The organism is Aliiroseovarius sediminilitoris (assembly GCF_900109955.1).
Taxonomy (GTDB): domain Bacteria; phylum Pseudomonadota; class Alphaproteobacteria; order Rhodobacterales; family Rhodobacteraceae; genus Aliiroseovarius; species Aliiroseovarius sediminilitoris.
On the sequence record NZ_FOJB01000001.1, the window covers coordinates 455,434 to 511,727 of the forward strand.

At 59.5% G+C, this 56,294-nt stretch carries 56 protein-coding genes and 1 tRNA gene (2 of these 57 only partly in view); 27 read left to right on the plus strand and 30 right to left on the minus strand.

Annotated features, from left to right (window positions below):
• The 4 genes from BMY55_RS02215 to dapF form a co-directional block, all read right to left on the minus strand.
• Positions 1–524, minus strand: partial view of a glutathione S-transferase gene (locus BMY55_RS02215; RefSeq protein ID WP_091427925.1) — the 5' portion only. The gene continues 79 nt to the left of window position 1, outside the view; the window shows 524 of its 603 coding nt (coding positions 1–524); it begins with the start codon at positions 522–524; its stop codon lies beyond the left edge, outside the window.
• A gap of 3 nt (positions 525–527) precedes the next feature.
• A complete protein-coding gene (locus tag BMY55_RS02220) occupies positions 528–806 on the minus strand; it encodes a hypothetical protein (protein ID WP_091427927.1) in 279 nt (92 codons plus the stop codon).
• 84 nt (positions 807–890) lie between these two features.
• Complete coding sequence (gene mtaB / locus BMY55_RS02225) at positions 891–2,153, minus strand: tRNA (N(6)-L-threonylcarbamoyladenosine(37)-C(2))-methylthiotransferase MtaB (protein ID WP_091427928.1); 1,263 nt, start codon at positions 2,151–2,153, stop codon at positions 891–893.
• Position 2,154: 1 nt separating this feature from the next.
• On the minus strand, positions 2,155–2,991 hold the full coding sequence (dapF, locus tag BMY55_RS02230) for a diaminopimelate epimerase (RefSeq protein ID WP_091427931.1): 837 nt from the start codon (positions 2,989–2,991) through the stop codon (positions 2,155–2,157).
• A 110-nt stretch (positions 2,992–3,101) separates the two neighbouring features.
• Here dapF and BMY55_RS02235 point away from each other — a divergent pair.
• Positions 3,102–3,177, plus strand: a tRNA-Lys gene (locus tag BMY55_RS02235).
• Positions 3,178–3,258: 81 nt separating this feature from the next.
• Here the strand turns inward: BMY55_RS02235 and BMY55_RS02240 are convergent.
• From BMY55_RS02240 to BMY55_RS02255, 4 genes are read right to left on the minus strand one after another with little or no spacing between them, the layout of a single operon-like run.
• A complete protein-coding gene (locus BMY55_RS02240; RefSeq protein WP_091427933.1) occupies positions 3,259–6,348 on the minus strand; it encodes an efflux RND transporter permease subunit in 3,090 nt (1,029 codons plus the stop codon).
• The gene (locus BMY55_RS02245) at positions 6,345–7,703 is read right to left on the minus strand and encodes an efflux RND transporter periplasmic adaptor subunit (protein WP_091427934.1); all 1,359 of its coding nucleotides are present in this window, start codon (positions 7,701–7,703) and stop codon (positions 6,345–6,347) included. The genes BMY55_RS02240 and BMY55_RS02245 overlap by 4 nt, the downstream gene beginning before the upstream one ends.
• On the minus strand, positions 7,700–8,308 hold the full coding sequence (locus tag BMY55_RS02250) for a TetR/AcrR family transcriptional regulator (protein WP_091427936.1): 609 nt from the start codon (positions 8,306–8,308) through the stop codon (positions 7,700–7,702). The genes BMY55_RS02245 and BMY55_RS02250 overlap by 4 nt, the downstream gene beginning before the upstream one ends.
• Positions 8,305–8,718, minus strand: coding sequence for a hypothetical protein (locus BMY55_RS02255; RefSeq protein ID WP_091427938.1), 414 nt, complete (start codon positions 8,716–8,718; stop codon positions 8,305–8,307). Before BMY55_RS02255 ends, BMY55_RS02250 begins: the two co-directional genes overlap by 4 nt.
• 221 nt (positions 8,719–8,939) lie before the next feature.
• Here BMY55_RS02255 and BMY55_RS02260 point away from each other — a divergent pair, with 221 nt between their 5' ends.
• The 11 genes from BMY55_RS02260 to BMY55_RS02310 all read left to right on the plus strand — a co-directional run bounded on the left by BMY55_RS02260 (position 8,940) and on the right by BMY55_RS02310 (position 19,972).
• Positions 8,940–10,496 (plus strand): ABC transporter substrate-binding protein, encoded by a 1,557-nt coding sequence (locus BMY55_RS02260; protein ID WP_091427940.1) that lies wholly within the window; start codon positions 8,940–8,942, stop codon positions 10,494–10,496.
• A 133-nt stretch (positions 10,497–10,629) separates the two neighbouring features.
• Positions 10,630–11,610, plus strand: coding sequence for an ABC transporter permease (locus BMY55_RS02265; RefSeq protein WP_091427941.1), 981 nt, complete (start codon positions 10,630–10,632; stop codon positions 11,608–11,610).
• Positions 11,607–12,557, plus strand: a complete 951-nt coding sequence (locus BMY55_RS02270) for an ABC transporter permease (protein ID WP_091427943.1) — start codon at positions 11,607–11,609, stop codon at positions 12,555–12,557. The genes BMY55_RS02265 and BMY55_RS02270 overlap by 4 nt, the downstream gene beginning before the upstream one ends.
• Positions 12,558–12,561: 4 nt before the next feature.
• On the plus strand, positions 12,562–13,557 hold the full coding sequence (locus BMY55_RS02275; RefSeq protein ID WP_091427945.1) for an ABC transporter ATP-binding protein: 996 nt from the start codon (positions 12,562–12,564) through the stop codon (positions 13,555–13,557).
• On the plus strand, positions 13,554–14,600 hold the full coding sequence (locus BMY55_RS02280; RefSeq protein ID WP_091427946.1) for an ABC transporter ATP-binding protein: 1,047 nt from the start codon (positions 13,554–13,556) through the stop codon (positions 14,598–14,600). Before BMY55_RS02275 ends, BMY55_RS02280 begins: the two co-directional genes overlap by 4 nt.
• Before the next feature lie 15 nt (positions 14,601–14,615).
• Positions 14,616–15,566, plus strand: a complete 951-nt coding sequence (locus BMY55_RS02285) for a LysR family transcriptional regulator (RefSeq protein WP_091427948.1) — start codon at positions 14,616–14,618, stop codon at positions 15,564–15,566.
• Between the two features lie 146 nt (positions 15,567–15,712).
• Positions 15,713–15,979 (plus strand): spike base protein, RCAP_Rcc01079 family, encoded by a 267-nt coding sequence (locus BMY55_RS02290; protein ID WP_091431934.1) that lies wholly within the window; start codon positions 15,713–15,715, stop codon positions 15,977–15,979.
• A 149-nt stretch (positions 15,980–16,128) separates the two neighbouring features.
• A complete protein-coding gene (locus tag BMY55_RS02295) occupies positions 16,129–16,791 on the plus strand; it encodes a hypothetical protein (RefSeq protein ID WP_143064269.1) in 663 nt (220 codons plus the stop codon).
• Positions 16,788–17,180 (plus strand): hypothetical protein, encoded by a 393-nt coding sequence (locus BMY55_RS02300; protein ID WP_091427951.1) that lies wholly within the window; start codon positions 16,788–16,790, stop codon positions 17,178–17,180. The genes BMY55_RS02295 and BMY55_RS02300 overlap by 4 nt, the downstream gene beginning before the upstream one ends.
• A 155-nt stretch (positions 17,181–17,335) precedes the next feature.
• Positions 17,336–17,980, plus strand: a complete 645-nt coding sequence (locus BMY55_RS02305) for a sugar transferase (RefSeq protein ID WP_091431936.1) — start codon at positions 17,336–17,338, stop codon at positions 17,978–17,980.
• A gap of 33 nt (positions 17,981–18,013) precedes the next feature.
• Complete coding sequence (locus tag BMY55_RS02310) at positions 18,014–19,972, plus strand: Wzz/FepE/Etk N-terminal domain-containing protein (protein WP_091427953.1); 1,959 nt, start codon at positions 18,014–18,016, stop codon at positions 19,970–19,972.
• Here BMY55_RS02310 and BMY55_RS02315 read toward each other — a convergent pair.
• The 10 genes from BMY55_RS02315 to BMY55_RS02360 all read right to left on the minus strand — a co-directional run bounded on the left by BMY55_RS02315 (position 19,969) and on the right by BMY55_RS02360 (position 31,798).
• On the minus strand, positions 19,969–21,321 hold the full coding sequence (locus BMY55_RS02315; RefSeq protein ID WP_245744626.1) for a polysaccharide biosynthesis/export family protein: 1,353 nt from the start codon (positions 21,319–21,321) through the stop codon (positions 19,969–19,971). The genes BMY55_RS02310 and BMY55_RS02315 overlap by 4 nt on opposite strands.
• Positions 21,322–21,441: 120 nt before the next feature.
• Positions 21,442–22,650: a glycosyltransferase family 4 protein gene (locus BMY55_RS02320; RefSeq protein ID WP_091427955.1), complete on the minus strand. Its 1,209-nt coding sequence runs from the start codon at positions 22,648–22,650 to the stop codon at positions 21,442–21,444.
• Positions 22,647–23,729, minus strand: a complete 1,083-nt coding sequence (locus tag BMY55_RS02325; protein ID WP_177179273.1) for an EpsG family protein — start codon at positions 23,727–23,729, stop codon at positions 22,647–22,649. Before BMY55_RS02325 ends, BMY55_RS02320 begins: the two co-directional genes overlap by 4 nt.
• Complete coding sequence (locus BMY55_RS02330; protein ID WP_091427959.1) at positions 23,726–24,544, minus strand: hypothetical protein; 819 nt, start codon at positions 24,542–24,544, stop codon at positions 23,726–23,728. Before BMY55_RS02330 ends, BMY55_RS02325 begins: the two co-directional genes overlap by 4 nt.
• Complete coding sequence (locus BMY55_RS02335) at positions 24,522–25,190, minus strand: HAD family hydrolase (protein ID WP_091427961.1); 669 nt, start codon at positions 25,188–25,190, stop codon at positions 24,522–24,524. Before BMY55_RS02335 ends, BMY55_RS02330 begins: the two co-directional genes overlap by 23 nt.
• A complete protein-coding gene (locus BMY55_RS02340; protein WP_091427963.1) occupies positions 25,187–26,428 on the minus strand; it encodes a glycosyltransferase in 1,242 nt (413 codons plus the stop codon). Before BMY55_RS02340 ends, BMY55_RS02335 begins: the two co-directional genes overlap by 4 nt.
• Positions 26,425–27,558, minus strand: a complete 1,134-nt coding sequence (locus BMY55_RS02345) for a glycosyltransferase (RefSeq protein ID WP_091427965.1) — start codon at positions 27,556–27,558, stop codon at positions 26,425–26,427. The genes BMY55_RS02340 and BMY55_RS02345 overlap by 4 nt, the downstream gene beginning before the upstream one ends.
• Positions 27,555–29,267 carry an ABC transporter ATP-binding protein gene (locus BMY55_RS02350; protein WP_091427967.1) on the minus strand — a complete coding sequence of 571 codons (1,713 nt, stop codon included), beginning with the start codon at positions 29,265–29,267 and terminating at the stop codon, positions 27,555–27,557. Before BMY55_RS02350 ends, BMY55_RS02345 begins: the two co-directional genes overlap by 4 nt.
• Positions 29,268–29,353: 86 nt before the next feature.
• Positions 29,354–30,634, minus strand: coding sequence for a Vi polysaccharide biosynthesis UDP-N-acetylglucosamine C-6 dehydrogenase TviB (gene tviB, locus BMY55_RS02355; protein ID WP_091427969.1), 1,281 nt, complete (start codon positions 30,632–30,634; stop codon positions 29,354–29,356).
• 144 nt (positions 30,635–30,778) lie between these two features.
• Positions 30,779–31,798, minus strand: coding sequence for an NAD-dependent epimerase/dehydratase family protein (locus BMY55_RS02360; protein ID WP_091427971.1), 1,020 nt, complete (start codon positions 31,796–31,798; stop codon positions 30,779–30,781).
• 154 nt (positions 31,799–31,952) lie between these two features.
• Between BMY55_RS02360 and ilvD the strand changes: the two genes are divergently transcribed.
• Complete coding sequence (gene ilvD, locus BMY55_RS02365; protein ID WP_091427972.1) at positions 31,953–33,788, plus strand: dihydroxy-acid dehydratase; 1,836 nt, start codon at positions 31,953–31,955, stop codon at positions 33,786–33,788.
• A 49-nt stretch (positions 33,789–33,837) separates the two neighbouring features.
• On the opposite strand, the gene BMY55_RS02370 is transcribed toward ilvD, so the two are convergent.
• From BMY55_RS02370 to BMY55_RS02380, 3 genes are read right to left on the minus strand one after another with little or no spacing between them, the layout of a single operon-like run.
• The gene (locus tag BMY55_RS02370) at positions 33,838–34,887 is read right to left on the minus strand and encodes an ABC transporter substrate-binding protein (RefSeq protein WP_091427974.1); all 1,050 of its coding nucleotides are present in this window, start codon (positions 34,885–34,887) and stop codon (positions 33,838–33,840) included.
• The gene (locus tag BMY55_RS02375) at positions 34,857–36,230 is read right to left on the minus strand and encodes a sensor histidine kinase (RefSeq protein ID WP_091427975.1); all 1,374 of its coding nucleotides are present in this window, start codon (positions 36,228–36,230) and stop codon (positions 34,857–34,859) included. The genes BMY55_RS02370 and BMY55_RS02375 overlap by 31 nt, the downstream gene beginning before the upstream one ends.
• Positions 36,227–36,892 (minus strand): response regulator transcription factor, encoded by a 666-nt coding sequence (locus tag BMY55_RS02380; protein ID WP_091427977.1) that lies wholly within the window; start codon positions 36,890–36,892, stop codon positions 36,227–36,229. Before BMY55_RS02380 ends, BMY55_RS02375 begins: the two co-directional genes overlap by 4 nt.
• A gap of 101 nt (positions 36,893–36,993) precedes the next feature.
• Here BMY55_RS02380 and BMY55_RS02385 point away from each other — a divergent pair, with 101 nt between their 5' ends.
• Genes BMY55_RS02385 through BMY55_RS02405 form a run of 5 tightly spaced genes read left to right on the plus strand, consistent with a single transcriptional unit; the run spans position 36,994 to position 41,566 of the window.
• Positions 36,994–37,962: a Bug family tripartite tricarboxylate transporter substrate binding protein gene (locus tag BMY55_RS02385; RefSeq protein ID WP_091427978.1), complete on the plus strand. Its 969-nt coding sequence runs from the start codon at positions 36,994–36,996 to the stop codon at positions 37,960–37,962.
• Positions 37,962–38,402: a tripartite tricarboxylate transporter TctB family protein gene (locus BMY55_RS02390; protein WP_091427980.1), complete on the plus strand. Its 441-nt coding sequence runs from the start codon at positions 37,962–37,964 to the stop codon at positions 38,400–38,402. Before BMY55_RS02385 ends, BMY55_RS02390 begins: the two co-directional genes overlap by 1 nt.
• A gap of 10 nt (positions 38,403–38,412) precedes the next feature.
• The gene (locus tag BMY55_RS02395) at positions 38,413–39,918 is read left to right on the plus strand and encodes a tripartite tricarboxylate transporter permease (RefSeq protein WP_091427983.1); all 1,506 of its coding nucleotides are present in this window, start codon (positions 38,413–38,415) and stop codon (positions 39,916–39,918) included.
• Positions 39,918–41,267, plus strand: a complete 1,350-nt coding sequence (locus BMY55_RS02400) for an acyclic terpene utilization AtuA family protein (protein ID WP_091427985.1) — start codon at positions 39,918–39,920, stop codon at positions 41,265–41,267. Before BMY55_RS02395 ends, BMY55_RS02400 begins: the two co-directional genes overlap by 1 nt.
• On the plus strand, positions 41,264–41,566 hold the full coding sequence (locus tag BMY55_RS02405; RefSeq protein ID WP_091427988.1) for a DUF4387 family protein: 303 nt from the start codon (positions 41,264–41,266) through the stop codon (positions 41,564–41,566). Before BMY55_RS02400 ends, BMY55_RS02405 begins: the two co-directional genes overlap by 4 nt.
• 100 nt (positions 41,567–41,666) lie before the next feature.
• On the opposite strand, the gene BMY55_RS02410 is transcribed toward BMY55_RS02405, so the two are convergent.
• Genes BMY55_RS02410 through BMY55_RS02420 form a run of 3 tightly spaced genes read right to left on the minus strand, consistent with a single transcriptional unit; the run spans position 41,667 to position 44,931 of the window.
• Positions 41,667–43,427 (minus strand): bifunctional molybdopterin-guanine dinucleotide biosynthesis adaptor protein MobB/molybdopterin molybdotransferase MoeA, encoded by a 1,761-nt coding sequence (locus BMY55_RS02410; RefSeq protein WP_091427990.1) that lies wholly within the window; start codon positions 43,425–43,427, stop codon positions 41,667–41,669.
• Entirely contained in the window at positions 43,424–44,044 is a 621-nt protein-coding gene (mobA, locus tag BMY55_RS02415; RefSeq protein ID WP_091427993.1) for a molybdenum cofactor guanylyltransferase MobA, read from the minus strand. The genes BMY55_RS02410 and mobA overlap by 4 nt, the downstream gene beginning before the upstream one ends.
• Complete coding sequence (locus tag BMY55_RS02420) at positions 44,041–44,931, minus strand: formate dehydrogenase accessory sulfurtransferase FdhD (protein WP_091427996.1); 891 nt, start codon at positions 44,929–44,931, stop codon at positions 44,041–44,043. Before BMY55_RS02420 ends, mobA begins: the two co-directional genes overlap by 4 nt.
• Before the next feature lie 47 nt (positions 44,932–44,978).
• On the opposite strand from BMY55_RS02420, the gene BMY55_RS02425 reads away from it, so the two are divergent.
• Both BMY55_RS02425 and BMY55_RS02430 read left to right on the plus strand, forming a co-directional pair.
• Complete coding sequence (locus tag BMY55_RS02425) at positions 44,979–45,692, plus strand: AzlC family ABC transporter permease (RefSeq protein ID WP_091427998.1); 714 nt, start codon at positions 44,979–44,981, stop codon at positions 45,690–45,692.
• A 14-nt stretch (positions 45,693–45,706) separates the two neighbouring features.
• Positions 45,707–46,018, plus strand: a complete 312-nt coding sequence (locus tag BMY55_RS02430; RefSeq protein WP_245744627.1) for an AzlD domain-containing protein — start codon at positions 45,707–45,709, stop codon at positions 46,016–46,018.
• Positions 46,019–46,027: 9 nt separating this feature from the next.
• On the opposite strand, the gene BMY55_RS02435 is transcribed toward BMY55_RS02430, so the two are convergent.
• From BMY55_RS02435 to BMY55_RS02445, 3 genes are all read right to left on the minus strand, one after another.
• Entirely contained in the window at positions 46,028–46,624 is a 597-nt protein-coding gene (locus BMY55_RS02435) for a hypothetical protein (protein ID WP_091428001.1), read from the minus strand.
• 34 nt (positions 46,625–46,658) lie between these two features.
• Entirely contained in the window at positions 46,659–46,793 is a 135-nt protein-coding gene (locus BMY55_RS02440; protein WP_091428004.1) for an aa3-type cytochrome c oxidase subunit IV, read from the minus strand.
• Positions 46,794–46,873: 80 nt separating this feature from the next.
• The gene (locus BMY55_RS02445) at positions 46,874–47,335 is read right to left on the minus strand and encodes a DUF6173 family protein (protein ID WP_407638991.1); all 462 of its coding nucleotides are present in this window, start codon (positions 47,333–47,335) and stop codon (positions 46,874–46,876) included.
• 152 nt (positions 47,336–47,487) lie between these two features.
• On the opposite strand from BMY55_RS02445, the gene BMY55_RS02450 reads away from it, so the two are divergent.
• A complete protein-coding gene (locus tag BMY55_RS02450; protein WP_091428006.1) occupies positions 47,488–48,438 on the plus strand; it encodes an NAD(P)-dependent oxidoreductase in 951 nt (316 codons plus the stop codon).
• Here BMY55_RS02450 and BMY55_RS02455 read toward each other — a convergent pair.
• Both BMY55_RS02455 and BMY55_RS02460 read right to left on the minus strand, forming a co-directional pair.
• Positions 48,435–49,478, minus strand: a complete 1,044-nt coding sequence (locus BMY55_RS02455) for an MBL fold metallo-hydrolase (protein ID WP_245744628.1) — start codon at positions 49,476–49,478, stop codon at positions 48,435–48,437. The two genes, BMY55_RS02450 and BMY55_RS02455, sit on opposite strands and share 4 nt — an antisense overlap.
• Entirely contained in the window at positions 49,475–51,196 is a 1,722-nt protein-coding gene (locus BMY55_RS02460) for an acyl-CoA dehydrogenase (protein WP_091428009.1), read from the minus strand. Before BMY55_RS02460 ends, BMY55_RS02455 begins: the two co-directional genes overlap by 4 nt.
• Before the next feature lie 105 nt (positions 51,197–51,301).
• Between BMY55_RS02460 and BMY55_RS02465 the strand changes: the two genes are divergently transcribed.
• Entirely contained in the window at positions 51,302–52,258 is a 957-nt protein-coding gene (locus BMY55_RS02465) for an L-threonylcarbamoyladenylate synthase (RefSeq protein WP_091428011.1), read from the plus strand.
• A gap of 40 nt (positions 52,259–52,298) precedes the next feature.
• On the opposite strand, the gene BMY55_RS02470 is transcribed toward BMY55_RS02465, so the two are convergent.
• Positions 52,299–52,877 carry a YqgE/AlgH family protein gene (locus tag BMY55_RS02470; protein WP_245744629.1) on the minus strand — a complete coding sequence of 193 codons (579 nt, stop codon included), beginning with the start codon at positions 52,875–52,877 and terminating at the stop codon, positions 52,299–52,301.
• A gap of 115 nt (positions 52,878–52,992) precedes the next feature.
• Here BMY55_RS02470 and BMY55_RS02475 point away from each other — a divergent pair, with 115 nt between their 5' ends.
• The 5 genes from BMY55_RS02475 to cbiE form a co-directional block, all read left to right on the plus strand.
• Positions 52,993–53,820: a protein-disulfide reductase DsbD domain-containing protein gene (locus tag BMY55_RS02475; RefSeq protein ID WP_091431944.1), complete on the plus strand. Its 828-nt coding sequence runs from the start codon at positions 52,993–52,995 to the stop codon at positions 53,818–53,820.
• A gap of 234 nt (positions 53,821–54,054) precedes the next feature.
• On the plus strand, positions 54,055–54,294 hold the full coding sequence (locus BMY55_RS02480; RefSeq protein WP_091428013.1) for a DUF6732 family protein: 240 nt from the start codon (positions 54,055–54,057) through the stop codon (positions 54,292–54,294).
• Between the two features lie 3 nt (positions 54,295–54,297).
• Entirely contained in the window at positions 54,298–55,530 is a 1,233-nt protein-coding gene (locus BMY55_RS02485) for a sirohydrochlorin chelatase (protein WP_091428016.1), read from the plus strand.
• Positions 55,527–56,219, plus strand: coding sequence for a precorrin-8X methylmutase (locus BMY55_RS02490; RefSeq protein ID WP_091428018.1), 693 nt, complete (start codon positions 55,527–55,529; stop codon positions 56,217–56,219). The genes BMY55_RS02485 and BMY55_RS02490 overlap by 4 nt, the downstream gene beginning before the upstream one ends.
• Positions 56,216–56,294 carry the start of a precorrin-6y C5,15-methyltransferase (decarboxylating) subunit CbiE gene (cbiE, locus tag BMY55_RS02495; RefSeq protein ID WP_091428020.1) on the plus strand. 1,121 nt of this gene lie beyond the right edge of the window, so 79 of the gene's 1,200 nt are visible here — the first part of the coding sequence; its start codon is at positions 56,216–56,218; the stop codon falls past the right edge of the window. The genes BMY55_RS02490 and cbiE overlap by 4 nt, the downstream gene beginning before the upstream one ends.

Here is a 56,294-nt window from a genome sequence, read left to right on the forward strand (position 1 = left end):
CGCCATTCCCGCTCGGCATGCCGGAAATCAAGATAGCCCAAAGCACAGGCGACCGAAATCTGCCCCATATCGAGCGGACCTGACAAGTGGCTCATCCAACGGGTGTTAAGCGCATCCAGCGCGCCTTCGATCTTGCCCCACTGTGCATCCATCCAACCACCGAATTGCATGTCTTCGGGCCGGCATCGGTTCTCATATACCATAAGAACGCCTGCATCCATGATGGCGTCACCGGTTGCTTCAAGGACCAGGACATCCCAGATCCGGCTTTCAGGATAAAGCGCTCCGCCGCTCCGCGCGTCCAGATATCGCGTTACCACGCGGCTATCATAGAGCGTTGGCCCGTCACTGCGGATCAACGCAGGGATCTTTGACATGGGATTGGCCGCGGTCAGCTGCGGATTTGGTGCGGTGGGCGAGGACATGACCTCGACCAGTTCGACATCGTCTTCTTGGCCGGTTTCGATGATGACCATTCGGGCCTTGCGCGCAAAGGGTGATGCGGGCGAGGTGATTAGCTGCATGGTTCAGACCTTTCGAAAGCGAATGCGCGTCAGACTGACCGCGTCGATCTCGATCCCCGGTCCGCTGTCGCCAAAGCGAATCACACGGCGCATACGCGCGGTTGCGTTCACCTGTTCATTGTCGCGGCGGGCCGTCACGCCTTCGGGGGCATCGTCCAATGCGTCTTCGTGGCGCTGATCGCGTCGCCCACGTTCAATTGAGCGGGCAAAGGCATAAGTGGCAACGGCAACAGTGCCATAGCGAATGGCAAAGGCCGCAATCGGGGCAAGCGGTAGGGGCATGTGATCCTCCTTCACATCAAATGTAGGTGCGAGGGGGCCTCATGTCCACGTTTTCACGCAAAACGGCAATCTATTGCTGTCCAATCAGACCACCAATTGTTGCCCGTCAATGCCGGTTGGCGTGGCCGTGACAATTGCGCTCTCGGCTTGAGGCGACCGGAATATTACCTCGGCAAATTGCTCGGTCCGGCCCATGGTCGGGTTTTCCATCAGGATACGGTGTTCCCGCCCTATCTGGGCGGACAGATGCCGTTTGGCCTGAGCATCCCCTGCCGCGCGCAAACGCGCGGCACGATCCTTGATGATTGTGCCGTTGACCTGCGTCGGTATCTTTGCCGCCGGCGTGCCTTCGCGTTTTGAATAGGGGAAGACGTGCAGCCATGTCAGGTCGCACTCTGTCACCAGTTTCAGGCTGTTTTCGAAGTGGGCGTCGGTTTCGGTTGGGAAGCCTGCAATGATATCCCCGCCGAACGTGATGTCGGGGCGCAGGCGGCGGGCTTCTTCGCAAAAGGCAATCGCGTCGTCGCGCAGGTGACGACGCTTCATGCGTTTCAGGATCAGATCGTCGCCGTGCTGAAGACTGAGGTGCAAATGCGGCATCAAGCGTGGCTCGGACGCAATGGCCAACATCAGGTTCTCGTCTGCTTCAATCGAGTCGATAGAACTGATGCGCAGGCGCGGCAAGTCCGGAACCAGGCGCAGGACGCGCATGACCAGATCACCCAAACGTGGTTCCCCCGGTAGATCGGCCCCCCAACTGGTCAGGTCCACGCCGGTCAGAACGACCTCGTTGAACCCTTTGTCCACAAGACGCTTGATCTGGTTGACCACCACGCCCGCAGGCACGCTGCGCGAGTTACCCCGGCCATAGGGGATGATGCAGAAGGTGCAGCGGTGATCGCAGCCGTTCTGAACCTGCACATAGGCACGGCTTCGCGTGCCGAACCCGTCAATCAGATGGCTGGCGGTTTCGGTGACGGACATGATGTCATTGACCTGTACACGTTCCGTGTCGCCGATCAGGTCAGGGGCAAGACCCGCCCAAGTCGCAGGCGCCATCTTCTCGTGGTTGCCGATCACGGCGTCTACTTCATCCATTGCCGCAAAGGTTTCGGGCTCGGTCTGGGCCGCACAACCGGTGACGATCACTTTGGCGTCGGGGTTCTCGCGGCGCAGCTTGCGGATTTCCTGGCGCGCCTTGCGCACGGCCTCGGCGGTGACGGCGCAGGTGTTGACGACGACGGCACCTTCCACGCCTGCGTCGTCTGCCAATCGCTTCATGGCTTCGGTCTCATAGGCGTTCAGGCGACACCCAAGCGTCGCAAAGATGGGGGGATTGGCACCCATTCTACAGCCCTTTCAGAAAGGCAGGTGTCAACTGGCCTTTGAAAACAAATGCGGTGGGGCCGGTCATCCAAACCCCGTCTTCGCGCCAATCCAGCGTGAGCCAGCCGCCATCCAACTCCATCCGTACGCACTTGTCGGTAAGACCACGCCGGTGCGCGGCCACGGCGGTTGCGCAGGCACCGGACCCGCAGGCCAGGGTGATCCCCGTGCCACGCTCCCACACCCGCATTCGGATTTCGTCACGGGCGCGTATTTCGGCAAACTCGACATTGGTGGCGTCGGGAAAGAGCGGATCGTGTTCGATACGGGGGCCTATGCCCGCCACATCGGCTGCATCCGCGTCCTCGACAAAGAACACGCAATGGGGGTTTCCCATGCCGACCGCGACCGGATCGCCATCAAGCGGCAGGTGTGCGGTGTCGATGTCCCTGGACAACGGCACTTCGTCCCACGCCGTCTGCGGATGCCCCATGTTGAGCGATACCTGATCGCCGTCGATGCGCGCATGCAGCACGCCGCGCGCGGTTCGTATGGTCAGTCGCGATTGGCCGGTCAAGTCCATGATATACCGCGCGACACAGCGGGTTGCATTGCCGCACGCCCCGGCGCGACTGCCATCTGCATTCCAGAAATCAAGGTCGATATCGGCGGTGTCCGAACTTCTTATCTCGGCAAGTTGGTCAAACCCGATCCCTCGGTTTCGGTCCCCCAGCGCCACCGCCAGTGCACGCGTTACCACGGCATCTTTCCCCCGTGAATCAAGGATCACGAAGTCGTTGCCCGCACCATGCCACTTCATGAAGTCGAGCGCTTGTAATATTGTGCCATCAGAAGCCATGCTGCGCGATATAAGCCCTTGTGAAAACTTTTGCCAGAGATCGAACAGATTCCACGGAAAATGGGGTTGACCTGCCAAGCCCACAGCTATAGTCACCGCGCTCACAGAGTGGGCCGTTAGCTCAGTTGGTAGAGCAACTGACTTTTAATCAGTGGGTCGAAGGTTCGAATCCTTCACGGCTCACCACTTTTGTCAAAACATCACGGTGTTGCGGATTGGGTTGAAAAGCGCGGGTTTTCGTGTGGGGTCGGTAGGCGGGCATCGCATCTACCTCTTCGCCAAAGTGCTGAGACGTAGGTCGTCCAGAATGGCGTAGACGGCTGGCAGAACGAACAGCACGACGAGGCTGGCACTGAGCAGACCGAAGACCAGACTGGCCACCAGCGGGATCAGGATTTGTGCCTGCAAGTTGGTTTCGGTCAGAATGGGGAGCAGACCGGCCGTCGTTGTGGTGGTGGTCAGGAAGATCGCGCGAAACCGGGCCCGCGCAGCCCGCGCGGCGGCTTGTGATACGTTGGCGACGTCTTCGTGTTCATGTTTGATGAAATCCACAAGCAGGATCGAATTGTTGACCACGACACCAGCCAGCGCGACGAAACCCAACATGCTGGGCATCGAGAAATCCAGCCCCATCGCCATATGTCCAAAGATTGCACCGGGCAGGGACAACGGGATCACCAGCATCACCACGACCGGTTCGATGTAGGAGCGGAACAGGAAACTCAGCAACAGGAACACACCCAGAAGTCCGATAATAAATCCCTTCAGCATGGATTGCTGCGTTTTTCCGGCCTCGGCATTCTGGCCTTCGATGTCCAGCGAAACAGTTGGGTTGCGTTGGAGGAAATCGGGCACGAATCGTGTCATGGTATCGCTGACAATGGCGTTGGCATTGGCAATGCGGGTGTCGATGGCACCTTGCACCGTGACAGTTCGGATCCCGTCTTCGCGGTTTATCCGGCTGTATCCCTGACCCGTTTCGACGTTGGCGACAACAGACAGCGGCACATAGGAACCATCGGTGCGCGTCACATTGAACTGGTCAAAAACATCACGGTTTCCACGTTCCAGCGTTCCAAACTGGGCCACGAGTTCGACCAGGCTGCCTGCAATCTGCATTTCGCTGATCGTGGTGCCCAGATAGGCCGCACGTAGTTGGTCGGCGACCATGGCTGCGGTGATCCCCATTGGCCCGGCTGCATCTTTCAGCGTGATGCGCAGTTCGCGTTTGCCGGGACGAAGGTCGTCAAGAACAGAGGTGACGCCCTCATACTGCCAAAGCCAGTCCTGCAACTCGACAGACGCCGTTTTCAGCGTCACCAGATCGTCGCCCTTCAGACGGAGATCAATGGCGATGCCTGCCGGGCCAATGGTGCTTTCATCGTATTTCAGGCTGATCACGTCAGGCACCGGCCCGACCGTATCGCGCCACAGTGCCATGATTTCGTCCGGGGAGCTGGCGCGTTCTGCCGAGGGCAGCAGGTCAACGCTGAGTGTCACAACATGCGCGCCTGTTTCGAATGCGTCCCGGTTCAGGCCATAATAGACGCTGACATGACGGATCAGGGTCGCACCGTCAGGTTGTTCGGGGGTCAATGTGGTGTTGACATGCTCCAACCCCGCTTCGAGCTGCGAGACGACCCGTTCGGTGCGCGACAAGGGCGTTCCCTGACGCAGCAGCACACGGGCAACAATGGTGTCACCATCAAGTTCAGGAAAGGCGGTGAACTTCAGGAAGCCGCCTGCCAGCATGCTGGCTGCGATCAGCAGAACGGTAAGGCTGAGACCGGCGACCGCATAGCGCCAGCGAATGGTCAGATCGACAATTGGTCCAACCAGTTTTTCGCGCGCCCAGTCGACCGTCTTTTCCACGCGGGCGCGCAGACCTGTGTCGTGACCCGCGACCTCAAGACTGTGGATCAGGTGGTGAGGCAGGATCAGGAACGCCTCGATCAGCGAGATCGAGAGGACGAACAGCATCACCACCGGCACGACACGCAACACGGCACCCAGATCGCCCGACAGAAAGGCGAGCGAGCCGAAGATCATCGCCGTCGTTCCAAACGAGGCCAGCACATTGGGAAACACCTGTGCAGCCCCTTCGACGGCGGCGTCCAGCGCGCTGCGGCCCTTTTCGCGCAGGCGGGCGATGTTCTCGGCAATGACAATGGCATCGTCCATCAGCAGGCCGATCACGATAAGCAGGCCAAGCGTGGTCATCAGGTTCAGGGAATAACCGACCAGCCCCATCAGAGCGACGCCCCCCATGAACGAAACCGGCAGGCCCATAGCGACCCAGAACGAGAAGCGGAACCCAAAGAACAGCCACAGCACAAGAAACACAAGCGCCAAACCCTGCACGCCGTTGACCACAACCAATGTCAGCCTGTCGCGTACGACGGATACCCCATCTGCGGTGATCTCCAACGTAACGCCGGGCGGAGCCTGCGCGCGCTCGGTATCCAGAAAGGCTTTTAGCGCGTCCATGGTGCGCAGACTGTCTTCTGCACGGGTTTTGGTGATGTCGAGAATGGCGGCGGGTTGTCCATCGAAAAGGATCACATCATCGTCCAGTGCGAAACCTTCCGATATCTCGGCGATGTCGCCCAGCCGCACTTGGCCGCCCTGCGCAGACGATCGGACGATCAGGGCAGCGAGCGCATCCGTGTCGCGCCGCTCCTCGGCGACGCGGATCAGCAGGGTTTCAGTCGTGGTCTCGATGCTGCCTGCGGGCAGGTCCAGGCTTCCAGCTTGTATCGCGCGGGCGATATCCGCGACCGAGACGCCAAATTGCTGAAGGGCGGCGGGGCGCAGGTTGACCTGTAATTCGCGTGTAGAGAAGCCGCGAATATCGACTTTGGGGATGCCACCCCACCGCAGCATGGCGGTCCGTGTCTGTTCGGCATAGTCTTTCAGATCGGTGCGGGAAACAGGTCCGGTGATGGCGACCGAGGCCACGAAATCGGTCAGTCCCAGCGCCCTGATCGCTGGGGCCTCGGCCCGGTCCGGGAAATCGGAGATCGCGTCGATTTCGGATTTGATGTCGGCCACGAAGGTTTGAAAGTCATCACCTTCTCGCATGGTCACGACCGCGCGCGCTGAATTCTCGCGGGCTTCGCAGGATTGCCGTTCGATACCCGTCACTGCGTTCATCGCATTCTCGATCCGTTCGCAGATGGCGGTTTCCACTTCCTCGGGGCGGGCGCCGGGATAGGGCACGCTGATCTCGACCTCGCTGGGCGTGGCGCGGGGAAATGTTTCGCGCAACAGCGTTGGACTGACGAACAGGCCAGCCGCGAGAAACAGGATCATCAGAAGGTTGGCGATGGTTGGGTGCGCCGCGAAGAAACGGATCATCGGGCTGCATCCTGGGCAAGCAGGCGATCCACGATTTCAGAATCCAGGTATTGATCCAAAAGCGCGCCGTCGATGGTTGGGATTGGTGGGTTGAGGACGACTTGGCTTCCTTCGGCGATGGTATCCGAGAACAGCGCGATATTACCTTGCACCAACTTGGGTTCGGCTGGAACGATGCGCAGCCTGCTTTCGTCATCGGCAACAAAAATCTGGCCGTCGTGCAAAGCGTCGCGGGGCAGCACAATGCCGGTGAGTGGTTGTGCACGCAGCACGATGTCGACGAACATGCCTTTGGTCAGTGGCGGTCGGTTTCCGTTTCCGGCCTGACCATAGGCATCGTCGATCTGCACGACGACACCGATCGTGCCGGTCTTGGGATCAATGCCGTCGCTGATCCGATCCACAGTGGCGGGCCAGGTCAGAACCTCATCGCCCAGACGCAGCCTTACGGTCGCCTTTAGTCCGAGGGCATGCAGGGTTTCGGTCAGCATCACCGGATCCACCGGCGGGGTTGTCGGCCCATTCGGTCGATTGAGGACGAGGTTTCGAAAATCGTTCATCGCGGCCTGCACCACCACTTCTGCCTGATCCACACCATCCAGGGTGGCGGCGGATTGACCTTTGTTCAGAAACTGGCCGACCTCGACGGAATGAGTGGCAACGCGGGCAAGAAAGGGCAGCGTCATTTCACTGCGCTTTAGGTTCAATTCGGCGGTGGCAAGGTTCGACCGATAAAGTGCGATCTGTTCGGTTTGCGCGGCGCGTTGTGTCGGTAGCAGGGCGAGCGTGCTTTCAATTCCCTGCACTTTCTGGCGTTGCGCGAGATGGGCAGTACGGATCGCGTCGCGGGCGGTTTGGGTCATGGTTCCCGCCCTGAACAACGTGTCGGCACGTTCCAGTTCCGCCGTCTTCAAGTCCAGGGCTTCAAGCTCGATTGTCAGGGCGGCGCGCTGGTTGGCTTCCGATACATCAAGCTCTGTCAGGCGCGCTTCGGCGGCCCTTATGTTGGCGTTCGCCTGTGCTATCGCCAGGTTGAAGTCCACGGGAGACAGGCGCAGCAGTACCGAACCCGCAGGCAGGATCTGCCCGTCGCGCAAGGCGGGATTGACGTATTCAACTGTGCCGCCGACTTCGGCAATCGCCTGATAAGTGCGGGCAGGGGTGACGACACCGAACCCGACAAGCGTCGGGGCGACTTCGCGCCGCTCCGCCGTGATCACCCGCACTGGGTTGGCGCGTTCGGAAAGATCATGGCGATCAGGTGGTGTACGGGTCGAGATGACATAGAGCAGGATGGCGACCCCGATCAACGCAAGCGGCAGGGTGATCAGGAGCAGTTTCAAACCAGGTCTCATGGCTGGTGTCCTTCTCGATCAAACAGGGATAATTGCAGGTTCAGAAGTCGCTCGCCCTCGTCCAGCAGATGGCCGGTGTCGCGGGTCAGGATCAGGCGCAACACAAGACTTTGGATGAGGCCGACCAGAAGCGTCGCGCTGTCTTCTGGCCGCAGCCCGTCGCGCAACTGTCCCGCGGCGCGAAGTTCTTCGCAGCATGCGATTAATGTATCGCGAAACCCAAACATCGCGGCCAAAATGCGTTGTCGGGTTTCAGTCAGTCGTCCGGTGGGATCGCGTGTGACCATGATTTCTGGCAGCGCGGGGTATTCCGCGACCAAGTGCAGATGCGACATAATCATGCGTCGCAACCGGTCGGAAGGCGTTCCGTTTTGTGTTTTGCCGATTTCGGCGTTCCGGGTGATCCGCTTGCAGATGATATCTGCGACCGCCCCCCAGATGTCTTCTTTTTTGGGGAAGTGTTTGTAGATGGCTGGTTGAGTCAGGCCAAGCCGCTTGGCGATCCGTCCTGTTGTCACATGGTCCGGCCCGACTTCGAACGCCAGATCAAGGGTGGCGGTCAGGATTTCTGCCTTGCGATTGTCGGTGGACTTACGTTTCATCATACTCGCTTGACCTTCTTGCCGCGCATCGTCACCGCGATGATTGTCCAGAACAGGAACCGGAACGAGAGTGCACCGACAGTGCGCATTTCGAACGCATTGCCGCGAATGATGGTGGTGGCGAATATCAGAATGACAATCGCTGTTGCGGTCGAGATCGCGATTGCAAGCCAGCTTGCCCAGATCTTGTTCAGCCACAAACCAAATGCCGCAATGATATAGACAAAGCCCGCCAGGAAGTTAAACCAGACCACAAACGGGATGTAGTCACCCGCCATTTCGCGTGCCTGGACCGGACCAAACAGCACGTTGCCGCCGGAAAACACCGTCAGGACGCCAAAAGCCATTGCAAGCGCCGCAATGGCTTTGGGCCATACATGTAGGGACGTGGACTTTGAAGGTCGGGTATCCATCAGCCGATTTCCCGGTTAGGTTATAGGTATATAACTACGCGCTCTGCACCGGAGTTTCAATACCGAACCAATGTGGAGGTCCTGAAATGCGAAAAAGCCTTTGTGCATGTTGAGTGTCAACGGCTTCATGCGTTCCCTGCATCGGCTATTCGTTATCGGCATTTGCGCTAGTGACCACCCTGACGATAGCGTTTCGGTCACAAACACAGGGGAGTAACTCAATGACAAAATTTGTCAGAAGCCTGACGGCTGCGGCCGTCGTGGCGACAATGGCGTCGGCAGCTTTTGCCGAAAACACCGTTCGTGTCGCATATGACGCCGACCCGGTTTCACTGGACCCGCACGAGCAGCTTTCGGGCGGCACGTTGCAGCTGTCGCACATGGTCTTTGACCCACTGGTGCGCTGGACCCAGGATCTTCAGTTCGAACCGCGTCTGGCCGAAAGCTGGGAGCAGATCGACGACACCACCATGCGCTTCAAGCTGAAAAGCGGTGTGAAGTTCCATTCGGGTAACATGCTGACTGCGAAGGACGTGGATTGGACTTTTGATCGCCTGAAGCAAAGTGACGACTTCAAAGGTATTTTCGCTCAGTTTACAGATGTTGAAGTCATCGACGACATGACCTTCGACCTCAAAACCTCGGCACCGTATCCGCTGGTGCTTCACACCGCGACATACATCTTCCCGATGGACAGCGCGTTCTATACCGGCGAAACCGATGACGGCAAAGACAAGTCAGAGATCGTCAAGCATGGCGACAGCTTCGCGTCACGCAACGTATCAGGCACCGGACCCTATATTGTGTCCGAGCGTGAGCAGGGTGTGAAGGTCGTGTTCGACCGTTTTGCGGATTACTGGGACACGGACAGCAAAGGCAACGTGGACAAGATTGTCCTGACCCCGATCAAGGAAGACCCGACCCGCGTGGCCGCTCTTCTGTCAGGTGATGTCGACTTCATTGCGCCAGTCCCTCCGACCGATCTTCAGCGCGTTGCGGATGCTGAAGGCGTTGACCTGATCACCATGCCGGGGACCCGGATCATCACGTTCCAAATGAATCAGGAGCGGGTCGAGGCGTTCAAGGACGTGCGGGTGCGTCAGGCCATCGACTATGCTGTGAATAACGCCGGTATCGTTGACCGTATCATGCGTGGCTTCGGCACTGTGGGTGCGCAGGCGAGCCCTGCTGGTTATCTGGGTCATGACCCGGCACTGACCCCGCGTTTTGACGTGGAAAAAGCCAAGGCGCTGATGGCCGAGGCCGGCTATGCCGATGGGTTCTCGATCACCATGATGGCACCGAACAACCGCTATGTGAACGACGACAAGATTGCGCAGGCTGTGGCGTCGATGCTGTCACAGATCAACATCAAGGTTGACCTTCAGACCATGCCGAAGGCGCAATACTGGCCCAAGTTCGACGAACGTGCTGCTGATATGATGATGATCGGCTGGCACGCGGACACGGAAGATTCTGCAAACTTCCACCAGTTCCTGACCGCCTGCCCGGACGAAACAACCGGCAACGGCCAGTATAACTCGGGCAACTATTGCAACGAGGAAGCCGATGCTCTGATGAACGCATCGAACACGGAAACCGACCAGGCGAAGCGCGCAGAAATGCTGACCAAGCTGGAAGGTATCCTGTACGAAGAAGCCGCATTCATTCCACTGCACTGGCAGAACCTTGCTTGGGGTTCCAAGTCGGGCATGAATTCGGGTGAAATCGTGAACGCACTGAACTTCCCGTATTTCGGCGATCTGGTTGTCGAATAAGTGAAACTGCAACCGGGCTGGCGCGCGTCGCTGGCCCGGTTTGCCACGTGGTTCCACGTCGCTGCGCTGGCACATCGCTGTTGGCACCTGATGGAAACGACGCGCCACAACCCTAATCGAATAAGGTGTTGAGATGTTTGCCTATCTCGTGAAGCGAGTTTTTCAGGCGATTGCCGTGATGTTCGTTATCTCGCTTATCGCTTTCGCCATTCAGGGCAATCTGGGCGACCCCCTGCGTGAGCTGGTCGGTCAGTCCGTTTCCGAAGAGGTGCGTCAGCAACTCAGGGACGAATTGGGTCTGAATGACAGCTTTCTGACTCAGTATCTTCGCTTTGCAGGCAACGCGCTTCAGGGCGATCTTGGCACATCCTATTTTTTCAAAGAGCCTGCGCTTGATGTGATCATGAAGAAACTGCCAGCCACACTTGAGTTGGTTCTGGGCGCCACAATCATCATTGTCGGGCTGTCCATACCATTGGGTGTTTACACCGCCATCAAGCCCGACTCGATCCTGAGCCGCATCATCATGGGGCTGTCGATTGTCGGCATCTCGATCCCCGTCTTCCTGACCGCCATTCTGATGATTTTTGTCTTTTCGGTGAACTATGGTTGGTTCCCATCCTTCGGCCGAGGCGATGTCGTGCATGTCTGGGGATATTGGTCGACCAATTTCGCGACTGCCGATGGGTGGATGCATATCATCCTGCCTTCGATCGCACTTGCCTCGATCATGTTGCCGCTGTTCGTCCGCCTGATCCGGGCCGAGATGATGGAAGTGCTGCAATCAGAATATGTCAAATATGCTGTTGCCAAGGGCATCCGGCCGTGGCGTATCTATTTCGTTCATGCCCTGAAGAACACTTTGCTGCCCGTGATCACCGTGGGCGGGGTGCAGATCGGGACCATGGTAGCCTATACCATCCTGACCGAGACAGTGTTTCAGTGGCCGGGCATGGGGTTCATGTTTCTTGAGGCGGTGAACCGGGTCGATACGCCGCTGATCGTGGCCTATCTGATTGTCGTTGGCTTCATCTTTGTTGTGACCAACACCATTGTTGATCTGATCTATGGTTTGGTGAACCCGACCGTGAACCTTGCAAGGATGGGCGCATGAGCACCGAGACCGCGACCCCCCGGGCCGAGCCTTCGCGCTGGTCGAAGATCGCCAATTCCAACATGGGCTACAGCTTTCGTCGCAACCCGGTGGCGGTCGTCAGCCTGATCATATTCGCGCTGATCGCCGGGGCGGCTTTCCTGTCGCCGCTGATTGCGCCCTATGATCCCTATGATCCGGCGCAGATCAACATCATGAACTCGGAATATCCGCCGGTGTGGATCAACGGTGCCCTGCCGGACTTCATCTTGGGCACCGATGACCAAGGCCGCGACCTTTGGTCGACGATCCTGTATGGCACGCGCCTGTCGTTGCTTATCGGGATTTGCGCAGTGGCTTTGCAGGCGTTCCTGGGCATCACGATTGGCTTGCTGGCCGGCTATATCGGCGGGCGTCTGGACAACTTGCTGATGCGTTTGGCTGATATTCAGTTGTCGTTCTCGACGTTGATGGTTGCGATCATCTTTCTGGCGGTTACGCAGGCCATGTTCGGGTCCGAGACGTTTAACCAATACGCCGTTTTCTTCCTGATCGCGGTGATCGGCGTGGCCGAATGGCCGCAATACGCGCGGACCGTGCGGGCCACCGTGTTGGCCGAAAAGAAGAAGGAATATGTCGACAGCGCGCGCGTGTTGGGGTTTGGCCCCGTGCGGATCATGGTGCGGCATATCCTGCCGAACTCTCTGTCGCCGATCTTTGTCATCTCGACCGTGCAGGTGGCAAACGCGATCATTTCCGAGGCATCGCTGAGCTTTCTTGGCTTGGGTATGCCGCCCAGCCAGCCATCGCTTGGGTCGCTGATCTCGTCGGGGTTCGACTATATCTTTTCGGGTAGTTGGTGGATCACGGTGATCCCCGGTGTCGTGCTGGTTATTCTTGTTCTGGTGATCAACCTGCTGGGCGACTGGATGCGCGATGTCCTGAACCCGAAACTCTATAAGGGGTAAGGCAATGTCTTTGCTTTCTGTGCGCGACCTGACCGTCAAGTTCGCCATGCGCGATGAAACCGTGACCGCGTTGAACGGCATTTCCTTCGACATCGCGAAGGGTGAACGTCTGGGCATCGTCGGTGAAAGCGGGGCGGGAAAGTCGATCACCGGCTTTTCGCTGATGAACCTGATCAGTCGCCCCGGTTACGTCGATCGCGGCGAGATCTTACTGGACGGTGAAGACGTCGTGAAGATGAGCGACGCGCGTCTACGCGAGCTGCGCGGCGACAAGATGGCGATGATCTTTCAGGATCCCATGGTGACATTGAACCCGGTTCTGACCATCGGCCAGCAGATGATCGAAACCTTGCTGGCCCACCGCAAGCTGAGCCGGGAAGAGGCCCGCCAGATTGCGATTGTCAAGCTGCGCGAGGTTTATATTCCGTCGCCCGAGGAACGTCTGGACCAATACCCGCACGAATTGTCTGGTGGGATGCGTCAGCGGATCATCATCGCCATTGCGCTTCTGCTGGACCCGGAGTTGATCATCGCGGACGAGCCGACAACCGCGCTGGATGTGACCATTCAGGCCGATATCATGGAACTGCTGCTGGAACTGTGTCAGTCCAACAAGGTGGGTCTGATCCTGATTACCCATGACCTTGGTGTCGTCAGCCAGATGACCGAGCGGACACTGGTCATGTATGCAGGGCAGATCATCGAAGCCGGGCGCACCCGCGAGATCATCAACGATCCGCAGCACCCCTATACGCAAGGTTTGATCAACGCTTTGCCGCAGCAAACCTTGCCGGGGCAAAAGCTGCGACAGATTCCAGGTAACATGCCATCTTTGACAAACATACCCGCGGGCTGTCCTTTCAACCCACGTTGCGAATACGCAACCGATCTGTGTCGCACCAAGGTGCCAGAGATCATCCAATACGGTGAGGTTCAGGTGGCTTGTCACGAGGTTGAAAGGCTGCACGCCGAAGGCGCGCGGCAGGAGCAGAACGCATGAAAGACATGAACGTTCAGACGCCTCTGGTCGAAATCAAAGGCTTGGAAAAGAGGTTCGATCTTGATCAAGGCTTTCTTGAAACCCTAAAGTTTCGTAACGGTCGCATTACCCGAGAAACGCGTGCCGTCCATGCCGTAAACAACGTGACGCTGGATGTGAACCGCGGCGAGGCGTTGTGCGTTGTCGGGGAAAGTGGCTGTGGCAAATCGACCGTTGCCCGTCTGGTGGCGGGGCTTCTGACCCCAACCAGCGGCGAAATCCATTATGACGGATCGCGCATCGACAACCGCTCGCGTGCAGAAATGCAGCCGTTGCGCAAGAAGATCCAAATGATCTTTCAAAACCCCTACGCGTCGCTGAACCCGCGCATGACCATCCGGCAGGCGTTGGAAGAGCCTGTGAAACATCACTTCCCTTCGTTTTCTGCGGCGGAAGTGCGGGACAAGGTAACAGAGGTGATGATGTCCGTCGGGGTTGATCCCAGCTGGGCCAAGCGGTACCCGCACGAATTTTCAGGCGGGCAGCGGCAGCGGATCGCGATCGCTCGCGCCTTGACGGTCGACCCGGAGTTCATCATCGCGGATGAACCGATCAGCGCGCTGGACGTGTCGATTCAGGCACAGGTGTTGAACTTGATGCTGGAGGCCAAGGAAAGCCGTGGCCTGACCTACTTGTTCATCACCCACGATCTGAGCGTGGTCGAACACTTCGGAACGCGTGTGGCGGTGCTGTATCTTGGAGCGGTGTGCGAAGTTGCCGACACCGCCACACTGTTCTCGAACCCCAAACACCCCTATACTCGGGCCTTGTTGTCCGCAGTTCCGCAATTGAAGGATGACCGGCCAAACCACATCCGCCTGAAGGGCGAGATCCCGACGCCGATCAACATGCCGCAAGGTTGTCCCTTCCAAAGTCGCTGCGCATTTGCGAATAACAGGTGCATAAGTGAAAAGCCGAAAGCCATTCACCAACCTGACGGCAGCCTTGTGGCCTGCCACGCTGTCGAGGAAAACCGGTTGGACGAGGATGTGATCGGCGCCTGATACGGACCCGCGTCATTGGATATAATCTGGCTTAGAGACTTTGAAGCGTTGGTTGCGTGCAAGAATTTCTCGCGCGCCGCGGAAGAGCGCAACGTAAGTCAGCCGGCTTTCTCGCGGCGTATCAGAGCGTTGGAGAACGAGATCGGCGTGCGCCTGATCAATCGCGAAACCCTACCTCTGGCATTGACTCCGGCGGGCGAGGTCTTTCTGTCGCAAGCCCGCATCATGTTGCGCACATATGAAGAAACCATCGAACGTTGTCAGACGATAGATGCTGCAAGCGAGAATGTTATTCGGTTCGCGACCTCGCAATCACTTTACATGACGCATTACAAAAACCTGATCGCCCCGCTGGCCAGCAAAGGTGGCGTGGAGACCGACCTGAACTCGACTTCGTGGGCGGCGGATCAGTTTGTCAGTGCGCTTCAGCAAAGCTATTGCGATGTGATCCTGACCTATTGGCACCCGTCAATGCAGTTTCTGGGGCCGCTTGAGGTTGCGAATTTCGAGCATCTGACCTTATCGGCGGATCGGTTTGTGCCGGTGTCCCGCACCAGACCCGGTGGCGGACCGGAGTTTCAGTTCAAGACCGGCAGCAAAGATGCGATGCCGCTGTTATCCTACGGGGCCGTATCGGCGTTGCGCGCGGTGCAGGATTTCGTGCTTGAGCAAGCCATCACCCCGCAAAAGATGCTGATTGTGAACCAGAACGCGCTGGCCAACAGTGTGAAAGCGATGATCCTTGAAGGATTTGGCATGGGGTGGCTTCCGCTGAGTTTGTGCAAGACCGAGCTGGCGGAAGGCCGGCTTGCCATCGTTGAAGAACGGTTGGCGACCGATCTGGAAGTGCGCGTCTATCGCGACCCGAAAAACAACAAGGGCACGCTGCACGAACTATGGGCGCAATTGCTGCAAGAACAACGTTCACGGCTACACCGACGCCCCAGACGCGGCGCAACTCTGTAGCTGTATTGGTTAACAGATTGTAGCTGTCTCGTGCGGGCGCGTTAGACGGTCTCAACCCTGTCTTCATAGGACTCTGACGAATTGCTGCCGCCGTCGATCTGTTCGGCTTGGTGGTGTGCATGGTGCCAAACTGTCAGGAGCATATGATGACAAACCCCTTCGAGAACCGTTCGCTTTCCCTGCGTGGGCCTGCAACTGATATGGCGCCGGTCACGCCGTCTGATGCCAGAGATCTGATCAACGTCGCTGTCGCGCTGTATGTTGAAACGGGTGGGGCCGTCGCTTTTACGTCGGTGGCCGGATATGATCGCGTGGTCATGGTCGGGGATAACGCAATTCTTCCCGTTGGGGTCAGTCGCGTCATGGCCACTGGTACGACGGCCGCTGGTATCCATGCCTTTGTGCTCGTCTGATGATGGGGTTGGGATATGATATTCCGGCGCTTGCGTTACGTCGAAGACCATCGACCACGCCCGCGCCGTTTTCGCCGGAGTCGCTGTCTCCGTCTGTATTCTTTGATCCGTCGCAGATGTCTTCCTTGTTTCAGGATATTGCTGGCACCATGGCTGTTTCGGCAGACAATCAACCGGTCGGGCTTTGGCAGGATTTGTCAGCGAATGGTCAGAATCTTGGCCAAGAGGTCAGCGCCGCCCGCCCGACATATCGGACCGATGGCAGCTTCCACTGGGTCGAGGCTGATGGGGTGGATGACGGGTTGAAGACGGCGCCTGTTTTCGATGTTCGGAACCCCGTCACGATGGTGTTGGGGTATCAGATGCTGTCAACCTCGGGCACCGCGCGCGTGAACATTGCCGAGATCAGCCAGACCAGCACAAACGGCATGTCGGTTGGGGTGCGACCAAACATTGATCGGTTGCAGTATTACAGCCGCATGTCGCAACAGGGCGTGCCCGCCAGCAATGTGGCATCCCCGACCGTTTGGGGAAACCACGAGAAACATGTGGTCACACTACAAGCCACGTCAGGCCATGTGACTGTGCGGTTGGATGGCGTGCCGGTCATTGATACGGCGCAGAACCTTGCACAGCAGTCGATTTCGGCGCAACCGCTTCGCATTGGACTTGGTCTGGTGACGGCAAGCATTCCGGGAGCGTTTCGGCTGTTCGGTTTACAGGTCTGGACGTCAAGCGCCACGCAACCCAATGCGACACAGATTGACGAATTGGAAGCGTGGCTCGCCGCCAAGATGGGAGTATCTCTATGACCATTCGTATTACCATTGCCTGTCCAGAGGGCATGATGTCCGAAGCCAATCAGTTTGCGCTCTGCGTTGGGAACTCGCCCGCCGATGCACAGACATTCGGTTCGGCGACGTGGGAAGACGGGACGGGGGAGCGTTATGCGCTGGCCTCGCTTTTGGCCGGGGCACAGTTTCCACAGGTGGCGGGCGCACCGCTTCTCGCACCGGCTTATGCACCGGATGCAGATATTGCCGAGGCAGGGATTGCTCAGGCAGCGCTGCGCATATGGTCGCCCATGTCACAAGGCAGTTTTCCAGAAATTGGGCCAGATCGTCTTGTCGCAGTCATTGGGCTTGAAGCTGGGCTGGCCATTCCTCTCCTTGGTTTGTCACCCGTTCCAATCGAGGACTAAACTTGGCCTTCTGTCTACTTTGTCTGGGCAGAAAAGCTGCGTAGCCTGCGCGGCCATCAAAATACTTTGCAGTTTAGACAAATCATGATAGCAACCTAAAGATGAAAAGAATTTAGGTTAATGCAACCATGAGGTAGTTCATGCAGCAATACGGCATGACACCGGATCAAACGGTGGATCTGGATCCGAGGCCTACACGCGCCGCTGCGCTGACGCCGCTTGGTTTTGCAATCGGTAAACGTGTTTTCGATGTCTTTTTCTGCCTGCTGTTAGTGCCAATTCTCGGCGCAACCAGCTTGCTTTTGCTGCTTCTGAACTATGCCTTCAATCCGGGGCCGTTGCTGTTCATGCAGCCCCGGATGGGGCGCGACTGCACCCCCTTCATAGCGTATAAATTCCGCACAATGACGCCGTCGACGCAAAGGCGTCGCGCGAATGATCCCCTTGAAAACGAGCGTATCACCAGCCTCGGCGCCGCATTGCGACAAAGCCGTCTGGATGAGTTGCCCCAGATCATCAATGTCCTGCGAGGCGAGATGAGTCTGATCGGTCCCCGGCCCGATTGCTATGATCATGCCGTCACCTTTCTGCAAGATGTGCCTGGCTACAAAGAGCGTCACGTGGTTCTGCCGGGGATCAGTGGCTTTGCGCAGACAGAGCTTGGCTATGTCGAAGGCACTGAAGCCACGATCAAGAAGGTGGAGGCCGATCTTCACTATATCGCCAATCGTGGTTTCCGGCTGGAAGCGTGGATTTTCTGGCGGACACTCGTGACGGTGATCAGCCGTTCGGGGCGTTAATTTCGTGTTTGCATACCGATCAAGGGGCTATGAATGAATATTCGGCAGGAGTTTCCGGACGCCTATGGTTCGACGGCTCGGGATGACGCGGAGAGGCCCACAGATCTGGACCTTCTGCGTGTCGGACAGGCGTTGTGGCGGGGCCGTCGGGTGATTGCCCTGCTGGGCATCGTTGGGCTGGTGCTGGGCGCAGTCTACGGATTTGGAGTTGCGCGCCCCAAATACGCGGCAACGGCTTTACTGGTTATGACGCCGTCGTCCGATCCGGTCATTTCTGGCGATGTCTCATCGCAACCCGTGTCGCAAGACCTGTCGGACATGAACACGCAACTTCACATCATTCAGTCGCGTGGCCTGGTGCACAAGCTGGTTGATGAACTGGCCTTGACGAGCGATCCGGAATTCAACCCGGCGCTGCGGTCCGGCTGGTCCGTCTTTCCCACGGCTGGTTCTGCGAAATCGGCGGCAGAAGACCCTGAAACCATCGAACGGGTGATCGGGACTGTGCAGGGCGCGCTGTCGGCCTATGTGCAGAGAAACACACGTATTTTTGCGATCACAGTGCGTTCGGAAGATCGCTTGAAGGCCGCCAGAATGGCCAACGCGCTTTCGGCCATTTATTTGAAAGATCAAATTGATGCGAAGTTCCAAGCGGCAGATGATGCGGTCGGGTGGCTGTCGGACCGTGTCGGTGTCTTGCGGCAGGAACTGACGGCGCGCGAAGCGGCCGTTGCGCAACTCAGCACGCGGATGGATTTGACCTCGGTCGAGGGGCTGGCCATCCTGAACGCGCGCTTGAAGGACGCGCGCGCGCGGCTGCAGGACGTGCAACAGCGTGCGGATCAAACCGAAGATCGTCGCGACGGTGATCAGCAGAGGTTGGCTCTTCAGAAATCAGCGTTGGAAAAATCCATTGCCGAGCTTGCGCTGGCGGTTAAGACCCAAAGTGCCGATGCAAACGCGCTGCAACAGTCGGAACGTGAAGTCCAGGCGACACGTGTACTTTATGAAACCTTATTGGCGCGTTTGAAACAGGCGAGTGCCTTGCGCGGGTTGCAGCAGGCGGACGCGCGGGTTCTGTCTGCGGCGTCGGCGGGCACATATCAATCCCCGCAAAAGGGGTTGATCATGCTGGCCGGGGCGATGATCGGTATTGTCCTTGCGGGTGCCTATGTCTTGTCGAAGCAGTTTGTGCATGCTGGGTTTCGCACCTCGGATGAGTTGGAAAAGGCAACCGGGAAACCTGTTTTGGGACAAGTTCCCGTCATTCCCGTTGCGAACCGCAGCGCGTTGGTGCCGTTTCTGTCGAACCACCCGACAGCCGCAGCGGTTGAAGCCGTCCGAAACCTGCGCACGTCGCTTTTGATGTCAAACATCGACCAACCTCCGCAGGTTGTGCTGGTCGCTTCGGCTGTGCCGGGCGAGGGTAAGACAACGCATGCGGTGGCCCTGACACAAAACCTTGCCGGTTTGGGCAAGCGTGTGCTGTTGATCGAAGGGGACATCCGCCGCCGCACTTTGGAGCAATATGTGCCCGGCCCGTCGGAGCTTGGGATCATGTCGGTGCTGGCCGGTGATCTTTTGTTGTCAGATGCAGTGCAACACGTACCGGGGCTGGGTGCGGATGTTTTGTTCGGTGAAAGAACACGGTCGAGCGCCGCAGATCTGTTCGCGTCGCGCCGATTTGAAATCCTGATGCGGGACGCGCGGGCGGCTTATGACATGATCGTCATTGACAGCCCTCCGGTGTTGGTGGTTCCAGACGCGCGTGTGATTGCCCGCCAAGCGGATGCGGTTCTTTTCACCGTGGGGTGGAACAAGACGACCCGTCGGCAGGTTGCCGAAGGTTTGCGGCAGTTTGAGAGGGTGAATCGCGAAGTCACGGGTTTGGTGCTGTCTCAGGTCAAACCCGACGACATGGTGCGCTATGGGTATGCGGCAACCAATCCCGCATATACGACTTATGGCGAAGAGTATTACGGCCCGACTTAAGGCACGCTGCTGTCGCCGTTGACGGATTTGTTGATCAGGATCGGGAAGGCTTGTTCGAAGGCGCGTGACCATTTGGTGATCGGCTGTTCTTCGATAAAGACGATATCGTTTGGACGCATCTGCATCCGCGTGGCCAGCGTGATGTTGACCACATTCGTGGCATCCAGATGCCAAGCCGTGACCTTGGTATCATCAGTTCCCGTTCCTGGACGGATCACATAAATCTGCGCCGGATCGCCGGTTCTGGTGTCAAACCCGCCCTCATCATACAGCACATCAGCCAAACTGGCTTGCCGCCCATAAGGCAGGGCGACCCGGCCTTGCTGGGCTACTTCGCCTGCCAGATAGACATAGTCGCGCGTTTCGGCGTCAAGTTCGCGGCGGGTCGAGAAGTTGGCGCGTCGTTCGTCCAGTGCGTCGCGTTGCACCGACATTTCGGCCTTCAACTCGGTCAAAGCCTGGAGGCGCGCGCCGCGTTTCAGGCCAATCGCCGTGATCTGCGCCTCGTAAAAGGCCAGCGCCCGGTCGAGGTTATAGCTTTCATCCACATAGATCGCATCGCCCGGCAAAAGCGTCAGGTTGCGCGCCTCGGCATTGGACGGAACGGCTGAGGCGGGCATTTGATAAAGTGTTCCATCGCGGTAAAGACGTATCGCCGTTGCTTCCTTGTCAACTGCAATGACCCCACCTGCCTGTGCCAGCGCATCGCCAAGCCGCAAGGGTTTCAACGTCAGGGGCACCAAGCCTGCGCGGGCAACCTTTCCACCAACGGCCACATGTTGCGAGTTGAATTCGGCGATCTCAAGGCTGAAGGCGGGGTCGATGTTCTTGGCCACAAGGGCTTGGAAAACGGCGTCTTCGGCGTCTTCCAGCGTGTTTCCTGCAACCTTGATCTGCCCAATGTCGGGCAGCGCGATCATCCCGTTGTCGCGCACGGTAAAGCCTTTTCGCTGGGTTTGTGCGCTGAGAAGCCCGCCCAGTTCCTCAATCGTGCTGGTGGTACTTTTGGTCACGAGCATCACAACGTCGCCAATGCCAATCCTGTAGCGTTGCGGAGCGATCTGGTCCGGCAGTTTGGTGGCTATGCTTTCGCGCGATTGTGTGGGGCCGTCCGGAATGTCAGGCAGGGTTGCCGCGCCACGCAGGCTTGCGCCACCGGCTTCCGCGTAAAACGCGTCCGGCAGGCTTAGGGGAACATAGGGTGCGCTGTTGGCCTGCTTTACCGAACTTGCGGTGATGGGCATTACCTTCACGTCCAGCCCGGCGGCCTGTGTTTGCACGGTAGGGCTGTTATAGGTCACACCGCAGCCGACCAAGACAAGGCTGGTGCCAAGAAAAAGAGCGCGCAATCCGCTGTGATGCATATTGTCCTCCGTCCGTCCAACCCTACCGCCTATCGGTTTTCGGCGTAAGGGTTGGCATGTTGGGTTAACTCATATCAAAATTGCAAACTGAGAAAATAAAAATACCTAGGGTTGTTGGATGTGAAGATGCTTCGGGTCGCGTGTGTTGCTGAATTGCGGCGTGTTATGGGGGCTGGGGCGAAGTCGCGCGTCCGCCGTGGTAGCCTGGCCGGGCACGAGGTCGGAAATCGCGGACAAGTAGCTGTCGACCACGATCGCCTGGTCATATTCCCGCAACATCTTGTCGCGCCCGGCACCGCCCATCATGACACGGGTATTGGTGGGCATGTCTGCAAACGCCACCAGTCTTTGGCGCAGGCTTTCGATATCGCGTGGCACACACAGCATGCCGGTGATCCCGTCATCCACCACATGTCGGCAGCCCGGCACATCGGTGGCAATCAGGGGCCGGGCCATGCTGGCGGCTTCCAGCAGCGTGCGCGGTGCGCCTTCGCGGTAGGATGGCAGGACCACACTGTCGGCCAGCGCGATAAAGGGGCGCACGTCGTCATGTTCGCCCAGATGTTCGATGACACCTGCCTGGACCCAACGCGAAAGATCGTTTGCGCCCAGTGCCGATCGGTTCGCTGCACCCACCTGGCCAAGAATCTGGAACCGAACATCATTGCGGACAGTCCTGATCTGGCGCGCGGCCTCGACATATTCCAGCACGCCCTTGTCGCGCAGAAGACGCGAGATCATCAGGAACACCGTGCCTTTTCTGGCAGGTAAAGGCATTGGGGAAAAGTGCTTCAAGTCTACACCGGAGCCGGGCACAAGACGCGCCTGACCAGGTGCGATCAGTCGCCGTTGGACAAACAGGTCACGGTCATCCGGGTTTTGAAAGAACAGGATTGGCAGCCCCCGGAAGGCAAAACGATACAGCGTCTCGACCACCATTCTGAGCGCGCCACCTGACAGGAAACCGGTCCCCAAGCCAGAAACATTAGGCAGAAACGGGATCGCCATCCGTTTCGCCGCCACCGCGCCGAAGATGTTGTTCTTTACTGTGTAACCGAGGATGACGTCAGGTCTGAGCGTAGCAAAGTGTGAGGCAAATCGGTTGACCAACCTGGCGTCTTGCCGGGGCGACAATCCTTGCACATCCATGTGCAGCTCGACCACCCGACACCCCATGGCACGCAGGGCTGGTGCTGCGTCGTCCAGCGGTGCCAGAATGGTGACGTGATGACCTTTGCTCAGCAAAGCCTCGATCACCGGGCGGCGGAAATTCAGGGCGTTCCACGCGGCGTTGACGGTCAGAAGTACTCTCATGGAAAACCTCGGTTCGGCAATTGATAAATGCCGGGCATTGAAAACAGCCAGCTGTCATAGGGCAGGTAGCAATAGTGGAAATGGGCGGAATAGATGGTCCAAACCGACAGCATCCCCAACAGCACGACATAAGGCGCGACGGACAGGATTGTGCCTGTTGGGCCAAGGCGCAGTGACGGGATGCGCGCCAGTATCATGGCCTGTAGGGGGATCAGGAAATAACCGATGCGGTCCGCAATCACACTGGACAGGCCGATCAGCGGTACGGTCGCCAGCATCATCAGCGCACCCAGCACCATGATCCTGTGATCCCCCGGAAAGCGCGCGCGCCAAGCCGGGCGCAGCACGAGGAAAAACAACCCCCCAGTCAGCGCCAGCAGCGCGGCACGATACAGCGCGCCAGAGGCGTCCACCCCCGTGTTGACATAACGCGACAACGCAAGCTGCGCGCCATCGCCGGTTGCCAGAAGATAAACACCCGGCCCCGCCAGCACCAAGGCTGCAAGCAACCGCGCCCTGACCCGATCGCGCCCAGCCAGAGGAGCCAACAGCACGAACACGCCCGCGCTGGAGTGAAAGCCGGTGGCAATCAGCGTGTGGAGGGTGAACCGCGCCGTGCGCCCATTGCTGAACGCGGCAAAAGCTGCGCACATCACCCCGATAGACGCCGCCTGCCGAATGCCGGACATCGGCATGTTGAGGATCAGCACCGGGTAGAGAAGGATCAGAAAACCCAACCGGTCAGGTTGTCGACGCGCCAATGCATGCACGCCCGCAAAGAAGATCAGCGCCGCGGCCACATTCAGCCACGGATAACCCAGACCCAGCCTACCGATCAGTTGGACCAGCGCCCACCACAACGGCTCGCGCTGGGCCAGGGCATCGGCGAAACCAAGGTCCAGTTGAATCAGGAAGTGACGGTAGTAGCCATTCCAGTCGCAGCCGACCTCGAGCCGGAACGCAACGAACAGGAACAGGGCGGCAAGCACGACGGGATAGATCTGGTCGCGCAAGCGGGAATGGTGTGCCAGCACGAGGCGCAGCAGGATCAGCGCAAGGAACAGGACGACATAGATCACGGCTGCATGGCGCCCTGAACACCCGTGGGCAACCTGCTGCGCGCAACATAGACGAGTTGCACAACCACGCCCCAAAGCAGGCAGACCAGCGGGGCAGCTTCATTGGTCAGCACGGACAGAAGAAGAATGAGCGGCAGAACAGCGATATGGGTTTTCAGGTGATAGCTGCGAGCTTTGCGTTCTGGCAGCGACAGTCGCCCTTTGGCATCCATGTAGGTCAGGAACCGTGGCAGGGTGAACAGCAGAAGCGCGGTGGCGAAAACCGTCAGAATGGCCGTTGTGTCACCTTTGACAATCAGTGCAGGCAGAATGGGCAGCGCGAACCTGAACAGGGAAAGCTGTATGAATGTATAGAACTTCAACTCGACCGCGCGCAGGGTGTTGTGAGCGATCAGCGTAGCGGCCAACGCTGCCACGGCAGTCCAGTAAAGGCCCGAGGTGACGACCCCCAATACGAAGGCCGCAGCCAGCCCAACACCCAGCCGTATGACCACGAAAGCGAAGATGAAACCAGCGGAACTGGCGACCTCTACCCGTCGCCGGGGAGTCGGATCATGACGCAACCCGATCGTGTCATTGGCCAGATAGCCCAGTTCATAGATGCAGATGAATGTGGCATAGCCCAACAGATAACTGGTGATTGCAGCCCCTGCAGACAGATCGCCAAGCAGTGCCAGAAGGATCATTCCTGACACCCACGCCGTCAGGGCATTGACGATGAAGTCGCGCGGCCAGTGATAGCGAGAGACGAACGCATATCCAAACGGCAGCAGCAGGATCAGGTGGCGCAGCCTAGTGGCACAGAATTTCGGCATCCCACTTCCTCATCCATTTGCGGGGAGTGCGTGAGGCAACCAACACAGCGGGGTATGCCACCGCGACCAGATCACGGTCCGACCGGTTGTCGGTGATCACCGCAAACTGCACATGGTCAAGCGAGTGATTCAGATATGCCTCGATCGCTTTGCGTTTTTGTCCGGTCAGATCACGGAACAACCGGCCTGTCAGGCACCCATCCTGAACATCCGGCTGCGATGCGATGCAGGGTAGTTCAAGTTTCCGTGCAATTTCTTCAATCACAGGCGCAAGGGCGTTTGACACCAGGACAGGCTGCCAACCCGAAGCGCGCATTTGCGCCACACGGGCATGGGCGGCGGGTATGGCGTGGGTGGGAAGATGATCCGCGACATATCGCGTCGCCGAGGCTTGCAGTGAAGTCAGGGTTTCACCCCGCAGGCTGGCCAGAACAAGCGCACGGTGGGCGTCAAACCGGCTCAGTTTGGCAAATAGGATCAATCCCTGTTGCAGCATTGATCGGCGGCGCGTCAGAGCCTTCATCATCGCAAACCGCCACCGATGCCCGCGGCGCGCGTGGTGAAACGTCACCAGTCCGGCAGTGGTGTTGGTATCATACAATGTGCCGCAGACGTCTACCGCAAGGGTCCGGTCGGTGTGAGTCATGCGGCCTTCCTTTCGATGCCGAACGACCGATAGAGCGCGTCGTAGACATCACATGCCCGTTCAAGTGAAAACCGGGCGGCGGCATGGGCGCGAATGACGGCGCGTGGGGCAAATGGAGCCGACGCGATGGTGCGTGCGGCGTGTTCAATCGCAGGGGTGTCGTGATGAGCAAGCACCAGACCGAACCGGCGATCCGGCAAGATGTCGTTGATATCGCCAATCCCGGTGTTGCTGATCACCGGCAGGCCACAGGACAAATATTCACCGACCTTGGTGGCCGAAACGCCGAGGCTGGACTTGCTGGCAATGCGGAAGGACAGGCCGATATCCGCAGCGTTCAGAAGCGCAGGCACCTCGTCATGCGGAACATGGCGGCAGGTCAGATGCGCCGGGTTCAGCGTGACACCATAGCTTTGGGCAGCCTGGACATGCTGTTGCACATCGAGGTCCCCGACCAACAAAAGCCGCCCCCGCATCCGCTGCGCTTGAAGGGCGGCCAGCAGGCGATATGTCGTGCCCATCTGATAGAGCGGCCCAGCGGATCCAAGATGCACCAGCACAACATCTTTTGCCGAATACCCCAGCGCCAGCCGCGTGCTTGCCCGCAGGGTCTTGTCGGGTCGGAACCGGGTCTGATCGACGCTACAGGGAATGACGCTTGTGACCGACCCCGCCGACGGGCGGCGTGTTGCGACGACGGCTTTCGCGTCGTGGGTCAAGGCGATAATCGCGCTTGCGTCGCTGATTGCCTTTGTTTCCAGTTTGCGAAAGTGACGGGAAATGCTGTGGCCCAGCGGTCCTTGCCAGATGCCTGCCTCGCAGCGTTCGTCCACCCAGAACCCGCGCATGTCGAACACAAAGGGCAGGCCGCGCCGCTTGCAGACTGGCAGGACCGCCCCCAAGGGCATATAGCTGCGGCAATGGATCAGGTCGGGCTGAAAGGCGTCGACCAGCTTGTCCAGACGGCTTTGCATCAACGCCGGCATGGCGAAGCGCTCCAGCTTCCCCGCCAGCGGCAAGGTGCGGCGCAGGATTGGGCTGTGCAAGACCCCGGCGCGTTTCAGCCTTGGTGCGATCTTGGTGTCAAAAACGTCCTGCCTTGTGGGATGCTCGACCGACAGGCAGGCGATGCGATGACCGCGGGCCGCCAGGCCTTCAAGATAGGGTAGCACCTGCGCGGTGCCGATATGATCGGACAGGCCGTTATTGGTGACGAAGATCGAACGGGTGGCGCTCATATGTGCCTCATTGACTTTGATAACTTGGGTTCAGGAAGAAGGGGCAGGAACCTGACAGCCGCGACACCCGGACGGAAGTCCAGAGCGCGTTTGCGCGCCGCGTCAGGGTTGTGCGGCACACGCAGGGCGGCACCGATTGCGGCAGCCAAGGCGGCGGTGTCCCCTACAGTAACCAGGGTGCCAACGTCGGGGGTGTTCAGGATTTCGGCTGGGCCATGGGGGCAATCGGTGGCGACAACGGGAAGGCCGTGCGACAACGCCTCGACAATCACATTCGCGAACCCTTCGCTGCGTGAACTGAGCGCGAACAGATCGGCGGTCGCATAATAGGACCCGGTATGCGGCGTGAACCCCGGCATCGCCACCCGTTCGGTCAGGCCCAGCGACTGCACCATCCCAGACAGCACCGCACGATCAGGCCCATCGCCAAGAATGACAAGTTCGCCGTCGCAGCCTTTGTCCAGCAGCAGGCGGAAGGCACGCAGAAGGGTCGGAAAACCTTTCTGCCAGCGCAAAGAGCCAACGGCCAATATCCGATGCTTTGCCTGTGCGGGCCAGACGGCGTGTCCTGTGTCTGGTTCGGGACGCATGACCGGGTTGTGGATGACCTTGACCCGGCCGACCGGCAGACGCCCCAATTGCTCCAGATCGCGGGCAGACCCGGCCGAGACCGAGACATTGGCCCGCGCCCGAAGATAGGTTGCGCGGATACTTGCCCGCAACACAAGCCGGTGCGGCACGCCTTTGCCCGCGTATTGATTCGACAGCGTCGCGTGATCGGTGGTGATGATCGGCACCCCCGTTCCGCGCGCCGCCCAGACCGCGATGCTGGTCAGGGGCCACATCGCCGGGACCAGCGCCGTTGGTTGGTTTTCGCACAGCCAACGGCGCAACGGCGTGGCGACCTCCCGTAGACGGTCGGTCTTCAGGTCAGTGATGGGAAGGCGCGCGTGCTGGGCGTCGGCCATCAACGCGCCACCTGCGTTGGCAAGGATGATATGTGGCGCATAGCCAAACTGCGCAAGCTCGGTGGCCAGCGTCAGCATCACACGTTCCGCGCCGCCGCCGCGCAGGTCAGGTAACACGAAGGCCAGTGTATTGTCAGATTGCAGCGGATAAGCGTGCTTCATGCCGCCACCCCCGCCAAGGCACGAAACCCGTCATTCTGCGCGATCAGCTGGGCATAGCTTCCCTGGGCCACGATGCACCCACGTTCCAGCACCACGATCTGATCGCAGCCCTCGACGGTCGAGATACGGTGGGCGATCATCACGATGGTTTTCTGCCCCTGAAGCCCGGTAATCGCCCTCATCACTTCGCGTTCTGTCGAGGTGTCGAGCGCGCTTGTCGCCTCGTCAAACACCAGAATGTCGGGGTTGTGATACAAAGCGCGCGCGATGCCGATGCGCTGGCGTTGTCCACCGGACAGTCGCACGCCGCTTTCGCCAACGGCGGTGTCATAACCGGCAGGCAGTTGCGTATCCACAAAGTGATCCAGTTGCGCCATCCGGGCACACTCAACGATGCGCTGCATGTCGATCTGCGCGCGTGGCGTGCCAAGGGCGATGTTCTCTGCAATGCTGGTGTCGGCCAGAAAGATCGACTGTGGCACATAGCCGATTGCGGCCTGCCAGTCTTTGACATTCGCCGTGGTGATCGGAGTGCCATCGACACCAATCTGCCCGGCTTGCGGGGTCAGAAGACCCAGAAGCAGGTCGACCAAAGTCGTTTTGCCTGCCCCGGTGCCGCCGACGATGCCAAAGGACGCGCCCGCCGGGATGGTCAGGGACACATCACTCAGGCTGCGCGTGGCGTCGTCATGGGAATAGCTGACGTTCGTCACCTCCAGCGCCTTGGTCAGGTGCATTGGCGGCACCGCCCGCGTATCGGGGTAAACATCCGACAAGGCTTGCATGTCGCTGAACAGAACATCAACCGCACCTGCGCCGAACCGAAACTCGACCATCGCACGGTAAATACCCTGCACGGACGGCAACATCCGGTAGCCTGCAAAGGCATAGACGCCAAGCTTTGGCAGGATAGCGGCGGTGCTGGCATTGGGGCCAGCGGCCGCCAGCAGGGCGACGCAGAGAAGCAACATGCCGCCGAAGCCGATCGCTTCGACCAGATATTTCGGGACTTGGCCCAAGACGAGGTTGGCGGCTTGCATTCGCGACACCTCGATAGATGGGGCGCGGAAATGGCGGATATAGGAGTCTTCTTTCCCCAGGATGCGGATGTCCTTGATGCCGCCCAAGGCCTCGCGTGTGATCGTATAGCGGGCTTCGTCCGCGACCACGCGGCGGGCGCTGTTGCGGGTGACAAGGTGCCGAATTGCCAGGAAGATCAGCGTATAGGCCGTGCCCAGAGTGGCGATCGCGGTGAAGGCGATGATTGGGTCCATCAAGATCAGAAAGCCCAGCATCGACAAAAGCGTCACAACGGATGTGGTCAGCCGCAGCACCGGAGCCAGCGCGAACATGGTGACTTGTTCGACCTCGGACAGGATGTTTTTCGCCATCTCGCCTGTGTGGCGGTTCAGAAAGAACGCATATGGCTGGCGCAGGTAACGCTCGATTAACCGCGTGCCAAGGCTGTGGCGGCGCATCTGGACGAACCGTGTCATCGCGTATTCGCCCGCGCTTCGGATCAGCGCGCCGCTGACAAGGAAGGCGAAGGTGATGAGGGCAAGCACCAGAAGGAAGCCGAGATGGTCCGTAAATCCACCCCAGCGATAGGCGGCAGATAGATAGGCGTTCGTCTGCACAAGACCGGGATCGGACAGTGCCAGAAAGAACGGAAAGACCGAAGCTACGCCGATCACCTCGAACACCGCCATAAGTAGTGCAAGGCTGAATACCAAAGCACCGCGTCTGCGTTCGCGGGGGGTCAGAAGGGACCAGATCTTACCGAGCGTTCGTGTCTTCACAGCCGCAAGTCCGCCATTTCTCGCGGCAGCGCGGATTTGATGTCATAGATCACCGAGAGGTTCTTGGCGTAGCGGTTGATCCAGCCCGGCGGACGGTCCAGATAGGTGCGATGCGGCACCGCCAGCATGACCCCGTCATAGCGATGCACTTGCGGCGTGTCGGTCAGGTCGATCCCGTATTCGGCACGGGCAGTGATGGGGTCGGCCAGCGGGTCGTGAATGTCCACCCTAACGCCATAATCGCGCAGTTCTTCCAGAATATCGACGATGCGCGTGTTGCGCAGATCGGGGCAGTTTTCCTTGAAGGTCAGGCCAAGGATCAGAACCCGTGACCGTGCCACGTTTATCCCCTTGCGCATCATCGACTTTATCATTTGTCCGGCGACATATGCGCCCATGCCGTCATTGATCCGGCGGCCCGACAGGATCACCTGCGGGTGATAGCCCATCTCTTCCGCCTTATGGGTCAGGTAGTAGGGATCGACGCCGATGCAGTGTCCGCCGACAAGACCGGGTCGAAAGGGCAGGAAGTTCCACTTGGTGCCCGCCGCTTCCAGCACGGCACCGGTGTCGATGCCGAGCCTGTTGAAGATGATCGCAAGTTCGTTCACCAGACCGATGTTCAGATCGCGCTGGGTGTTTTCGATCACCTTCGCGGCCTCGGCGACGCGGATGCTTTCGGCCTTGAAGGTGCCCGCCGTGATGATCTGGGCATACAGCGCGTCGATGCGGTCAGCGGCTTCGGGTGTCGAGCCGGACGTGACCTTCACAATCGACGGCAGCCGGTGGGCCCGGTCGCCGGGGTTGATCCGCTCGGGGCTGTAGCCGACAAAGAAATCGCGGTTGAAGGTCAGGCCCGACGCCGCTTCGAGGATCGGCACGCAGACTTCCTCGGTCGCGCCGGGATAGACGGTGCTTTCATAAATCACGATATCGCCTTGCGACAATGCGCACGCCACGGTTTGGCTGGCGCGCCGCAACGGCGTCAGGTCGGGGCGGTTATGGGCGTCGATGGGGGTGGGGACAGTCACGATGAAGACAGTCGCCGCCGTCAGGTCATCCGGGTCGCTGGTAAAGCGCAGGTGGCGGGCATGGGTCAGGTCGTCGGCTGTCACTTCATCCGTGCGGTCCTTGCCGGATTGCAATTCAGCGATGCGGGTCGGGTCGATGTCGAACCCGATGACCGGGCGCGTTTTGCCGAACTCGACCGCAAGCGGCAGGCCGACATAGCCCAGCCCGATCACTGCGATCTGCCCAAGATCTGGAAAGTCCTTCATAACCGAACGCGTCCGCTAACAATCCGCAACACAACCATTGCGAGTGTAACATTGCGTAAACATCCGTTAAAAGAAAGTTAAAATTCAACCTAAAGAGGCAAAAGGCGCGACCCTTTTCTGTTTCAACCCCAAAAACACGGGGGATCAGGCTTTGTAGTAGTCCAGATACCACGCGACGAAGCTATTCACCCCATCGCGGAAATCGGTTTCCGGGCGATAGCCGGTCAGGCGTTTCAAAAGGGTCGCGTCCGCCCAGGTGGCGGGGACATCGCCCATCTGCATCTCCATGTAATTGCGCTGGGCTTTCTTGCCGATCGCATCCTCGATGGCATCCACAAAATCCAAAAGACGCACCTTGTCCGAGTTTCCGAGATTCACCACGCGATAAGGCGCGGCAGGTGACAGGCTGTCGCCGTCTTCGATATCATCCGGGCTGGCGGGGCGAACAGGGACTGCGTCGATCAACAGGCGGATGCCGCGCACCAGATCCTCGACATAAGTGAAGTCGCGGAACATCTCGCCATTGTTGTAGATGTCGATGGGGGTGCCGTCGATGATGCCTTTGGTGAATTTGAACAACGCCATGTCGGGGCGTCCCCACGGGCCATAGACGGTGAAGAAGCGGAACATCGTTGTGGGTAAGCCCCACAGATGTGCATAGCTGTGCGCCATGCTTTCATTTGCCTTCTTGGTGGCAGCATAGATGGTCAGCTGGGTGTCGGCTTTCTCGGTTTCAGTGAATGGCATGTCGGTGTTTGCGCCATAAACCGAACTGGTCGAAGCCATCAGCAGATGGTCGACCTTGTGCCGCCGTGCGGCCTCCATCACGTTGAAGGTGCCGATCACGTTGCTGTCCAGATAGGCGCGGGGGTTCTCAAGGCTGTAGCGCACACCAGCTTGGGCGGCGAGGTGGACGATCACGTCAGGCGCGAAGTCGTCCGTCACCTCGTCCAGCAGCGCCTGATCTTCCAGCATCCCTTCGGTCATCGTGAAATTCGGATCTTGCAACAGCATCTGGTGACGGCGCAGTTTCAGCGTCACATCGTAGTAATCCGTCATCCCATCATAGCCGTGCACGCGAAAGCCCTCGGCCAGCAGCAGTTTGGACAGGTGATAGCCGATGAACCCGGCCGACCCGGTGACCAAAACTTTGCGTTGCGCCATGGGGATATGCCTTTCAGGGTGCGGTTTGGTCGCTTCTAACGCGGGGATCGGGCAACGCCAAGCCTGATCATGCGGGCTTAATCTGCGCTGGTGTCATCGCGCGTGGAATGATAATCCGCTGTGAGATACAATTTCCTGACAAGGTGGGGACCGCATGCCTGCTTATCGTTCCAGAACTTCGACCCATGGCCGCAATATGGCCGGTGCCCGTGGCCTTTGGCGCGCGACCGGCATGACCGATGATGATTTCGGCAAGCCGATCATCGCCATTGTGAACAGCTTCACGCAGTTTGTGCCGGGTCACGTCCACCTGAAAGATTTGGGCCAGATGGTCGCGCGCGAGGTTGAAGCCGCAGGCGGTGTTGCCAAGGAATTCAACACCATCGCTGTCGATGACGGGATCGCGATGGGCCATGATGGGATGCTGTATTCGCTGCCGTCGCGCGAAGTGATCGCCGATAGCGTCGAATATATGGTTAACGCGCATTGTGCGGATGCGATGGTTTGCATTTCGAACTGCGACAAGATCACGCCCGGTATGTTGATGGCCGCCATGCGTCTGAACATCCCCGTAATTTTCGTGTCCGGCGGTCCGATGGAGGCCGGTAAGATCGAGATGGCTGACCTTGACATGGACAAGATCGACCTTGTCGATGCCATGGTTGCCGCCGCCAGCGAAGACCTGACGGATGAGCAGGTTCAGCATATCGAAGAAAACGCCTGCCCGACCTGCGGGTCGTGTTCGGGCATGTTCACCGCAAACTCGATGAACTGTTTGGCCGAGGCGCTGGGCCTTGCCCTTCCCGGCAACGGATCGACCCTTGCGACACACGCGGACCGCAAACACCTGTTTCTTGAGGCCGGACGCAAGATCGTCGAGATCACCAAGCGTCATTACGTGAACGAAGAAAAAGGCCTGCTTCCGCGCGAGATCGCCACGTTTGACGCGTTCGAAAATGCCATGTCACTGGACATCGCAATGGGTGGATCCACCAACACTGTTCTGCACCTGCTGGCCATTGCCCATGAGGGCGAGGTCGATTTCACCATGAAAGACATGGACCGGCTCAGCCGAAACGTGCCCTGCTTGTGTAAGGTCGCACCCAACATCGCCAACGTGCATATGGAGGACGTTCACCGCGCCGGTGGCATTTTCTCGATCCTGGGCGAGTTGCATCGGGCCGGGCTTCTGCATGGCGATTGTTCAACCGTGCACACAGCCACGATGGCCGAAGCGATCGCGAAATGGGACATCAAGATAGCCAACAACCCCGAGGCCGAAAGCCTGTTCAAAGCCGCCCCCGGTGGCGTGCGCACCACGCAGGCGTTCAGCCAGTCGAACCGATACAAGGAACTGGACACTGACCGCGAAGGGGGCGTGATCCGGTCCAGGGAACACGCGTTCAGCGAAGATGGCGGGTTGGCTGTTCTGTTTGGCAACATCGCGTTGGACGGGTGCATCGTGAAAACGGCGGGCGTGGATGCCTCGATCCTGAAATTCACCGGCACTGCGCATGTCTGCGAAAGCCAGGATGCGGCGGTCAGCGATATTCTGACCGGCAAGGTCAAGGAGGGCGACGTGGTCGTCATCCGCTACGAAGGTCCGCGCGGCGGGCCGGGGATGCAGGAAATGCTGTATCCGACCAGCTATCTGAAATCGAAAGGGCTGGGCAAGGCCTGTGCGCTTCTGACCGATGGGCGCTTTTCGGGGGGCACTTCAGGCTTGTCAATCGGTCACGTGTCGCCGGAAGCGGCAGAGGGTGGTGCGATCGGATTGGTGCAGCAAGGCGACAAGATCGAGATCGACATCCCCAACCGCACCATCAATCTGGCCGTGCCGGACGAGGAACTGGCCACGCGCCGCGCCGCGCAGGACGAACAAGGCTGGCATCCCGCCCAGCCCCGCAAGCGCAAAGTGTCAAAGGCGCTGAAAGCCTATGCGATGCTGGCGTCTTCTGCGGCGAAGGGCGCGGTGCGTATGATCGACTGATCAAAGGCAGATAGGATCGGGAAAGGGCGGGGGTTTATCCCCGCCTTTTCTAATTTTGCAGCAAAGAATTTTCCCAGTTTCTGAGAAAGCTCTGCCGCTTCAGACTGTCAAGAAAGACCAATAGGCCGGGTCCATACCGAATGGGTCTGAGCGACGGGTTCGCGCGCAGGGCGGACGGATCAATGGCGGGCAAGCCGGTGGCATCCACCAAATCCTTGCGGGATTTCAGGCTCAGCAGAAAATCCAGCATCGCGCGGGCGTCGTCGACGTTCTTCGCTGTGCGCGGGATCAGGACGGTGCGCGACATGATATTTACATAGTCGCTCATCTCGATGATCTGATAGCCACCTGTATTCTTTTGCTGGCTTGCCGCATAGCTGCCCAGCACGTTATAGGCCAAGGCCAGCTTGCCAGATGCCACGTCACGGATCATGTCGCCCGAGCAGCAATAAAGCTTGGCATCCAGACGCCCCATCACCTCCATCAGCCGCCAGAACGCATCAGAGTTTCGGCTGTCCTGCGTCGCCATCAGATAGCCAAAGCCGGAACGGCGCACGTCATAGGTGCCGATTTTGCCCTGAAACCGTTCCGGGTTGGCGCGCAGAAGGGCAATCAGTTCATCCCGGTTTTGCAGTGCTTCGCCGGGTGGGAAAAATTGATCCGAGACCACGACCACCGCTGGCTCCTGCGTGAAAGCAAACAACTGATCACGCCAACTGGCCCAAGCGGGCAGGGCGGTCGAGGTGGTTGGGGTGTGGTTCAGTGCAAAGCCGTCATTTGCCAACTTGGTCTGCAAATCCATTGCCGAGGATATGGCAAGGTCGAAGGCCGCCCCCTCGTCATACAACGCCTTCATCAAGTCGGTTGTGCCTGTTACGACATAGTCGACAGTTACACCCGGTTGGCTGGCTTGAAAGGCGCGGATGATCGGATCGAACACATCAAGATCGGCGGTCGAGACGACGCTAAGCCTTGCCCGTTCGGATGTCGCTTCGTATAGGCGACGATCCTCGATCTCGAAACCCGCTGCCACACTGGCAGACAGGGCCAACCCAAGAACTGCTGACACTAGTCGCGTGGGAATACCAGCGAAACACATGCGCCTTCCCCCTTTTCATTCGGTGAAATTTCCAACCGTCCGCCATGCGCTTTCGCGACCTCGTCCGCGATGGTAAGCCCAAGCCCAGACCCCACGATGTCGCCGACATTCGCGCCGCGCGTATAGCGGGTCGTCAGGCCAGACAGATCCGTGTCACCAAAGCCTCGTCCCTGATCCGTGATTGACAGGGTGATATTATGATCAAGAATGACGCGGGCAGTGATGTTGCTGTCGTCCGGCGAATACTTGATCGCATTGTCGAGAATGTTTTGAAGCGCGGCTTGCAGCAGGATGCCATCGCCCGTGAATGCCACAGGCTCGGTGCCAAGCTCGCGCTGGATCGCGATGTCTTTCAGGTCGGCGGTGGGGCCAAGCCGGTCGCAGGTTTCAGCCATAAGCCCTTGCAAGTCGAGCGCGTCTTGCGCCAAGCTGTCGGCCCGGAACGTGACCATCGCATGATCCAGCATCTGCCCGGCCGAACGTGAGCTTTCGTCGATGGCGCGGATCATCTCGCGGATCGCCAGTTTGTGTTCGGGTTTGTTCAGCTTGCGGTGAGTGATCTCGGCCTGCGCGCGAACGGTTGCAAGCGGGGTGCGCACACGATGCGCGGCCTCGGTGATGAAGTCTTCGGTGCGCGACAGCGACGCCCTGAGCCGCGCCATGAAGGAATTGAGGGCATTGATCAGCGGCACAAGTTCATCAGGCGCATCGGCCTGAACGGGGCGCAGATCGGTCGGTCCGCGACGCGTGACCGATCCTGTGATCCGTGTGATCGGTGCCAGCGCCGAGCCGGCAGCCCACAGGCTGAGCGCGGTGGCCAGCAGAAAAAAACCGACGCCAATGCCCGTCGCCGTCGCGGTGATTTGCCGGGAAATGGCCGCAAGCCCCTGTCGGGTTTGCGCCACCGTCACCACCACTTGCGCCGCATTCGCCCCGGTGCCAACCGGGCGCGTGACCGAGACAGCGCGTATCTCGTCGCCACGATAGAGCAGCGTCTCGACGCTTGGTGCGCTGAGGCGGGGCGGGACTTCCGGTTGCGGCAGATCGGCATACCCGGTCAGTGTCTGACCTTCCGAAACGACACGATAGAACACCCGATCTTCGTTGATCGACCCCAGCATGGACAAGGCCGAATACGGCAGATCAAGCGTGACGTGACCGTCCTCGCTGCGCAAACTATCGGCAATGGCTGTGGCAGACGCCGACAGGATGTCATCCTGCGTGCCTTCGGCGGCCCGTTCGGCCACGCCGCGCACGACCAGAAAAAAGGCCAGCGACAAGACGGCAGCGACAAGGGCAAGCTGAATGAACAGCCGCCTGCGGATTGATCCGATGATCTTCACCGCGCGACCATCCGATAGCCCATGCCGCGCACGGTTTCGATCTTTGCGCCCGATCCTTCGAGCCGCTTGCGCAAGCGGCCCACATAGACTTCGATTGCATTTTCGGACGCCTCATCCGACAAGGAAAAAAGCCGGTCAATGAGGTGAGTTTTAGAGAAGACCTGTCCGGGGGCTGCAAAAAACACCTCGAGCAAACGCAGCTCGCGGTTTCGCAGCGACACGGTCTGGCCGTCAAATCGCAATTCGCCTTTGGTCGAATCAAGCGTTGTCTCTTCAAAGGTTGTCGTGTTGTCCGCCGCGCCGCCCTGACGCCTGAGAACGGCGCGCACGCGGGCTTCCAACTCGGAAAAGTCGAAGGGTTTGACGATGTAGTCATCCGCCCCGAGGTCCAGCAATCCGACCCGATCAGATACCGACGACCGAGCGGTAATAACGATCACCGGCGTGCGTCTTTCGGCCTGCCTTTGGCGTTCCAGAAAATCGCGGCCATCGCCGTCAGGCAGCATAATATCCAACAAAATCAAGTCGTAATCGGCAACGGCGGTCAGGTCAGTTGCATCGGACAAAGTGCCAGCGTGATCCACGGCGTGACCATCCAGTTGCAATCGCTCGACCACGACGCCAGCCAGCTTTGGATTGTCCTCGATCAGAAGGAACCGCATAAGTTGCCCTTTTTTCTGCTGCGTGACAGGTTGGTGTCAGGTTCAGGCGATTGGGTCTGAGCATGGGCGGGTGTAACGCCCCTGTCAAATGGGAGGAACTAATGACAAAACGTCTTTTCAAGGCGCTGGCGACCAGTGCCGTATTGGGCCTTGGTGCCACCACCGCAGCAACCGCTGCCGAATGTATTGCACCGGCCAACCCCGGCGGTGGCTGGGACTTCACCTGCCGTCAGATCGGCAAGATCATGTATGACATTGGCGCGGTGGACAAACCAATTCAGGTCACGAACATGGCGGGCGCGGGTGGCGGTTTGGCGTTCAACCATGTTGTGTCCGAACGCAACGAAGATGCCGACCTGATCGTCGCGGCGTCGTCGGCAACCTCGACCCGTCTGGCGCAAAACGCTTATGCTGGCATGACGGCAGATCAGGTTCGCTTTGTCGGTGCCATCGGTGCCGATCCCGGCGTGATCGTTGTTGCGGCAGACAGCCCTTACCAGACGTTGAATGATCTGGTCGAGGATGTGAAAGCCAATCCGGGCAGCGTTGCTTTCGCTGGTGGGTCGGCGGTTGGTGGGTTTGACCACCTTAAGCCTCTGATGATCCTGCAACGTGCAGGTGTCGAGGATGTGAAGGCCGTGAAATACATCGGTGTTGACGGTGGTGCAGATGCGATCACCCAAACCGTTGGCGGGTTCACCCAGGCGATGTCGGGCGATATGTCCGAAATCGTCGGCTTCCTGAAATCCGGCGACGTGCGAGCCATTGCGGTTCTGACCGAAGAACGCGTGCCGGGCTTTGAAGACATTCCCACCGCGAAAGAGCAAGGCATCGACGTTGTCGCCGTCAACTGGCGTGGGCTTTATGTGCCCAAGGGTATCAGCGACGATGACTTCAACATGTGGGCTGAGCGGCTGCAACAAGTTGCAGACAGCGATGAATGGAAAGAAGCCATGGCCGCAAATGGTCTGGCGCCGTTCACCAAGGTTGGCAACGACTTCCAGTCTTACGTTGACGGTGTGGTGTCCGAAATCCGCGCTCTGTCGAAAGAGATCGGGGTGATCCAGTAATGGCCTCTGACCGTATCTTCGGAGCGGTCGTGACCCTGGTGGCGCTGGCATATGTTGCCAGCGCCGCACAGATCCAGACCAGTTTCATGGCGGATCCTGTCGGGCCAAAGACCTTTCCCATCCTGATCGGAAGCGTTGCGGCTCTGTGCGGGATTATCGTCGCTGTGAAGCCTGACCCGGATCCTGAATGGCCAGTGCTGGCCACGTTTGGCTCTCTCGCGCTCGCTGTTGTTGTGTTGGTGGGCTATGCCTATGCGCTGAAACCACTTGGGTTTCTGATCCCGACGGCGATCACGGCCACCATTCTGAGCTATCAAATCGAGCCGCGCGCCTGGCGCGCCGTGCTGGCCGGGATCGGCCTGTCCGTTGGCTTGTTCCTGATCTTCAAATTCGCGCTGGGCCTTGGGCTTGTGCCCTTTCCCAAATCGCTGACCGGCTGAGGAAATCCCCATGGAATTACTCTCGAACCTCGCGATCGGATTCGAAATCGCGCTGTCTCCTTATACGCTGATGCTGGCCGTGATTGGCTGTTTCATCGGCACAATCATCGGCGCGCTGCCGGGCCTTGGCCCGTCCAACGGTGTGGCGATCCTGATCCCGCTGACCTTTACGATGGGGCTGGATGCCACATCGGCGCTGGTCCTTATGACGTCCGTTTACTACGGCGCGATGTATGGCGGGCGGATCAGCTCGATCCTTCTGAACATTCCGGGTGACGAACCGGCGCTGATGACCACGCTCGATGGTTATCCCATGGCGAAGGCGGGTCGTGCGGGTGACGCGCTGGTTCTGTCCGGTGTTGCGTCGTTTGTCGGCGCGTTTCTGGCGACCATCGGCCTTATGCTTCTGGCACCGCTTCTGGCGCGTGTGGCTTTCCTGTTTGGTCCAGCCGAGTATTTCGCGCTTTACCTGCTGGCCTTTGCCACGCTGGGCGGCATGGCATCAAACAACCAAGCCAAGGCGGCGATTGCGTCCTGTATCGGCTTGGGCATCGCGATGATCGGGGTGGACAATAACTCGGGCCTGCCGCGCTTGACCGGCGGCAATATGCACCTGTTCGACGGCATCGACTTCCTTGTCGCCATCGTTGGCCTGTTCGCCATCGCCGAAGTCTTCTTCTTCATCGAAAGCCACGGCAAGAACACCTCTATCGGGGTGAAGCTTGAAAAGGTGACGATTCCGTTCAAAGACATCATGGAGTCTGGTTGGACCATGCTACGCGCATCGGTCGTTGGATTTGTCGCGGGTGTGCTTCCGGGGGCTGGGGCCTCGCTGGGCAGTTTCCTGGCCTATATGAGTGAAAAATCCATCGCGGGTGAAAAAGGCGGCTTTGGCACAGGTGTGCCGAAAGGTGTCGCCGCGCCTGAGGCGGGCAACAACGCGGCGGCTGGTGGCGCTTTGGTGCCGATGCTGACGCTGGGTGTGCCCGGATCTGGCACCACGGCCGTTTTGCTGGCGCTTCTGATGACACTGAACATCACCCCCGGCCCGATGTTGTTCACCGAACGGCCCGAGGTCGTTTGGGGCCTGATCGCATCGCTTCTGATTGCCAACTTCGTGCTGCTTCTGATGAACGTGCCGATGGTGAAGATCTTCGTGAAAATCCTGTCCGTGCCGCCATGGGTCTTGTTGCCGGGTGTGACGATGATCAGCTTCGTGGGCATCTATTCCCTGTCCGGCAGTTATTTCGACCTGCTTCTGATGGTGGCGTTTGGGGTGCTGGGCTATGTGCTGCGCAAGCTTGATGTCCCGACCGTTCCGGTCATTCTTGGCATCCTGCTGGGCGGTCATATGGAGGACGCGCTGCGACGCGCCATGGTATTGTCGAGCGGCGACTGGACCTTCCTGTTCTCGTCCGGCATTTCAATCACGCTGTGGATCATTGCCGTTGTGGGTTTTGTGGCCCCGATGTTCCTGCGCAATGTTCTCAAGAAACCGCAAAGGATTACCGACTGATGGTAAAGGTGCTTATTCCTTCGGGTGCGTTGGGTCTGGGATATGATCGTGACGCGCTGGCACGAGGGATTGCGGCGCAACCGGACATCATTGCGATTGATGGGGGCTCGACCGATTCGGGCCCTCATTACCTTGGCACCGGCACGTCGAAATACTCGCGTGGATCCACCAAGGCCGAGTGGGCTGATCTGATGGCCGCGCGGGTCGAAGCCGGTGTGCCGCTGATCATTGGAACGGCTGGCACATGCGGCGCGGATGATGCGGTTGACTGGCTGGTTGACATCACCCGCGAGATTGCCGCCGAACGAGGCGAAAGCTTGAAGCTGGCCGTGCTGAAAAGTGGGCAGGATGGGGACGCGATGGCGTCGGCGCTTGAGGATGGGCGGATCACCCCTTTGACCCCTGCGCCCGAAATCTCGGCGGACCTTCTGCGTGACTGCACCAATATTGTCGCGCTGGCGGGGGCTGAACAGATACAGGCCGCGCTTGAGACTGGTGCGGATATTGTGATTGCCGGGCGGACGACCGACACCGCGATTATCTCGGCTTTGCCGCTTGCGCGGGGCTGTCATGCAGGCAGTGTCTGGCACGGTGCCAAGATTGGCGAATGCGGGGCGCTTGCGACGACCAGCCCGAACACAGGAACAATCCTGATCGAGTTTGACGCAGATGGGTTCACCATTACTCCGATGGGCAGGGATGCCCGCGCGACACCTCGCACCGTGTCGGCGCATATGCTGTATGAAAACAACGATCCGTATCGGTTGTATGAACCTGGCGGGTATCTGGATGTGACAGGCGCGCAGTATGCGGCACTTGATGACCGTCGGGTGCGGGTGACGGGCAGCGAATGGGTTGAAACAACACCCTACACCGTGAAGCTGGAAGGCGCGCGGCGCGCCGGGTTTCAAACCGTGTCATTGGTGTTGGTGCGTGATGCGCATTACGTGGACAACATACGTGCCTGGGTGGATGACATCCGGACAAAGTGCACCGCCAAGGCAGCGGCGCGTGTAGGCGGAGACTTCCATATCGAACTGCGGATCATCGGCGCTGACGCCACGCTTGGTGCGTTGGACACCGGCGCGACACCGGGCAGCGAGCTTGGCGTCATGGGCATTGTCACCGCCGAGACCGAGGCAGTGTCACGCGAAGTGGCGAAGATGCTGAACCCTTATCTTTTGCACCACCCGCTGACCGAGCAGGAAGAAATGCCGACTTTCGCCTTCCCGTTCTCGCCGCCTGAAATGCCGCGCGGTGCAGTTTACGAGTTCTGCCTGAATCATGTGCTCGCGCTGGACGACCCCATGGAGGCTTTTCGATTGACGATTGAGGAGGTCGGCGCATGACCGCCCTGAAAGACATCGCGGACAAGGTGCGGTCGAAAAACGCAGGACCGTTTTGGCTGACCCTGGATGTTTTCTGCGGCACGGAGGAGGCGTTTGCGCGCATCTCTGCCGGGCTGGATACGGATTTGGTCGCAGAAACGTTCAAGACCGATCCCGCAACGCTGAAACGGTTCGATATGCAGGAGTTGAACGTGGTGAAGTTCAGCCTGCCGCGCCCCGCTGTGCAGGGAACGCGGGCAGACAGGGACATGCATGGAGCGAGTTTTGCGGTGCTGTTGGGCGAGGTGCAGGTCGACTGACCTGGCGCGATGGCTCACGTTGTGAGCCTGTGAGGGGCGTTGCCCCTCTGCGCTGGCGCGCATTCACCCCAGGATATTTCTGGCCAGAAGAAACAGTGGGTCAGGTCAGGCCGAAGCCCGTGTAGGGCAGGAAGCGCACTGGTGTACCGGGCGCGATCTCGAGTGCCTCGTCTGGCAGTTCGACCAGTCCGGTGGCCCAGCTGAGGCCGGAGATGCGGCCTGAGCCTTCGGATTTGAACACTTCAACCTGGTCTGTATCATTGATCCGCGCGCGCAGGTATTCGCGGCGTCCGGCTTTCTTTGATTTCGAGAAGGCGGCGGGCAGGGTGAAGACCTGGGGCGTGAGCCAAGGGCCTCCGGCGAGTTTCGAGAAAGCCGGTCGGGCAAAGATCAGCGTGGTGACAAGCGCGGCGACGGGGTTGCCGGGCAGACCAAAGACGGGTGTGCCGTTCCATTGGGCCAGCGCCAGCGGGCGACCCGGTTTGATCGCAATGCGCCAATGGTGCAGCGATCCGGTCTGTTCCAGCAGGGCCGAGACATGGTCTTCATCCCCCGCCGATGCGCCGCCGGAGGTCAGGATAACATCTGCTTTTGTCGCGGCATCATCAAAGGCTTGGCGCAGCTTGTCCCGATCATCGGCGACATGGCCAAGATCGACAGGCAGATAGCCCCAGTTTTCGGCCAGCGACATCAGCATGGGGCGATTAGCGTCATAGGTGCGACCAACGTCCAGCGTCGTGCCGGGTTCGGTCAGTTCGTCGCCGGTGGACAGGACGCCGACGCGCAGGTGGGTGTGGACCTCTGCGTCCGAGAGGCCGAGGGCAGACAGCAGCGCCACATCCGGCGCGCGCATCTTGTGGCCTGCGGGCAGGGCGAGTTTTCCTGCTGCGACGTCCTCGCCTGCGGCCCGGGCATTTGCGCCGGGTTTCACACCTGCCGGGAACCTCAGCGTCGTTCCGTCAATCCGCACATCTTCCTGCATAACCACGGTGTCGATCCCGTCGGGCAGCAGGGCACCTGTCAGGATGCGGATGGCGTGGCCCATCGGCACGGTGCCTTTGAATGGTGCCCCGGCGGCGGCGCGGCCATGGACAAGGGGCATGTGGATCATGTCGCCAGCCGGAAGGCCTGCATAAGCGAAGCCGTAGCCATCGACCGCCGCGTTCGCACCGGGCGGGTTGGCGCGCACCGCAATATGATCTGTGGCAAGGATGCGTTTTCGCGCCGCGGCCACGGGGATGCGTTCGATCGCCGTCACCGGGTGCAGGCGATCCCTGAGCGTGGCGAGAGCTTCGTCAACGGGCGTCCAGTTGATGCCGGGGGGCAAGGCGAAGCAGTCATTTGCCAGCTTGGGTGCGTGGCGAGAGGTCATGCCGGTCGCATCCTCGATGAACGCGGCGATGGCACCCGTGTCGTCCAGGTCGAACACGGGCAGATCGAGGGTTGGTAGAGGCGTATCGCTGGCCACGGCACGGATGGTTTGGTTCTTTGGCGCAAGCAGGGCCTCACCCGTGGTGGCACGGTGGGCTTCGATCTTCGGATGCGGGGCGGATTTGAACCCTTCGACCAGCACCAGGTCGCAGGGCGTCAGTCGGGCGATCAGGTCAGTCAGCCGGGGTTCGTCCGTATCCCGCAGTTCGTGCAGGATCGACACGCGGGACGATGAGGCCAGCACCACCTCTTGTGCGCCCGCTTCGCGGTGGCGATGGGTGTCCGTGCCGGGGCGTTCCAAATCGACGCCGTGATGGGTGTGTTTCAGGGTCGAGACCCTTAACCCCTTGGCGGCGAAATGGGCCACCAACCGTTCCATCAGCCCGGTCTTGCCAGAGTTTTTCCAACCGGTGACGCCAAAAATTTTCATGTGGCGGTCTCCAGCAGATTTTGTGCGCGAGCAAGGTCTTCGGGTGTGTTCACATTGAAAAATGGGTCAAAGGGGGCAGGGTCAAAGATGGCCATGGCTGCCCCGTGCTTGTCGGTCCATTGGACGACTTTGCGCAACCCACCTTGCAACGCATTGCGCAGATCTTGGCGCAGGGCCACATCCCACAGCCCGAAAGTCGGTTGACGCATGGGGCCACGTTCCGGGTCATTGGTGGCGGCAAGGGCGATGGGCGATTGCGCGTCGGTGGCGGCCTGGGTCAGCCGTTCAGCAAGATCACGAGGGAAGAACGGGGTATCCGCAGCTGCCGAGATCACTTGCGTCGCGCCGCGTGAAGCCGCCCAATCAAGACCTGACAATACCCCTGCCAACGGCCCCACATACCCGTCGATGCTATCAGGCAATACCGGCAACCCGAGATTTTCAAACCGCGTTGGGTCGCCATTGGCATTCAGTGCGAGCGCCTCCACCTGTGGCGCCAATCGGTCGATGACTTGTGACAGAAGTGTTCCACCACCCAGAGGCAGCAACCCTTTGTCACCACCGCCCATGCGCGTGGCCAGCCCTCCGGCAAGGATGATACCGACCGGTTTGGTCATTCATCAGCCCCTTTGCGACGATGCTTTCGGTCTTCGTGGGTCACATGGGCCGGATCAATGTCGCGGATCAGACGCGCCTCGCCAGACAGGCAGGTGAAGCGCTGCCCTCGCATGCGGCCGATCAGGGTCAGCCCAACTTCGCGCGCAATTTCGACGCCCCACGCGGTGAAGCCGGATCGCGACACCAGCGCTGGAATGCCCATCTGTGCAGTCTTGATCACCATCTCGGAGGTCAGCCGCCCGGTGGTGTAGAGGATTTTGTCTGCCCCCGAGACGCCGTCGGACAGCATCCAACCTGCCACCTTGTCGACGGCGTTGTGTCGGCCAACATCCTCCATATATACAAGGGGACGATCCTCCTGGCACAAGACGGTGCCGTGAATGGCGCCGGCTTCAAGGTAGAGCGACGGGGTTCGGTTGATCTTTTGTGCAAGCGCATACAGCCACGAGGTTTTCAGCGGCGCGGCTGGCAGGGTCAACCCCTCCAGCCCTTCCATCATGTCGCCGAAAACGGTGCCGACTGCACAGCCTGAGGTGCGCGTTTTGCGTGCCAGCTTATCCTCGTAATCCGTTTCGATTTCGGTGCGGACAACGACCGTTTCGATGTCTACATCATAATCCACACTGATGATGTGATCCGCATCGGACAGCATGCCCTGGTTGCGCAGAAACCCAAGCGCCAGATATTCAGGATAGTCCCCGATGGTCATCGCGGTGACAATCTCGCGCTTGTTCAGGAAGATTGTCAGCGGGCGCTCTTCGACAACCGATACACGGATGGGCGCGCCTGCTTCGTCAAAGCCATCCACTGCCCGTGTCAGGCGTGGATCGGCGGGGGCGGGCGCGATCAGATAGTCGGAAAGATTGTCTTTGGTGGCCAATTGCAACTCCTGCCATGACGCCGTAAGCGTAGTGTGCAACTTAGGGTCCGATCATGAATTCGTCCAACCCCAAAAGACACTTCCTGCGCGGTATGCGTGATGCGCTGCCGTTTATCCTGGTGCTCGTTCCTTTCGCCGCGCTGTTTGGCGTGGTGGCTACCGAAGCCGGGTTGAATGTAGTCGAGGTGATGAGCTTCTCAGTGCTGGTGATCGCTGGGGCCGCGCAGTTCACCGCCATTCAACTTATGACTGAGAATGCGCCGACGATCATCGTGATTCTGACCGCGCTTGCGGTGAACCTTCGGATGGCGATGTATAGCGCGTCTCTGACCCCCTATCTGGGGCAGGCACCCATGTGGCGGCGCGCCATAGCTGCTTATTTCATGGTGGATCAGCCTTATGCCCTGTCACAGATCAAGTTCGAGATGGAACGCAATCTGACCGTGTCAGAACGATACGCCTATTACTTCGGTACGGTCGCTCCGCTTGCACCGTTTTGGTATGGCTCAAGCTATGTGGGCGCGGTTGCCGGAGCGCAGGTTCCGCCGGCCTTCGCGCTTGATTTCGCGATGCCGATTACCTTCCTTGCTATGATTGCGCCCGCTTTGCGCACCTTGGCGCATGTGGCCGCCGCGACGACATCCATTATTCTGGCGCTTTTGATGGCGTGGATGCCCTATGGATCGGGTCTTCTTGTGGCCGCAATCGGTGCAATGATCGTCGGGGCACAGGTCGAGCTTCTGACAGCAAGAAAGGCGCGGCAATGATCACCGATCACACCATGATATGGATTGTCATTGTCGCGTTGGCGGTTGGCAGTTTTCTGATCCGGTTCAGCTTTCTTGGAATAGTCGGCGATCGTCCGATGCCGGAATGGCTGTTGCGCCACCTGCGCTATACGCCTGTAGCAGTGCTGCCGGGGCTGGTTGCGCCACTGGTTTTGTGGCCTGCTGCGACCGGCGGGATGACCGATCCCGCCCGACTGGGCGCGGCGCTGATGACGCTCAGCGTCGGGTATTTCAGCCGCAATGTGCTGGCCGCAATCCTGTCAGGTGCAGCCACACTTTACGGCTTGCTCTATTTGCTGGGATAGTCGCGCGGGTCAGATGCCGCGCGTCAGGATTTCGCCGTTTTCTTCCGGATCGTCATCATAGAACTTGCGTTCGGTTACACCCGGCAGGGCACCAAACTGTTTCATGACCCTATTGGGAAACCAAGCAGGCGAGATCGATTCAAATCCAGGCAGGTCGCGTAGGATCGAACCTACCGAGATGGCGCATTGTCCTTTCGGCACCGCACCATAGCGTTCAACAGCACGGATGGCCATTTCCGCCACTTGCGGGCTGACGACAATATCTTGCCGGACAACGTGATAGGTGATGCGGGCGTGGTAATCGACATAGAAATCGACGGCTTTGTCGGTCATGCCGTAATGCACATCGTTTCGTTCAGGCAGGTTTGGATGGCGCCATGTGCCGGCCGGATCAAAGATCAGGCGCTCGGACCCATTGATCAGAAGAGACGAGTGTGCGCCTGCTCCGGTTTTGTTTGAAATCACGGTGAACAGCGTGATTGTGGGTGGACCGTCATGACGGTATTTCGCACGCGCCACGTCTTCATCGCTGGCCCAGACTTTCTCAGCTCCGCCGCATGCCGCCAGGGTCAGTAACAGCGACACAGCTATGATCAATCGCATCATCGAAGTATTCCACCTTTGTAGTCGAGCTGTTGTATCAGGCGTTGAATATCGCCAGCAGGGCCAGAATGACCAAAAAGGCAATCACCGCACGGGCCGAGAATTTTACAAAACCTTCGAAGGTTTTTTCCTGTGCGCCGGTGTCCATCGTTCCATGTACGTGATCTTCCATCTGTGTCGTCCTGTTCACAAAAAAGCGTTGATACTCCGAATAACCGATTTGAAACCACCTGTCACGGGCTGGATTGCAGGTCAGGTTGTCGGTGCGTCGTCCTCTTCCAGTTCGGCTGCCAGCCGAAACCCGATGCGATTGGGGGCTTCGCTTTCCACCAGCTTGGGCAAGGCACGCAGCATCACCGACAATTGGCTGACATGCTGGATCAGCTGGGTTTTCATGCCCTCTCCGTCCGACCCATAAAAGGTCAGCACATCGGGGTCGAAATAGCCGATCCCTTCGATCCGAAGCACACCCGCGTCGCCGCCGGTAAAGCCCATGGCGACCTCGTGTTCATTGTCCAATTGTTCCTCGAAATTCTTGATATAGAGAATCAACCGCTCATAGGCCCATTCCGCCGGGCTTTTCTGCTCCAGCGGTGTTTCTGCAATTTTTTTCGGCAAGGGTTTGTCATCAACGACAACGGGCCCATCCTGACTGCACTTGGCGGTATGCGCACGGGGCGGGTTTGAGCGGCTTGTCTGCTTTTTCTGCGCCATCTGGCCTCACAACGATCTACAGTTCACTGAACCCTTTGTGGCACAAGCGCACAAGTGCGTCACGTGATGAACGCGTGATAGATTTTTATCTCGCATTTGGGTGCAAGAGTTGGTCTTGATCAGGGGCATCTGGTCGTCGCGGAGGAAAGACTGTGAAAATTGGCTTCGTTGGTCTGGGAAATGTTGGGGGCAAACTGGCGGGCAGCTTGTTGCGCAACGGCAAAGATTTGACCGTGCTTGATCTTAATCCAGACCTTGTCGAAAACTTCGTCGCGCTTGGGGCGAATGCGGCAGACGATCCCGCAGCTCTGATGCGCAAATGCGATATTGTCATTACCTGCCTGCCGTCGCCTGCTGCGTCGGATGCGGTGGTCAGCCAAATGCTGGATCACGTGCAGCCGGGAAAAATCTGGCTGGAAATGTCCACCACCGACGAGGCCGAGGTCAAACGTCTGGGCGCAGCGGTGATCGCCTGCGGCGGTGAGGCTGTCGATTGTCCGGTGTCGGGTGGATGCCATCGGGCGGACACCGGCAATATCTCGATCTTCGCGGGCTGCGAGCGCGCAACGTTTGAACGGGTGCTGCCCCTTCTGGCCACGATGGGGCGGCGCGTACTGCACACGGGTGCGCTTGGGTCGGCATCGGTTCTGAAGGTCATGACCAACTATCTGGCAACTGCCAACCTGCTGACCTGCTGCGAAGCGATGGTGACAATGAAAGCCGCCGGGCTTGACCTTGCGACGACCTATGAGGCGATCAAAATCTCGTCCGGCACGTCGTTTGTGCATGAGACCGAAAGCCAGGTGATCCTGAATGGATCGCGCGATATTTCTTTCACGATGGATCTGGTGAAGAAGGATATTGGTTTGTTTCAGGCCATCGCGGACCGGGCCAATGTGCCGCTCGAAATTTCACCTTTGATGATCGAGATATTTAATGACGGCATCGCGCGTTACGGCGAACGTGCGCAGTCAGACGACATCATCCGCAGGCTGGAAGAGGCGACAGGACTGAACATCACTGCCCCCGGCTTCCCTGCCGAGATGGTGGACGACGAGCCGGAAGAAACGGGATACGAGGTGGTGCCGCGCGGGCGCAGCTAGGCTTTTTGCCACAGCCATGCGCCGTCCTCGCGCCGGGTGCGTGTGACGCGTCCTTCATGCAGCAGGTGGTTCAGGTGGCCCACGGCTTCGACCAGCGCCAACCCATATTCACTCCCCGAAATCTCGCGCTTGAACAGCGGGGGGAAGCAGTCGCCGGCCACATGGGGGTCGGCCAGAAAATCCTCCAGCCGGTCCAGCGCGTGGTGGTGGTTGGTGATCAACTGGCGCATTCGTGTCGGCAAGCCGGTGAAGGGCAGTTTGTGGCCCGGCAGGACAAGTTGGTCCGGGGTCGCGTATTGCGACAGGCGTTCGCAGGCTTCCAGCCATTCCCCGACCGGGTCGGCCTCGGGTTCGGTGGCATAAACCCCTAGATTTGGGCTGATCGTTGCCAGAAGCTGATCGCCGCCGATCACCAGCGCGCCATCGGTCGACCAGAACGTCGCGTGTTCGGGCGCGTGACCGTTGCCGATGCGCACAACCCAATCCCTCGCGCCAAAGTGGACGCGGCTGCCTTCCTTGATCCGTTTGAAGCCAAGCGGCATGTCAGCCACGATGTCTGCATAATTGAAGGGTCGTTCGGTCAGGCGCTTCTCGTATACGTCAGGTGCCATACCAGCCGCGCGCCAATAGGCGAGGGTTTCGTCCACCGGCACCATCTGCTCGTCCAGCAGCAACATGCGCGCGAACAGCCATGCGGTGCGTGTGGTGACAAGTTCTGCCCCGTGGTCACGTTGAAACCAACCGGCCAGCCCGACGTGATCGGGGTGGTGGTGGGTGACAACCACCCGCGCAACGGGTTTGCCCCCCAACGGACCCGCCAACAGCCTTTCCCAGATGCGGCGGGTTTTCTTCGAGTCAAAACCTGTATCGACAATGGTCCATCCTTCGGGGTCGTCGAAGGCAAAGACGTTGACATGATCCAGCGCCATCGGCAGCGGCAGGCGCATCCAAAGGACGCCCTTCGCCACCTCGACCGCTTCGCCTTCGCCGGGAATGTCAGGGAAAGGGAAGCGCAGATTGCCTGGTGCCGGTTTGTTCACGATGCCAGATCTTCCGGGCTGAGCGTGTAAAGCCCCGCCGCCCCGGTGCGGGCTTGCACGAATTGTGCGGTATGTTCCGGCAGAAGACGGTTGATATAAAAGCGCGCGAGTTCCGACCGTGGCCCCTTGCCCCCTTCGGCAATCGCGGCGCGCAGGTGGTAGTGTGATCCCAGCACGCGGGCAAAGCCCATCAGGAACGGGACCGCACCGGCAAAGCGATCCTGCATGTCCGATTGTTCCACCATCCATTCGATGGTTTCGCGCAAGTCTTCGGCCGCCGACCAGACCGCCTCGGACATGTTGGGGAAGTTTGCACGGGCGGCTTCGGCCTGGCTTTCAATCTCGTCCAGCAGGCGGAAGGCAGCTTCGCCCCCGTCCATCATCTTGCGGCCGACAAGGTCCATCGCCTGAATGCCATTCGTGCCTTCGTAAATCGCGGTGACGCGCACGTCGCGGGAATGTTGGGCGGCGCCGGTTTCTTCGATGAACCCCATGCCGCCATGCACCTGAACGCCAAGATGGCTGACAAGCATACCAACCTCGGTGCCGTAGGCTTTGACGATCGGGGTCAGCAGGGCCGCGCGCGCCTTCCAGTCGTCGTCACCCGTTGCGCGGGCCATATCAATCGCAAGCGCCAGCGACATCGCCATCGACCGTGCGGCAAAAAGTTCTGTGCGCATCTGGGTCAGCATCCGGCGCACATCGGCGAAGTCGATGATTGTGCCAGTGCCCGCCTCGCCCAACGGGGTGCGGCCCTGCTTGCGCTCCATCGCATAGGCCAGTGCTTCCTGATAGGCACGCTCGCCCACGCCGTAGCCCTGCACCCCCACGCCCATGCGCGCGTTGTTCATCATGGTGAACATGGCGGCCATGCCTTTATGCGGTTCGCCAACCAGCCAACCCTTGGCACCTTCGAAGGACATAACGGCGGTGGGGCTGCCATGCAGTCCCATCTTGTGTTCAAGGCTCACGACGCGCAGGCTGTTTGGTTCGCCCGGATTTCCATCGGCGTCAGGGATCAGTTTCGGGACCATGAACAGGCTGATACCCTTGGTGCCCGGTGCGCCATCTGGCAGCCGTGCCAGAACAAGGTGGCAGACATTCTCGGTGATGTCATTGTCGCCCCAGGAAATGAAGATTTTCTGTCCGGTGATCGAAAAGGTGCCGTCGCCATTGTCTTCGGCCTTGGTGGACAGCGCACCCACATCGGACCCGGCCTGCGGTTCGGTCAGGTTCATCGTGCCCGCCCATTCGCCGGAAATCAGCTTGGGCAGATACAGGTCTTTCAGCGCGTCCGAGGCGTGATGCTCCAGCGTTTCGATCTGGCCCTGCGTCATCAACGGGCAGAGTTGCAGCGACAGGCAACTGGCCGACATCATGTCATTCACGGCGGTTTGCAGCGTCAAAGGCAAGCCCATGCCGCCATATTCGGGATCGGCCGCCATGCCGATCCAGCCACCTTCCGCGATTGCCTTGTAGCCATCCGAAAAGCCGGGCGAGGTGCGCACAACACCGTTTTCCAGCGCGGCAGGTGTGAGGTCGCCGTTGCGGTTCAGGGGGGCCAGAATGTCCTCGCACATCTTGCCGGCCTCGGTCAGGACCGCGATGGCAACGTCAGCTGTCGCATCTGCAAACAACTCGGTTTCTGGTAGCTGATCATAGCCGATGACATGGTCGAACAGGAACTGAAAATCGTCGGTTGTCGCGCGGTAGGTCATGGGAGTCCTCGGCAAATCTCTTGGCATCTGGGCGATAGGCCATTAACTGGGCCTTTATTCTTCCTTACTGAAGGTCAGTGGAGTGGCAAAGGAAAACGCAGCGTCATGAGTGCGAACGGTTTGGAAACGGAAATTCTGACCGCCGATCAGGCCGGGATCGCGCGGGCAACAGAGTTGTTGTGTGCAGGTGCCCTTGTGTCGTTCCCGACCGAGACGGTTTATGGGCTTGGCGCGGATGCCACCAACGACCTGGCTGTTGCGCGGATATTCGAGGCCAAGGGCCGCCCCCAGTTTAATCCGCTGATCGTGCACGTGCCCTCGCTGGACGCGGTGTCCGACATCGCAGTGCTGGATGGTGCGGCCCTTGATCTGGCGCAAGCCTTTTGGCCGGGGCCGCTGACCTTGGTCCTGCCGCTGAAACCTGGTGGTTCGCTGTCTGCCCTTGTCTCGGCCGGCCTTCCCACGGTTGCGGTGCGTGTGCCGGCCCATCCACTTGCACAGGAATTGCTGACAGTCGCGGGTGTTCCTGTCGCTGCCCCCTCGGCCAACCCGTCGGGGCGGATCAGCCCGTCGACGGCCCAGCATGTGCTGGACGGATTGTCGGGCCGGATCGAGGCTGTGTTGGACGGTGGTCCCTGTGAGGTAGGGTTGGAAAGCACGATTGTCGGGTTCGACCCAGCCCCCGTTCTTTTGCGCCCCGGTGGCCTGCCGGTCGAAGCGGTCGAGGCAGCGCTAGGTGGCCCCATCGCCACCCGTCAGACCAACGCAGGCATCAATGCGCCCGGCCAACTGTCGTCGCATTACGCGCCCGACGCCGCATTGCGCCTGAATGCCGATGCCACACGCCCGGGTGAACGCCTGCTGGGGTTTGGTCATGTCGATGCTGTTCTGAACCTGTCCCCGTCCGGCGATCTGGTCGAGGCGGCGGCAAACCTGTTCCGGTATCTGCACCAGTTGGATGATGAAGGTGATGCCCCGATTGCGGTGTCTCCGATACCCGATCACGGAATGGGGCGAGCGATCAATGATCGTCTGCGCCGGGCGGCGGCCCCTCGCGATTAGGGTGCGATTAGGGTGCGATTAGGGTGCGATTAGGGTGCGACTAGGCGTGACCGCCTTCTGCCGACAGAAGCAGCGGGTCGATCCCCAGCTTCGCCAATGCAGCCTTCCACTTTCCTTCGCTGTCATCGGAAAAGACGATGGCCTCTTCCGCGTCGCAGGTCAGCCAGGCGTTTTGCTGTATTTCGGCTTCCAGCTGCCCCGGCGACCAACCCGCATATCCAAGCGCGGCCAGCGCGTTTTCCGGGCCTTCACCTTTGGCCATGGCCTCAAGAATATCGCGTGTCGCGGTCATCGAAAACGCGGCATCCACTTTCAGGGTTGAGGCGTCGTTGTCATACTCACCCGAATGCAACACAAACCCCCGCCCGCCTTCGACCGGACCGCCAAAAAAGACGCTTGCCGCTTTGGTCGCAGCGCTTGCATCGATGTCCAGTTGCGCAAGAATATCGCCAAGCGAGACATCAGGCGCGGGTTTGTTGACGATCAGCCCCATCGCACCCTCTGGCGAATGGGCGCACATGAAGACGACCGAGTGTTCAAACCGCGGATCGCCCATGCCCGGCATCGCGATCAGAAGTTTGCCACTCAGGTCCATCGAGGTGTTGTCATCTGTGCTCATACTTTCAGCAAACCGCTGTGGGTCGGGAAAGGCAAGCCACAAAGGGGTAAAATGGTGACGATCTTTCCCCGAATTGTGATTTCACAATAGCGGTTTCACGCCTATGTATCGGATCATGAGCTTCAGAACAGTCATATTGGCCGCCCTTGTGGCGCTTGCCGCCTTCGTTTCGCCCGGATTTTCAGGGAATGGATTGCCACCAACGGCCGAGGAAGTGGTCAAGATTGACGTTCTGCCGGGTTGGCGGAACGGACAGGGGCAGCATGTGGCGGCGCTTCGCATCCGGCTGGCGGAGGGTTGGAAAACCTATTGGCGCGCGCCGGGCGAGGCCGGGATACCTCCCCGCCTGAACTGGCAGGGTTCGAAGAACCTCGCCGCCGTGCAGTTCCACTGGCCAGTGCCTGAAGTGTTTGACATCAGCGGCATTCGAACCATTGGCTATGCAAATGAACTGGTGCTGCCGATGACGCTTGTCCCCAAGACCGCCGGACAACCCATTTCACTGACCGGCAATGTCAATCTGGGCGTGTGTCTGGATGTGTGTATGCCGATGGACGCGAAGATCTCGGTCGAATTGCCTGCGCACGGCAGCGGGTTGGCGGCACCGATCAAACAGGCGCTGCGTGAGCGACCGGACACAGCACAGGAAGCCGGATTGCAGCGCGCTGTTTGCAAGGTCGAACCGGCGAAGGGCGGGTTGCGTGTCACAGTGAAGATCGAGATGCCGCAGATTGGCCCGAACGAGGTCGTAGTGGTCGAAACCGCCAATCCATCGGTATGGGTGTCGGAACGCGCAACCATGCGGCAGGGTGGGGCGCTGACCACGGTGGCTGATCTTGTGCACAATTCCGGCACTCCCTTTGCGCTGAACCGTTCCGACTTGCGCATGACTGTCCTGGCGGCAGGGCGTGGCGTGGACATTCGCGGCTGCACGGGCAGCTGACCTCCCCAACACATGATCCGACGATCTCGCGGCGATTGGTCGCCCCTGTGCCATATCGTGCCGCCTTTCCCGTTGCGAACACCCCTTGCTGTGCCTATACGGATCAACGACGAAGCCCATCGGGCCAGAGAGGTTGGCTGCCGATGATCGACCCGCGAAGGGGATCGGACGCAGCGTCGTCGATGACAAGGGACAGCCTCTTTGCGCCCAAATTCTGCGTGAAAGGATGTCTGCATGACCCGACTGATACTTCTTGCCCCTGGCCTTTTGGCTGGCCCTGCTTTCGCCGATCCCGGCCATATCGGCGAGATTGCCGGGCACGGACATGTTGGCGGCGTCATCCTGATCGGACTTGCCGCAGCCATCGGCCTTTGGGCAGCACTGAAGGGCTCGAAAGGGGCGCGGGCTCAGGCCGAGACCGCCAGCAAGGAGGCCAGCGAAGAGCCGGGCGAAGACGATTTGCAGGAGGCATAACCTATGTCGAAGATTGGTGTGATGATCTGCGGGCATGGCTCGCGCAGTCAGGACGCGGTGGATCAGTTTGCCGTGCTGGCCGAAAAGCTGCCTGCTTTGCTGCCCAAGGACTGGATGACCGATTATGGCTATCTGGAGTTCGCCAATCCGGTGATCCGCGACGGGCTGGACCGTCTGCGCGAAGCTGGTTGCGACCGCATTCTGGCCGTGCCGGGGATGCTATTTGCCGCGATGCACACCAAGAACGACATTCCGACCGTTCTGAACACCTATGCCAGGAAGCACGGGATCAAGGTCAGCTATGGCCGCGAGCTGGGTGTCGATCCCAAGATGATCGCCGCGGCCGGGGATCGTGTGCGGCAGGCCGTCGATCAGGCCGATGCTGAACACGGCGAGGTGCCGCTGGAAGACACCTGCCTTGTCGTCATCGGACGTGGGGCATCGGACCCGGACGCCAATGGCAACGTCGCCAAAGTGGCGCGTCTGTTGCAGGAAGGCATGGGGTTCGGTTGGTTGGAAGTCGGCTATTCCGGCGTGACGTTCCCTCTGGTCGAACCTTGCCTGAATCACGTCGTGAAACTGGGCTACAGTCGGGTTGTTGTGTTTCCCTATTTCCTGTTCTCGGGCATCCTGATCGACCGGATCTATGGCTTCACAGACAAGGTCGCCGCCGCCCATCCCGAGATCGAGTTCGTGAAGGCGGGGTATCTGAATGATCACCCCAAGGTGTTGGAAACCTTCGCCGAACGCATCACTGAACAGCTTGGCGCCGTCCCGCCGCCCAACTGCGGCACCTGCGGCTATCGCACACAGGTTCTGGCGCTGGACGAGGGCGAAGACCGCACCATTCCGGTGGAAGACCGCGCCAAGCACCCGGCCTATGCCGACGTGCCGCCGCCCACCTGTGTGATGTGCAAATACCGGGTCGAGGTGCTGGGGTTTGAAGCCGAGGTTGGCGCCATTCAGGAAAGCCATCATCACCATGTCGAAGGCCAGGGGGCGTCCGCACCGGGGTCGAACGTGGCCGATTGTTCGTTCTGCGACATGTTCTGCACCGGCGAATGCCGTCTGCATATGGGGCATCACCATCACCACGATCATCATCATGACCACGGTCATGACCATGATCACGACCACCACCACCACCATCATCACGATCATCACCATGATCACGTTCATGCCGAATACCCCCATGCCAAACACCCGCATGGGCCAGAATCAGCCCGTTCGAAATGAGCGAAAACGGCCGCTCGTCGGGCCCCAATGGGGCCACTCCCACGCGCCCCGCGCTCAGGTATGAGCGCGATCCGGCGGCGATCTATTCGCAGTCCTTCGCGACCCTGCGCAAAGAGGCGCGGTTGGATCGGTTTCCCGGTGGCATGGCCGCGCTTGCGACCCGTGTAATCCATGCGAGCGGCATGGTCGAAGTTGCGGATCGTCTGGCCTTTTCCGCGAACGCCTATGAAGCAGGTCACGCCGCCCTTAAGGCCGGTGCGCCCGTTTTTTGCGATTGCGAGATGGTCGGGGCAGGCATCATTCGCCGCTATCTGCCAGCGAAAAACGACGTGATCGTCACGTTGAATGATCCATCTGTGCCGGACCTGGCGAAGTCCATCGGCAACACGCGCTCCGCCGCCGCGGTCGAGCTGTGGCTGGACCGGCTGGATGGTGCGGTGGTCGCCGTGGGGAACGCGCCAACGGCCCTGTTCCACCTGCTTGAACTGATCGATTCAGGCGCACCCAGACCTGCCGTGATCCTCGGCTTCCCGGTCGGGTTCGTGGGGGCTGCGGAAAGCAAGGCGGAACTGGCCAACAACCCGCGTGGCTGCGAATTTGTCGCCCTGCGCGGGCGGCGCGGCGGGTCCGCCATTGCCTCCGCCGCTGTCAACGCGCTGGCCGCCGGATTGCCGGAGGAAAACACATGACGACCCCGTGGCTTCACATCGTCGGCATCGGTGAAGATGGCATCGCGGGGCTGACTCCCGCCACCCGGGCGGTCG

Excerpts from the sequence above, each read along its gene's own strand:
- BMY55_RS02220 (WP_091427927.1), bottom strand. The coding sequence starts at position 806 with ATGCCCCTACCGCTTGCCCCGATTGCGGCCTTTGCCATTCGCTATGGC.
- mtaB (WP_091427928.1), bottom strand. The coding sequence starts at position 2,153 with ATGGGTGCCAATCCCCCCATCTTTGCGACGCTTGGGTGTCGCCTGAAC.
- dapF (WP_091427931.1), bottom strand. The coding sequence starts at position 2,991 with ATGGCTTCTGATGGCACAATATTACAAGCGCTCGACTTCATGAAGTGG.
- BMY55_RS02240 (WP_091427933.1), bottom strand. The coding sequence starts at position 6,348 with ATGATCCGTTTCTTCGCGGCGCACCCAACCATCGCCAACCTTCTGATG.
- BMY55_RS02245 (WP_091427934.1), bottom strand. The coding sequence starts at position 7,703 with ATGAGACCTGGTTTGAAACTGCTCCTGATCACCCTGCCGCTTGCGTTG.
- BMY55_RS02250 (WP_091427936.1), bottom strand. The coding sequence starts at position 8,308 with ATGATGAAACGTAAGTCCACCGACAATCGCAAGGCAGAAATCCTGACC.
- BMY55_RS02255 (WP_091427938.1), bottom strand. The coding sequence starts at position 8,718 with ATGGATACCCGACCTTCAAAGTCCACGTCCCTACATGTATGGCCCAAA.
- BMY55_RS02260 (WP_091427940.1), top strand. The coding sequence starts at position 8,940 with ATGACAAAATTTGTCAGAAGCCTGACGGCTGCGGCCGTCGTGGCGACA.
- BMY55_RS02265 (WP_091427941.1), top strand. The coding sequence starts at position 10,630 with ATGTTTGCCTATCTCGTGAAGCGAGTTTTTCAGGCGATTGCCGTGATG.
- BMY55_RS02270 (WP_091427943.1), top strand. The coding sequence starts at position 11,607 with ATGAGCACCGAGACCGCGACCCCCCGGGCCGAGCCTTCGCGCTGGTCG.
- BMY55_RS02275 (WP_091427945.1), top strand. The coding sequence starts at position 12,562 with ATGTCTTTGCTTTCTGTGCGCGACCTGACCGTCAAGTTCGCCATGCGC.
- BMY55_RS02280 (WP_091427946.1), top strand. The coding sequence starts at position 13,554 with ATGAAAGACATGAACGTTCAGACGCCTCTGGTCGAAATCAAAGGCTTG.
- BMY55_RS02290 (WP_091431934.1), top strand. The coding sequence starts at position 15,713 with ATGACAAACCCCTTCGAGAACCGTTCGCTTTCCCTGCGTGGGCCTGCA.
- BMY55_RS02295 (WP_143064269.1), top strand. The coding sequence starts at position 16,129 with ATGGCTGTTTCGGCAGACAATCAACCGGTCGGGCTTTGGCAGGATTTG.
- BMY55_RS02300 (WP_091427951.1), top strand. The coding sequence starts at position 16,788 with ATGACCATTCGTATTACCATTGCCTGTCCAGAGGGCATGATGTCCGAA.
- BMY55_RS02305 (WP_091431936.1), top strand. The coding sequence starts at position 17,336 with ATGACACCGGATCAAACGGTGGATCTGGATCCGAGGCCTACACGCGCC.
- BMY55_RS02310 (WP_091427953.1), top strand. The coding sequence starts at position 18,014 with ATGAATATTCGGCAGGAGTTTCCGGACGCCTATGGTTCGACGGCTCGG.
- BMY55_RS02320 (WP_091427955.1), bottom strand. The coding sequence starts at position 22,650 with ATGAGAGTACTTCTGACCGTCAACGCCGCGTGGAACGCCCTGAATTTC.
- BMY55_RS02330 (WP_091427959.1), bottom strand. The coding sequence starts at position 24,544 with ATGCCGAAATTCTGTGCCACTAGGCTGCGCCACCTGATCCTGCTGCTG.
- BMY55_RS02335 (WP_091427961.1), bottom strand. The coding sequence starts at position 25,190 with ATGACTCACACCGACCGGACCCTTGCGGTAGACGTCTGCGGCACATTG.
- BMY55_RS02340 (WP_091427963.1), bottom strand. The coding sequence starts at position 26,428 with ATGAGCGCCACCCGTTCGATCTTCGTCACCAATAACGGCCTGTCCGAT.
- BMY55_RS02345 (WP_091427965.1), bottom strand. The coding sequence starts at position 27,558 with ATGAAGCACGCTTATCCGCTGCAATCTGACAATACACTGGCCTTCGTG.
- BMY55_RS02350 (WP_091427967.1), bottom strand. The coding sequence starts at position 29,267 with ATGGCGGTGTTCGAGGTGATCGGCGTAGCTTCGGTCTTTCCGTTCTTT.
- tviB (WP_091427969.1), bottom strand. The coding sequence starts at position 30,634 with ATGAAGGACTTTCCAGATCTTGGGCAGATCGCAGTGATCGGGCTGGGC.
- BMY55_RS02360 (WP_091427971.1), bottom strand. The coding sequence starts at position 31,798 with ATGGCGCAACGCAAAGTTTTGGTCACCGGGTCGGCCGGGTTCATCGGC.
- ilvD (WP_091427972.1), top strand. The coding sequence starts at position 31,953 with ATGCCTGCTTATCGTTCCAGAACTTCGACCCATGGCCGCAATATGGCC.
- BMY55_RS02370 (WP_091427974.1), bottom strand. The coding sequence starts at position 34,887 with ATGTGTTTCGCTGGTATTCCCACGCGACTAGTGTCAGCAGTTCTTGGG.
- BMY55_RS02380 (WP_091427977.1), bottom strand. The coding sequence starts at position 36,892 with ATGCGGTTCCTTCTGATCGAGGACAATCCAAAGCTGGCTGGCGTCGTG.
- BMY55_RS02385 (WP_091427978.1), top strand. The coding sequence starts at position 36,994 with ATGACAAAACGTCTTTTCAAGGCGCTGGCGACCAGTGCCGTATTGGGC.
- BMY55_RS02390 (WP_091427980.1), top strand. The coding sequence starts at position 37,962 with ATGGCCTCTGACCGTATCTTCGGAGCGGTCGTGACCCTGGTGGCGCTG.
- BMY55_RS02395 (WP_091427983.1), top strand. The coding sequence starts at position 38,413 with ATGGAATTACTCTCGAACCTCGCGATCGGATTCGAAATCGCGCTGTCT.
- BMY55_RS02400 (WP_091427985.1), top strand. The coding sequence starts at position 39,918 with ATGGTAAAGGTGCTTATTCCTTCGGGTGCGTTGGGTCTGGGATATGAT.
- BMY55_RS02405 (WP_091427988.1), top strand. The coding sequence starts at position 41,264 with ATGACCGCCCTGAAAGACATCGCGGACAAGGTGCGGTCGAAAAACGCA.
- BMY55_RS02410 (WP_091427990.1), bottom strand. The coding sequence starts at position 43,427 with ATGAAAATTTTTGGCGTCACCGGTTGGAAAAACTCTGGCAAGACCGGG.
- mobA (WP_091427993.1), bottom strand. The coding sequence starts at position 44,044 with ATGACCAAACCGGTCGGTATCATCCTTGCCGGAGGGCTGGCCACGCGC.
- BMY55_RS02425 (WP_091427998.1), top strand. The coding sequence starts at position 44,979 with ATGAATTCGTCCAACCCCAAAAGACACTTCCTGCGCGGTATGCGTGAT.
- BMY55_RS02430 (WP_245744627.1), top strand. The coding sequence starts at position 45,707 with ATGATATGGATTGTCATTGTCGCGTTGGCGGTTGGCAGTTTTCTGATC.
- BMY55_RS02435 (WP_091428001.1), bottom strand. The coding sequence starts at position 46,624 with ATGATGCGATTGATCATAGCTGTGTCGCTGTTACTGACCCTGGCGGCA.
- BMY55_RS02440 (WP_091428004.1), bottom strand. The coding sequence starts at position 46,793 with ATGGAAGATCACGTACATGGAACGATGGACACCGGCGCACAGGAAAAA.
- BMY55_RS02445 (WP_407638991.1), bottom strand. The coding sequence starts at position 47,335 with ATGGCGCAGAAAAAGCAGACAAGCCGCTCAAACCCGCCCCGTGCGCAT.
- BMY55_RS02460 (WP_091428009.1), bottom strand. The coding sequence starts at position 51,196 with ATGACCTACCGCGCGACAACCGACGATTTTCAGTTCCTGTTCGACCAT.
- BMY55_RS02465 (WP_091428011.1), top strand. The coding sequence starts at position 51,302 with ATGAGTGCGAACGGTTTGGAAACGGAAATTCTGACCGCCGATCAGGCC.
- BMY55_RS02470 (WP_245744629.1), bottom strand. The coding sequence starts at position 52,877 with ATGAGCACAGATGACAACACCTCGATGGACCTGAGTGGCAAACTTCTG.
- BMY55_RS02475 (WP_091431944.1), top strand. The coding sequence starts at position 52,993 with ATGAGCTTCAGAACAGTCATATTGGCCGCCCTTGTGGCGCTTGCCGCC.
- BMY55_RS02480 (WP_091428013.1), top strand. The coding sequence starts at position 54,055 with ATGACCCGACTGATACTTCTTGCCCCTGGCCTTTTGGCTGGCCCTGCT.
- BMY55_RS02485 (WP_091428016.1), top strand. The coding sequence starts at position 54,298 with ATGTCGAAGATTGGTGTGATGATCTGCGGGCATGGCTCGCGCAGTCAG.
- BMY55_RS02490 (WP_091428018.1), top strand. The coding sequence starts at position 55,527 with ATGAGCGAAAACGGCCGCTCGTCGGGCCCCAATGGGGCCACTCCCACG.